This is a genomic window from Shewanella glacialimarina, assembly GCF_020511155.1.
Classification (GTDB): Bacteria; Pseudomonadota; Gammaproteobacteria; order Enterobacterales; family Shewanellaceae; genus Shewanella; species Shewanella glacialimarina.
On the sequence record NZ_CP041216.1, the window covers coordinates 3,863,985 to 3,921,655 of the forward strand.

Sequence of the window (57,671 nt, forward strand, 5' to 3'; positions counted from 1 at the left end):
TAGAGGCATTAACCAGTACAGAGCTACTTTTACTGATATGTGCATCCCACTTAGCGCCAGATAACTTATCATCAATCAATGCATCGGCTGTGTCAGCATCTGGGATGCGCAATAAGGCTTCGGCAAGACACATTAAAATAATGCCTTCTTGGGTTTCTAAGCTATATTGTTGTAAGAATGCATCAACACCAACCATCAAGCCTTTCTTTTCAAATTGGCGAACTTTAGTCACCAATTCATGTGCTCGACGAGTCACCTGCTGAATTTCTTCATCGGATGAAGGCACCAGCGTAATTAACTCTGCTAGATACTGTTCTTCATCAACAATGTAATTGTCAGTAACTGCTTTAAACAATTCTTCGAGAGTGGCGTTGTCATAGCGACCGCCCAGTACTTCACTCGCTTTGAACATCATAATCGCTTCCATCATGGTCAGTTGAAGGAGGGTAAAAACCAATGGGTGTGACGTACATTACAGCATTTTATTTTGTATACAATGTACGATTCGGGCGAGTATACAATCAAAATGTGATCAAGAACACTCTCTATTAGCCCATAAACTCGCTTCGGTGCACATAAAATGTAGCAGAAGGTTTACCTGTTTAATATTAGCTAACTTAATGATAATGTCAGGAACAAAATTTACTCATAATTATCAGCACCTTACAATGCTAAAAAACAAAAAAGGCGAACACATGATATGTTAGCCTTTCTGTTTGAAAATTTGATATATTGTCGGTTAGTTACATCCATCGACTCTTTTTACGCAGCTGAGGACGGGGTAAATACACTAAAATGATCCCAATTAGCGCACCAATACCAGCAATAATGCCACCTTGTTGCCACATCTGATATTGTTGATCTTGTTTAGTCGTATCCACTTTAGCTTGGGCGGTATCACGTTCAGCTAAGGCTTTTTCTAAGGCAGATTGTAGCTCTGTCACTTTTTGCTTGGCTAACTCGAAGTCTTGACTAACATTATCGGTTCCCAATGAGATTTGATTAAGTTGCTCATTAACCTTAATAAGCTCTTGCTCAACTTGAGGGAAACGCTCTCTTAAACTAGGTTGTTCGGTAACAAACGCACTACGAACCCAGCCCTCACGGCCTTTATTATCGATAATTTGAGAATACTCACCCTCTGTCTTACCTAAAAACTGAATAGGCTGACCCGCTTCTACACTACCAATAATACGAAAATCAGTGCCGGGTCCACCGTGAATATAGGTAAACACATCATCTGAAATATAATGTGAAGACGTTTGAGCATTAACGCTCAACGACAACAATAACAAAGCAAAAAAATTAATGACTTTCAACACAGCCTTTTCCCTAACGCTATCAAATAGCAATCATGTTATTTATTTAATCCCATTAATGCTATTTACTTAATCCCATTAATGCAAGAAGGAAGTCATATGACTTCCTTCTTAAGTCGAGATTAACTTCTATTATTAACTAAAGATACTTTTAATTATGTAGAAGAACACGATAGATAGGCCTGCACCGGCTGGTAAAGTCACTACCCAAGATATTACGATGTTACGAACCACACCGATATTGATTGCAGCAATACCACGCGCCATTCCCACACCTAACACAGCACCCACTAAGGTTTGTGTTGTAGAAATAGGTAAACCTGTTCCTGAAGCAAGTACAACCGTTGAAGCTGCAGCTAACTCAGCAGCAAAACCACGACTCGGTGTTAAATGAGTAATGTTTTTACCGATAGTTTGCATTACGCGTTGGCCAAATATCGCTAAACCTAACACAATACCGACAGCACCTAGCGGAAGGATCCACCATGCTAAAACAGCTTGAGAACCAATAACACCGCCACTTTCAACAACTGACACCACAGCCGCTAATGGGCCAATAGCATTAGCTACATCGTTTGAACCATGGGCAAATGCCATGCAACATGCTGTAACAACCATCAAAATTGCGAACACTTTTTCAACGTTACCAAATTGTGTTTGGCGGTCCGCTTTCTCGCTCATTTTTAAACGAGAAATGGCAACTTTACCTAAAAGACCCACAACAACTGCTATAGCAGCAGCGAGTAAGTAAGCTTCTAAAGTAGAGAAATGTAAACCAACATGTTTTAAGCCTTTAGTGATAGTCACAAGTGACATCACAAAGCCAGCCAATGCCATATAAAACGGCACATAACGTTTGGCATTACCCAATGGATCTTCTGTATCAAAAATCAGTTTTTGCACACTTTGGAAGATGGTATAAGCAATGAAACCTGAAATAGCAGGAGTAACTACCCAAGAGCCTACGATTCCAACTACCTTACCCCAAGCAACTGCATCAACATTAACACCTACCGCAGCAAAACCAATGATAGCGCCGATAATTGAGTGAGTGGTCGATACAGGCCAGCCTAAAGCTGATGCAACAACTAACCAAATACCCGCCGCAAGTAGTGAACCAATCATACCGTAAACTAAATATTCAGGCTGTTCGGTAAAGTAAGCAGCATCAATAATACCGTTTCGAATTGTACTTGTGACTTCTCCACCTGCCAAAAAAGCACCAGCAAATTCAAAAATCATTGCGATAATAATCGCTTGTTTAATCGTAATGGCATTAGAACCTACAGAAGTTCCCATTGCATTGGCAACATCATTTGCACCAATACCCCACGCCATCAGAAAACCAAATGTGGCCGCAAGCGCGATTAGCGTCGGGCCGTTGGTGATTAATACATCAACCATGTCTTTTCCTTGATAACCTTGTGATTAGTTACGAGCTAACATAACCTCTAGACGGGAGCCTACACGTTCAGCAATGTCAGCTAAACCACCCACCCACTCGATAATTTTGTATAAGAACATTACATCAACTGGATTCAATTCTGACTCAACAGCATACAGTTGACGACGAACCTGGATTTGAAGATCATCTGAATCTTCTTCAATTTTATCCAATTCGTTGATCATATTGGCAACCAACTTCACTTCACGACCACGAAAACCTGTTTCGAGTAAGTCATCAAGTTCATTAATTGCTTGTTTTGCTAACGCAACAGCATCAAGGCAACGCTTAAGGTAAGCATTGAACGACTCTTGTACTGGTTTAGGGAGGACTAATTGACGTCCGATGACACGGCCGGAAATGTCTTTTGCTGTGTTGGCGATTTTGTCTTGCTGAGTTAACAACTCAAGTAAGTCAGTGCGCTCAACCGGCATAAATAAGCCACCAGGCAGAGTTAAGCGGATTTCTCGCTTCAACGAATCAGCCTCTTTTTCAAGCAAGCTAATTTGTTTGCGAATTTTAACCGCTTCATCCCAATCTCCTGCCATTGTGGCGTCAAAGAAAGGAACAAGAAGGGCAGCACATTCATGAACTTTATCGATATGCTGTTCTAAAGGCTTTAAAGGTGATTTTGCAAATACACCTAAAATAGAGTTTACTGGCATTGCCGTTTACCTATTTAATTAATTCCAACTTGGAAAAGCGGGCGCATACTAACTCAAGCGTCCACATAAAGAAACAGTGTAGTTTCAATTTCGCACTACTGTGATTTACACTTGCAGCACAGAGTATAATTTATCTGAGCGGTGCAATCCTAAGGGATTTTTATTACAGAAATGTGACATTGTGAACTAAATATGACGCATTAATGAATATTTGATTACAAGGTGAGTAATAAGTCAATGAATGCTGAAATTGAGTTGAAACTGTTGGTGTCTCCCCAAGACCATGATTCATTAATAAAAAACCTTAATAAACTGCCTGATGCATCTTACTGTAAAAGTGACTTTTTATTTAATCATTATTTCGATACTAGCACATTACAATTAGCACAATGGGATATGGGCTTGCGTGTCCGCGGCTCAAAAAACCATCAAGAGCAAACTCTTAAAACGGCAGGGAGTGTTATTAACGGCCTTCATAGTCGCCCTGAATATAATGTGTCGACCGCTGAAAAAACACCCAATCTTTTTTTATTTCCCGAACATATTTGGCCAGAAGGCGCCGCAATCGCTGCTCTAAACTCTGCGCTAATGACTATTTTTGACACAAATTTTACACGGCAAACTTGGATAGTAAACCTCAATCAAAGCAAGATTGAGGTCGCGCTAGATAGCGGAGAAGTGATTACCCCTAAAAATAATGGGGTAATAAGTGAACTGGAATTTGAGTTAATAAAGGGTAACAGTGCAGATTTAATCTTATTAGGCTTAATTATAGTTGAGTATATTCCACTCAGATTAGGTCAGCAAAGTAAGGCATTAACAGGCTATTTATTATCAGGAAGAGCTCCTTACCAGCTCAATACTAACTGGCCTACTGAATTAGATAACCTGAAAAGTTCAGCTTATATAACCCCAGAAGCACTTAAACCATTACTCAAAATGGGACTCGAGCATTGGCTGCAACTAGAAAGCGCTTTGGAGTACATGGCTAACCTGATCGATAGCGAAAGTCATCCGCTAGATGAACTACACAATCAGCAATTAACCGACACCTTGGCGAGAACCGCTCTCTACCTGAGTACCTTTGAGCAACTATTACGCTGCATAATGCTGATCAGCCACGCTATGCTGCAACATAAAGTGTGCAGTGAGCAATTAAAGCAAGATACTCAACCGTTAACGGCACTTATTAACCGCCTAATTATCGATTTAACAGCAATACCAAACTGCACGCCACAATTACCAAATCTAGCTCACTCATCTTTAGCCTGTATAGAAAATCTTTGGCAACTTAAAAGCTACGGTAAACTGCAACTCACCTTGATGCTGTACCTCACATGCTAAAGCTTAACTTTCGAAAGCTAGACTAGGTCAAATACTTAAATCCAAACAGCTTAAATCCAAACAGCTTAAATCCAAACAGCTTAAACAGTGCTGCTTTAATCTAACCGAGCAAGGTTTCTAAGCATTGCTCTTCAATGCCATAGAAAGCTTTAATGTCGGCTATTTGCTGCAATATAGCGCTGTTGTCGCGGGCTTGGGTACGCTTTTGAGCTAAAATCATTTTATTTTTGCTGGTGTGTTCAAGTGAAATAAACTCAAATACTTGCGTATCATAACCGTGGGCTTCAAGCAGTAATGCGCGCAGGCCATCGGTGACCATTTCAGCTTCTTGGCCTAAGTGAATACCATGCTGTAATAACGGTGCTAGCAAAGTCGGACTTTTCATTTGTGGGCGGATTTGTTTGTGACAACACGGCGAGCACATGATAATTTCCGCGCCAGTTTGAATCCCCATATGCAAAGCATAGTCAGTGGCAACATCACAGGCATGTAAGGCTATCATGATGTTAATCCCCTGGGCTTTAAAGTGTTGCACATCGCCCTGCTCAAACTTAATCCCGGTTAAGGCTAACTTGTTTGCGGTTTGATTACATAAATCGACCAGCCCTTGGCGAAGTTCTACACCGGTAACTTGAGTGCTCACCTGCAGTTTATCGATAAAATAGTCGTGCACAGCAAAGGTTAAATACGCCTTACCTGAACCAAAGTCGGCAATATGTACTTCACTATTGTTGGCTAGACCGGTGTTATCAATTGCCCGTGACAACACTTCAATAAATTTATTGATTTGCTTCCACTTACGCGACATCGCAGGAATAATTTCGCCGCTGGCATCAGTAATACCTAACTCGCGCAAATAAGGACGGTCTTGTTCAACAAAACGTTTTTTAGCACGATTATGCGGCGCGGCTTCACTATTAATTGCGGTATTGACCTCACTGGCTTTAGGCGCATTTTTATTGCGGTATTTATTGATCAATACCTTGCCTTTCTTGCTGATACTCAGTTGAACCTCCCACTCTTGGGTGATCAAATGTGCATTTTGGAACTCGCTTTCGAGCCATTGTTGGCTCAAGGTTTCAACCTCAGCAAGCTCAACATTTTTAGTAATGTGATTGGTACGGTATTCATATAAACAAGACAGCAACCGTTGGCCTTTTAGCTCCACAGGACGCATAGCAATACGCTTAAGTTCTTTATTGTCGCCACAGTATTTTGAAAACACTAAACGTTGCAGCGTATTATCAGCTAAAGCACTGGTACATTGTTGCACAAAGCCATTAAGTTCGAGGGTATTGACGTTCGACATTGAAATCTCGTTTACAGTAAATAATTTAAAGCTGCGCTGCGCGCAAATGGTGATAAATAATCACTCACAGCCTATTCAGTGCTCTATTCTACACCATCTAACGAATACAACTCTCCTCTTGATGACATTTGTCTGTGCAAGTTAAATCATTTCCCCAGAACCAAGTCCAAAACACGATTAACCACGCAATTCATCAACATCAAGCTGCCAGCTAAAAAACCAGCACTTTCATTGCCGGCAACGTGCTTTCAATCAATAAGACAAAATACATGTTGAGGCGCCGATTTAATCAGCATATTTTATTGTTAAAATTGTGCAAACAATCTTATATAACCTGAGACTTGTTCTATGCTTACAAGGTACTAGGTCGTATAACTAGGTGGCTCTGGGTCATATAGTGACATGACTTTTAATAAGCGCATGTAATAACCATTTCATGAAGATAATAACTCACAAGAGATCTTACTATGACCAAACGAGCCTTAGTGTTATCTGGTGGCGGTGCTAGAGGTGCTTATCAGGTCGGCGTACTTAAGGCGATAGCTGATTTACACAACAAAAATGCGCACAACCCTTTCTCAATTATTAGCGGGACGTCATCGGGTGCAATTAATGCCGTAGGTCTGGCGGCTTCTGCTAACAATTTCCGTCTTGCGGTTAAAAAGGTTGAATATTTTTGGCAACACATCACAGTCGATCGTGTTTATAAAGCGGGAGCATTGGATCTGCTCAAAAGTGGCGGCACCCTATTATCGTCCATGCTAAATCAAGGCATTGGCATGAATCGTCCGTTGGCTTTTTTAAATAATGATCCCTTAAGAGCCCTACTCGCGCACACCATACAATTTAAAAATATACAAAAACGCATTGATGCCGGCTATTTGGATGCTGTGGCCATTAACGCCACAGGATACACATCAGGAGAGTCAGTCAGTTTTTTCCAAGGTAAATCAGACATCAAAGGCTGGCGCAAAGGCCGCAGAGTGGGAGTGCCTACACGATTAGCAGTACAACATCTTATGGCTTCATCTGCCATTCCTACAATATTTCCCGCAGAGAAGGTTAGCCGAGAATATTTTGGCGATGGTGCCTTAAGACAGCTAGCACCACTGAGCCCTGCACTTAAATTTGGCGCAGATAAAATCTTGGTCATAGGGGTCAGTGGTAACGCGGGAGTCATTCCCAAACGTGAAACCACTACCCATTCGCCTTCCCTTGCACAAATGGTAGGGCACTTATTTAATAGCGCGTTTGTCGATAGCTTAGAGCATGATGTAGATATCATGCTAAGGATGAACGATCTGATTCGGATCACTAAAAATCAAGTAGCCTATACTGAACAAGGTGAAGTCAGAGCAGTTAATTTATTAGCGCTAAATCCTAGGGTGGAATTCGATAAAGTCGCCGCTAAGCACGTGCATACCATGCCATTTGCCATGCGATCCTTGATGAAAACCACAGGCGCGACGGGTAAGGGAGGCGGCGCTAGTTTTGCCAGTTACTTGCTGTTTGAACCCGGATTTTGTAGCGAACTGATTAGCAAAGGCTATCAGGATGCTATGGAAGAAGAAGCCGCTATTAGAGAGTTTTTTCTTGATTAACAGCCCAACTAATTAAAATCACCCGACCATTAATGTAAAAAAACCATGATTGAGATTATTCCTCGGCATACCGATTAGCACCGATCTTTTGTTGATGCTTGTTGAGTAATTTAGCCAATTCGCCACTGCTTTCCATTTTACGCACTGAGGCATTAAAAAGGCTAAGGATCATGTCTTGATGTAATGACTTTCTTGATACCAGCATATGAAAACTTTCTTTTACATTGTTGGGTGTTGGCCTAGACACCAAGTCTGGCGGCATAAGGTCATGTTGTTTCAGGGCTAAGGTGCCATAAAATGACTCCTTACGGTCAAGAAAGAATTTACAGCGATTTTTCTTGAGCATGTCTGACAAATGGCTCATGTAGGGAGTCTCTATTAGGCCTAAGTGTGGCGGCCAGCCAAACTGTACATAATTAAAGCCCTTTATTCCACATACCTGACCGTACTTCGACAGGTCTTCCAATTTTTCAATGATAGGTTCTGAGATAAAGCTACTTTTAAGGTAAAAGTAGCTTGGCGTGAGATAATAATAGGCTTCGGAGGCACGAAAATCGATTTCTCGTTTGGCATTGAGCGATGCACTCATGGCTGCATCAATCGAACCATTACGCAAAGAATGCAAGCATCGCACCCAAGGACGTACCTGAATTTCATATTCAAAAGCTGTTGAGGAAAAAACTAAAGCCAATAATTCAATGTCATAACCATCACTTACAGCAGTAGGTTTACCATTTTCTCGAATAAAATAATTAAAAGGTGGAAATTCAGTATCTTCTATACAAAATTTTAATACCGTAGATGATTGTGATTTTGTTTGCTTAGCCAATACTGTTGGGGTCGAAAATAAGCTTAATAAACAAACGACTGACAATACCAACAATAATCGTGCTAGCAATCCTTTGACCAAATGAAAAAATAATAAAAGCTGCATATCACCTCGGTGCGGGTAAAACGCTAAATATCCTTATTCTGCTTAAAGTATAGCGCCTGAAATCAATTACCATTATTAGCAATAGTCACTAAAGCATAGTTGAGTATTTAATATTTATCCTACAAAGTTGGTGGTATATCCAGTACTGCTTTCTTCCTCGTTCTGCTCGCTAAATGCCAATCACACTCACCATAAAATGGAAAATTTGGCACTACCAATTGGTAATATTAATCATCTATAGTATCGGCCATCTTCAAAGCAACACCGCCTGAAGAATCTAAGCACATAAATTTAAATCAATTTAATACCAAAACAATCGGTTTAGGGGTAGCAATGTTTAACACTAAAACTCCGTTAAGAGGCTTGTTGGAATGCAACCAAAGTGACCAAGGACGGCATATCGATGCTGCCGCAGAACATGTTAAATCGCTAAACTGACTCAGTTCACATTAGATGTGACTTTTTGGTGAGCAATAAATTGCTCCGAATGGCTTGGCGTATCTGGGTGTGAAGTTCAAAAACGCGGCTAAGATCATTTAGATTTAAGGATAGGTTTTCTAACATAACCAGATCAAAATTGAATTCAGGGTAATGAAGTGACATAGACATATATCCAGGTAAGTAGCCTGTATGGCTGTATTCTGTGATGCCATCTTCTGTATTGATTCTAAGCCCATAGCCATAACTCATATTCGGCCATAAAAATTTAATACGGGTATGAGAGCGTGTCATAAGATCATAGCTTTTAGGGCTGATAAGCTTTCCTGAGTGTAATTGATGCTGAAATTCGGCAAACGCAGCTGCAGATGCAATCAATCCTCCAGCGGGAAGTAATGATGCGTCAATAACCAGATTTGCAGGCGCAATAACATCCGATTCATTCAAGCCTATAGCCAGCGAAGCCAGGTTTTGTCGAATGGTTTCAATACTGCCTACTTGCGCATAAAGTCCGTTGAGCTTGTTAACCTGTGAAAATTGAGCAATCTGCATAGCAAATGATTGTTGATTTACCTTTTCGAGCAGTTGACCTAAAAGCGCATAACCAAAGTTGGAATATTCAAATTGGCTCCCTGGCTCAAATCGATTGGGCTTGCCGAGTTCATCCACTCCCGATGTGTGGCTAAGCAGATGGTGTATGGTAATTCTTTCATCATATTGGTTGGGAAGAAATGAAGATGCACTTTTATCGGAATTCGTCTCAATGCCATGTTGAAGCTTTCTTTTATCCAGTGTTACATGGTCAAAAAGATAACGATTAAGTGAGTGATTTAAGCCGAGCTTGCCAGCATCAACAGCTTGTAATACCAAAGTTGCGGTGATTTGTTTAGAGAGTGATGCCATGACGAAGCTTGACGCTTGATGAATGCCCTCGCCTTTTTGCAGTTCGAGAAGTGGTATGCCATTTTCGATTAACATGACGCTGCCACTAAATGGCTGCAATGAATCATTTATAGCGGCTTGGATTAAGATATTGATATCTTGTGGTTTTGGTACTGTTTTAATGCTTGCATCTTTAGAAAGATTATCGCCTTGTAACAAGGAGGTATTGCTATAGCTGTAACCACTTAGTAATAACAAAACACTGAACAGAATTGTAGCGACTGCGCGAAGATTCATGGGTTATCCTTAACTTTAATAGCAATAATGAATTTATTTTCTAAGGGTGCAAGCTTTGCACAACCTAGTTGCACGAATAACAAACCGCACACGCTAAAAAGGACTGAATAATTTCAGTCCTTTTTATGTACCAATATAAATGCGATCAGCACTAACTTAACGGGTTTGCTATAAGCCTAATGCCTTTGCAATGCGCTGGCCATAATTATCATCTGCTTGGCTAAAATGTGCGACCATTTTTTGCTGCACATCTAGGCTTGCTTGAATAAGCGATCCGCTAATGGTGTTAATTAAGCGCTGCTTTTCATCCGCTGAGAACATGCGATACAAGTTACCCGCCTGGCTAAAGTCATCTTGATTGTAACGACTATAACGTGCTGCTTCTCCGTCTAAACGCAGTGGTGGCTCAGCAAAATTAGTCACTTCCTGCAATGGTGTTGTCGAGGTGTTCGGACCATAGTTAGCGCTCGCATCACCACCGGTTTGACTACCATTAAATGGACATTGAGTTCCCGCCATTGCCCCACCACGTTGATGATGGTTGGCTTTAGCTGCATGCGGACAGTTAACCGGTAACTGATTATAGTTTGCCCCTATGCGATAACGTTGGGCATCGGCATAGGCAAACAAGCGCGCTTGCAACATCTTATCTGGCGATGCGCCGACTCCAGGCACTAAGTTACTTGGCGATAGCGCCACTTGTTCCACTTCGGCAAAGTAGTTTTCTGGCATGCGGTTCAGCTCAAGTTCACCTATTTCAATCAATGGATAATCAGAGTGCGGCCATACTTTGGTTAAATCGAACGGATTAATAGCATAAGTATTGGCTTCAGCCTCTGGCATAATTTGCACATTAACCGTCCATTTGGGGAAGTTTTTGTCAGCGAGTGCGGCAACCATGTCACGTTGTGAAGAGTCAGGATCAATTCCCTTTAGCTTATCTGCTTGCTCATTGGTTAAATTAACTACTCCTTGTTGAGACTTGAAGTGAAACTTAACCCAAAAGCGCTCACCTTTGGCATTCCAAAGTGAAAATGTGTGTGATCCATAGCCGTGCATTTGACGATAATTTGCAGGAATGCCTCGATCAGACATTAATATGGTGACTTGATGCATAGCTTCTGGGTTGTGCGCCCAAAAATCCCACATGGCTTGTGGATCTTTTAGGTTAGTTTGTGGGTGACGTTTTTGAGTATGGATAAAATCTGGAAACTTAATACCATCACGTAAAAAGAATGTCGGGGTATTATTACCCACAATGTCATGATTACCGCGAGCGGTATAAAAACGTAATCCAAAACCGCGAGGATCACGTTCTGCATCTGCTGATCCCATTTCGCCACCTACGGTAGAGAAGCGCACAAAAGTTTCTGTTTGCTTACCCACACCGTTAAAATGATCTGCTATGGTGTAGTCACTTAAATCTTTAGTCAGCGTAAAAACGCCATAAACACCTGTACCTTTAGCATGTACGATACGCTCAGGAATACGCTCGCGATTAAAGTGCGCCAGCTTTTCAATCAAATGCCAATCTTGCAGTAAAAGAGGCCCCCTTTCACCTGCTGAAAGAGAGTTTTGATCATCCGCTATTGGTGCACCATTTTGACTGGTTAAATAATTTACATTGCTCATTTATATTCCCCTAATTACTTTCAAGTAACCACTGTTCGATTAAGTCGTAAACGGTTGCCATTGTGTTTCCCTCGGCTGTCGTTATCGTATAAAGCGATAATATAGAATAATAGTAAACAATAAAAACGATTAAAATAGATAGTAACAATCGATTATGATAATCAGGAGAGTATATAAGAAAGTAAGAACCGATTAAAAATGCAATAAAAAGCCGAAGCATGCTTCGGCGTTGTCGCAAAATAACAAGGTTATTCTGAAGATGGTTCCGCTGCAGGCTCGCGATACAATTTTACTAAATAATAAGCATCAATTAACACAATGAAAAAATTCACTAACGCGACTGGAATAGCATCAATCGCTAAACCATAGGCAACAAATAACGCTGCGCCGACTAAGTTCCACCAGCGAAGTTTTTTTATATTCGCCATCATTAAGGATATCGCCACCACTACCGAAGCAAGATACCCCACCCATTCCCAAACTGTTGCTGTATCCATATTTATTCCCCTATCACGCTGTTTTATTGAGTATAGTCTGGGTCTGTGGATCTTCCATGCTAAAATTCATCTCAACATACCTATAGATTTTAGCTCAATATGATGAGGTCTAACGTTCAACAACCGCAGCTGTCATCCGTGAGATACAACATAAATCATTAGCACTGTTATGGATTAAAATTTCCCACACTGAACTACGTTTGCCTATATGAACTGGCTTTGCTGTGGCAGTTAATGTGCCATTGCGAGAGGCTTTTAAATGGTTTGCGTTAATTTCCTGGCCAACACAATAGAACTTGGTGAAATCAACAACAAAGTTTGCTGCATAACTGGCAACGGTTTCAGCAAGCGCGATGTTTGCACCACCATGCACTATACCAAGTGGGTTGTGTACACTAGGGTCGGCGGGCATAGTGGCCTTAAGATAGTCATCACCAATTTCGGTAATTTTAATCCCTAGGGTTTGCATCAGTGTGCCTTTGCCATTCATCCCTGCATCTAAGCGCTCGCAATCTGCAAGTGTTACTTCTCTAAACCAAATACTCATTGAATACATCCAGTTAACAATTGTTTTTCCAGTGTACTGTGAGATGGTATCAGAAGAAATAATTAACTGGTAAATTGCGCTTTATAATTCATATACTGTATTACTCGCAATAAAAAAGGGAGCAGAAATGCTCCCTAATTATCTTTTACATTAAGTAAGTTAACTCAATTTTTTATCACTTAAAACTGTGCTACAAAAGAATCTGAACACAAGGTGCTCGATGCTTGACAGATTTTGTATGTTACCGAGCTTGCCGTTGTACTGAAACGGTCACGGTAACGCCCATCGTTATCTGTGGTAGTAATCATCTCATCATCACGATACACATCGACAGTTCCACCAACAGCCCCGTCCCAACTCAGGTCAACAAGTGCACTACCACGGCGTGAGACTAATACCCGAGAAACATAGGCTTCAATACTGTGTGCAAACACTTCGACATCCATCATGGTGGCGTTAGTATTTCCTTCAGCATCAGTTACCGTCAAGCTCACTGTGTAAACACCTGCTGCGGCATAGCTGTACACAGGATTTGCATCAGCTGAGATTGAACCGTCACCAAAGTCCCAGGAATAGGTAGTTATGTCATTATTGGCATCTGAACTCGTGTCAGTAAAGCTGACATTTAATCCATCAATCACATATTCAAATCCTGCAACAGGGGCAGCTGGAGCTGAGTCACCTAAACCCGAAATGGTGAGCCCCCAACTATTCAGTGTCCCCGTATCTGCGCCAACATTATCAGACACAGATAATGTCCAATCGCCCATGGCCATTTCACCGTTAAATGCACTTAAATCCCATGATTTAACAATATTATCAGCACTGCCGCCATCACGATTATGCAGAACAGCTTCAGTCCCGTTGGGCGATGTTAAAGTAACAATTAAATCGCCTATCCAAGTATGAGAGATATCAACATTTGCCGCTAATCCAAAAACTGCAATATCATCAGCAACATTAATTGTGCTACTAATACCTACGGCATTGTTATCAGGAATATCCACTGGAGAATTATTGCTATAAGGGAAATCACTCAGCCCTTGTGGATAAACGGCTAGTGCTACTGATTTGGTTTTAACAGTTGCACCATCATCTCCTGTTACCGTAATAACGTAATCACCCCAGGCTGCATTTGCTTCAGTTACTACATCAACAGTAAAGTCATCACCAGCACCAACTGATGCGCTTGATAAGCTCACGCCATTTAAGCTAGGTGATACATCAACCGTCAATGCGACATTGCCATTCCAACCAGCTACGCTGCCTAGACTAAAATCATAACTTACTGCACTGCCCGCCTCCACTTCTTGTAATGCGGGTGAGGCAGTAAAGCGATAACCTGGTGCTGGGTTTGCTTGGTCAAGGGCTGATGCCACATTTAAACGCGTACCAGCTACTGTTAGTCCTGTTAATGACGCATTAGAATCACCCGATGCCATCAGTAACTCTTTCATTTCTTCCGCGCTAAGATCTGGATTAAGTGACCACACCAAAGCCGCCGCACCTGTAACATGGGGCGTTGCCATTGATGTACCAGAATAAGTATCATAACTGCCACCAGGTACTGTGGACAAGATAGCCGAACCAGGAGCGCCCATATCAACGCTGGTTAAACCCCATTGAGAAAAGCCTGACATATTGTCATTGCGATCAGTACTGGCGATGGCCATTATGGCATCTGAATCGTAACTTGCTGGATAACTAGGTGTAACATCATTATCGTATGCGTCATTACCCGCTGCTGCTAAGAACAAAATTCCTGCATCACCTGCTGAATCTATAGAATCTTTAAGCGCTTGGCTAAAGCCACCACCGCCCCATGAATTGTTTGTCGCTTTAACATCGACACCATGGTTTAGCTTGAGATTTGTCATGTAATCAATACAGGCAATTGCGGCTGCAGTTGTACCTGAACCACTTGCATCTAAGAACTGACAACCAATAATACTAACATCCCAGTTAACGCCAACGACACCTACACCATTGTTACCTTTAGCGCCAATAGTGCCCGAAACATGTGTACCGTGGCCATTGCCATCCATTGGATCACCAGTATTGGCATTTGCGTTATAGCCGTGAATATCATCAATAACACCATTACCATCATCATCGATACCATTACCCGCGATTTCACCAGGATTTACCCACATATTCGCTTGCAAATCAGGATGATTATAATCCACCCCAGTATCAATTACGCCAACAACCACATTACGGTCACCCGTTGACGTATTCCAGGCTAACACGGCATCAATATCTGCACCGGCTAATCCACCGGATTGGCCGGTGTTATGTAAGCCCCAAAGGTCAACAAAACTTGGGTCATCGGGAACACCTATTGCGCGGACAATGTAGTTTGGCTCGGCATATTTAACCGCCGGATGTTTGCTGATCATTTTGATCGCTTGCTCAACATTAGCACCATTTCTTAGACTTAAACGAGCCAACTTTCCATTCAAAAGGTGACTGAATTTATCATCCACCCCGTCTGCATTGATGTCTTTAATGGTTGCGCCAACAAGCTTTTGCGCTGACGAACGTTCAAATTTAGTTACATTGTCTTTATACACCACCAAGATGGTATCTTGCTGGTAAGTCACTGCTTGCTTAGCCATCACTGGCACTGCGGAAGTCATTGCCATTGCAGACGCTATGGCTAATGCAACAGGTGTTATTTTAATCGACATATACTGGTTTCCTATCATCCTTTTTGATTCCAGAACCGGTACTGCTGAATATATCAAAAGAGTGTCTTTTGACTTATCAAGGACATATTCATCCGGCAATTTTATTACCTACAGATTGTTGCCACAATGTAATAGCTTTGGGAAGAATGACTTAGATAATTACCACTTTACTACTAAGTCACTTAACCTAACCCGTTAGAATGGGTTTTACGAAAAACGCAACCTAACCCGCTGTAAATAAATAAAAATAAAAATTTAATTTTATAATAAACTGCATTTTACATCCGCAAATTAATACTCTTTAGTCCAATTGTGAGGCAATTGTTAACCCCGTAAGTTGGTCGAGTTAATTTGGCTCTATCTAATGAGTCATTGCCGAAATGTTTCACGTAATGCAAAGGAGTGTGATCATGCAGATTTCAATGGCAAAAACATTGTGCATCGCCCTCCTGCTGCCAAGCTTTGTATTAACCGCTTATGCTCAAGAGATTAAATCAGATCAACTTGATCTAAATTTACCTATCACATTGCAAGCGCTGTTAGAAAATAATGATCGTGGCGACATGATTAATATCATCCAACAGGGCATGCTAAACCAAGCAAGTGTTATACAGGCAGGAGAACTTAACCAGGCTTCTATTTTGCAGCTAGGAGAAGGGAATCAGGCTTATATTGCCCAATATGGTGTGAATAATGAAGTCGAGCTGTTGCAAGCAGGTGAAAACAATAATGCTTCGGTTACCCAAACAGGAAACGATAATCGAGTGCAGTTAAACCAACTAGGAAGTGCAAATTTCTCAATTGAACAGATTGCAGATGGTGCTGCAATCACAATTACGCAATATTAAACAGGGAGCGTCATATGAAATCGCAAACAACTAAAACCTTACTAGCTTTAGCCATTGCAGCAGGTCTGTCTTCACAAGCTTTTGCCAGTGATGAAAGCATTATTAACATTATGCAGAACGGTGCTGGCCAGGATGTAAAATCTGAGCAAACAGGTTCTCTAAATGTATCTGATGTTAGTCAAACTGGTAACGATCAAAGCGCGATCATTGCTCAAGATGGTGTGTGGTTAGAGTCTTACGTGACGTCAGTTGGAGATGAAAATGAAGTTGAAGTTAATCAAACTGCTGACTGGCATATTTCTAATGTTGCCTTAGAAGGCGATGAGAACTTCACTAAAGTCACTCAAGATGGTTTTTTCAACCAAAGTGATGTGCAAATTACAGGTAATGTCAACAATGTCGATGTTGAACAAGTAGGTGGATTGAATGAAAGTATTGTTGAATTACTTGGCGATAACAATAGCAGCAAAATTAGCCAGCAAGGTGATAACAACTATGGCGTCTTTCGCGTTCAAGGCAATGATAACGATGGTGATACAACCCAAATTGGCAACGGCAACCAAGCAGGTTTAATTGCATTAGATTTAACTCCTAATGTAGGCAATAACAACGATGTGACCACTTATCAAGAAGGCGACAGCAACTTAGCTGCCGTTCGTGGCATTTTAGGTAATAACAACACTGTTGATATTGAACAGGTTGGCAATCTAAATACCGGTTTTGTTTACTCACTTTCAGGTTCAGATAACGATATTAATATTGAACAAGAAGGTGACAATAATAATGCCGTACTAGAGTTCACTACTGGTAACGATAATGATATGGAGATTGATCAAAAAGGCCAAAACAACACTGTTGGAGAAACATTTGTAGCGGCTGTAAATGGTTCTGACAACATTATCGATATTGAGCAACATGGTGACAATAACCTAACTGAATTTGAAGTTATTGGCGATCAAAATGATGCTGATCTAGAGCAGGAAGGTGATAATAACTATGCTGCATTCGGTGCTTACGGCGATGATAACCATTTCAATCTTTCATCGGATGGAAATCAAAACACCATAGAAGCATTAGCAGATGGTAATGATAATTTAATTGATATCGATCAAGAGGGTGATATTAACTTTGGCCATGTTGATATTCTCGGCAATGATAACAAAGTGGATGTTGAACAAGATGGCACTGATAATGAAGCCATAGTCTCTGTTCTAGGCGATCTTAATACTCAAGTGGATGTCACTCAAGTGGGTGATCTCAACCTGGTTGATTTACTGGTTATGGGCAATGAAAACTTAGTTGATATCATGCAATCAGGTAATGGTAACTGGGTGGGTGGTGAATCGAGTGGAGCTTTCACTGTAGAGGGTGATAACAACAGCTTCATGGTGACACAAACGGGTAATGATAACCTAGTGACAGGCTCGCAAACTGGTTTTGATAACACGATTAATGTCTCACAAACAGGTGATTTCAACAGCGCGTTAGTCATTCAAAACTAAACTATAGATATAACGTGTAATAAATCACACTAAAATGCAAAAAGGGAGCAATTATATTGCTCCCTTTTATTTACCATTACTCATTGAGTTCACTCCAATATCTCAATTAATCCTACTGACACCTAACCGACTAAATTAACTAAGCAAACTCAGTCACCCAGCAAACTCAATCAGCTACATAAACGCAAAAAGACAGGCTTAATGTCCCTAGCTTACTAACTCAAAATGGGTTTGATAAGTTTGCGCCCAGCGTAATAGTTCAACTCTGTTTCGGGATTGTGTTTTACGAAAAACAGAAGAGATATGGGCTTTTACAGTATGCTCACTAATGCATAAGCGATGGGCAATTTCTTTATTTCTAGCACCACTAGACACTAGCTGAATAATGGTCCTTTCTCGATTAGTCAGCATTTGTAACATGGCAACCGTATCTGCAGGAATTTCGTTATTATTATCAAGCTTTTGAACTAAACGTCTAAAAATTTTACTGATCAATGGTCTGTCGTACCAAAGCTCATCAGATACCATCTTACGTAAACCTGTTAACATCAAGTCCATTCGTTGATCTGAATATAGCAGTCCACGCACGCCCAGCAATAATGCAGTCTCTTGATCTAATGAGCCGCGTTCTACTTGATATAAGGCTACGGGGACATGATTAACAATACGCGATACCAATAGAGGAATACCTTTGCTATCAAGGGCCGCGCCTTTTTGAGCCACAAGATAAAAACTATTAGACTTTTTTTCGAACTCTAATTCAGCAGCATTCTTAACAATGCGTGTCTTTAAGCCTATCGATTCAGCAAGAATAGCTAAATGGCAAGGTGCCGATAATTGGTGTAAAAAAACCAATTCATATGTATTGGAACTCATCACTCTTCTCCCTGAAAAGTTTAATTTGTTCAAGTGCTCCTAAGTATTAGGTTTAACCACATCATCAATAAGCGAAAGTGCTTAATACTTGAACATCATCCTGTGTTTGATTTTATACCTAAATCTTACCTTGAAGCCAGATACAATTGCTCATAAACGCCTAGAATTAAGGTAAATGAATAAACAGAGTAATAAGGGTAGTAGAAATTAACTAGAACAAAGAGAAAGTTTGTCAGTCAAAAGTATTAATAATAGTTTTGACTGATAAATCATAATGTTTTTAACTAGGGCTTAATGGCGACATTCAGATTTTGAATTTGTCGATTATGCAAACGAGTGCACAATAATAGTCCAAAACAACCCCCTATTAATGCAAGAAACATGTCAGACTGGGTATCCCATACATAACCTTGGGTGCCTAAAAAGGCTTCTGCATTTTCACCCGTTGCGGCGGCAACCCACCATTCTATCAGTTCATAGAATGCAGAGAATGCTAATACAAAACAGACTGACAAAAACTGGCACCAGGCTCCCAACTGTAACACCCCATTACGCAACATGATTTCTCTGGCGATAATAACAGGCACAAAACCTTGGGCAAAATGGCCTACTTTGTCGTAATTATTGCGCTCGCTACCCATCACTTCTGCTAACCAATCAAACAAGGGTACTTCGGCATAGGTATATCTGGCTCCAACCATTAACACGATGCAATGGATTAAGATCAACCAGTAAGCCAAAGGGGTTAATTTAAAACGGTTTCGAGTAAAAAATAAAATAGGCAAAGCTATTAAAGCGGGAATAGCTTCTAACCACCAAGTGAACATATCTTTGGGATCACTCACGGACCAAAGTAGCACCGCGACATAAATTAGCATCCATATAACTTTATTCAGCAATGTAAATTCCTCTTGTTCTATATTGTTCTAAAATTAGAATATTAACTTTAGCCATCTAGCCCTCCACAACTGGCCAAAAAAGTGCTACTTTGGCTAGGCGCTGGAAGTCGCAAATTATTCCTAAAGTAGAATTGACCTTATTGGCCGTTTCTAAGGTTGGTAACTTGACGTCGCTTGGGAACAGATATCAAGCATAAACTAATTGATATTATAAGCATAAGTACTAATTTAACTAGGTACTAAATCAGCAATTATACATTAGAGGGTACCCATATCATGGCGAAACATTCGCTTGACAAGGATAAGATCAAAATCCTGCTGTTGGAGGGCGTCCACCAAAGTGCGGTAGATGTACTAGAAAGAGCAGGCTATACCAACATTGAATATCACAAAGCCTCGCTAGGCGAAAGTGAGTTATTGGAGTCCATAAAGGATGCTCATTTCGTTGGTTTACGCTCGCGCACTCAATTAACTGCTGAAGTACTTAGCCATGCAGAGAAGCTGGTTGCGATCGGCTGTTTTTGTATTGGAACCAACCAAGTTGATCTTGCCGCGGCAGAAAAACTCGGTGTGCCTGTTTTCAACGCGCCATTCTCTAATACCCGCAGTGTGGCTGAATTAGTCATTGGTGAAATCATCATGCTAATGCGCGGCATTCCACAACGTAACGCTCAATGTCACCGCGGCGGCTGGCTAAAAAGTGCCAACGGCAGCGTTGAAGTGAGAGGAAAAACCCTGGGTGTCATTGGTTACGGCCATATTGGTACTCAGTTAGGCATTTTGGCTGAAACCTTAGGCATGCGAGTCATTTTCTTTGATATTGAAGATAAATTACCGCTCGGCAATGCCTCACAAATTCACAGCCTAGAAACATTACTGGCCACAGCTGACGTTGTAAGCTTACATGTTCCTGAAACGCCACAAACCAAAGATATGTTTGGTGAAAAAGAATTTAGCCAAATGCGCAAAGGCAGTTTCTTCATCAATGCCTCTCGCGGCACAGTTGTTGATATAGACGCCCTTGCTCAGGCAGTTAAGTCTGAGCATATTGCAGGCGCAGCTATTGACGTTTTTCCCGTTGAGCCTAAATCAAATGATGATGAATTTGTTAGCCCACTTCGTGGCTTAGACAATGTGATACTGACACCGCATATTGGTGGTAGTACCGCTGAAGCTCAAGAAAACATCGGTATTGAAGTGGCAGGCAAGCTAGCTAAATACTCTGATAACGGTTCAACCGTATCGGCAGTTAACTTCCCTGAAGTGACTCTAGCACAGCATGCTGGCACATCTCGTCTACTGCATATTCACCATAACCGTCCTGGTGTGTTGATCAAAATTAACCAAGCATTTTCGGCTAAAGGTATCAACATTGCAGCTCAGTATCTGCAAACTACCGCTGAAATTGGTTACGTGGTAATGGAAGTCGATTCAGACCAAGCTGAAGAAGCCTTAGGTGAACTGAAACTGATTGAAGGCACAATTCGTACCCGCGTATTGTTTTAATATCGGTAGCATCAGATCACAGTAACAATAAAACGACTATTTATCATATTTAGATAGTCGTTTTTTATTGCCTTGCCCCTTTAGAGTCACCACCGATTGGGCTACACTGCTGGCATTATGTTGCTGTATTACAGGAAACCCTATGAGCCTTTCAATAAGTCAACCAGATTGGGCCCCCACCCAAGACACACCTGCAATAATGCTAGCTAACCTGAATCATTTAGGCCTTATAGAAGTAACGGGTGAGCAAGGTCGCAGCTTTATTCAGGGCCAAGTGACCACTGATATTACCTCACTTGCCGCAGACCAATGGCGCTGGGGCGCACACTGTGATGCCAAAGGTAAAATGTTAGCCAGTTTCCGCGCTTTTGTATTACAAGACAGCTTATTTATGCTGATGCCCACCAGCGCATTAGCGATTGATTTACCCCAGTTAAAAAAATATTCAGTATTTAGCAAAGCAGAGTTAGTTGATGCATCAGCTAACTGGCAATTAATCGGTATTGCAGGCAGCGATGCCAACACTTTTGTAAAACAACATTTTGCCGAAGTTAGCCCTGAAACAGCCAACGAAGTCACTATCGTTGACGGTGGTTTACTGCTTAAAGATGGCCAGCGTTTCATCGCCATGTTAAGCCCAGAAAAAGCCCAAACCATTTGTGCAAACCAAACGATATATAGCGCCGCGGCATGGCAAGCATTAGAAATCAAAGCAGGTTACCCTAATATTCCAGGCATACATGCCAACCAATACGTGCCACAAATGTGTAATGTGCAGTCAATTAATGGCATCAGCTTTACTAAAGGCTGTTATATGGGGCAAGAAACCATCGCCCGTATGAAGTATCGTGGTGGTAACAAACGCGCACTTTATATCTTATCTGGCACCAGTAGCCAAACGTTAACAGAAGAAACGGTATTAGAAATCGCCCTTGAAGGCGGCTATCGTCGTGGCGGCGCTATCATTGAGTTTGTTCAGCAAGGCGATCAAGTATTACTCACGGCTGTGTTAGCCAATGACACTGAAGCAGATGCGACTTTGCGTATTGCTGGTGATGAAGAATCTGCTTTAACGATTATGCCGTTACCTTATTCGCTAGAAGCTTAAGGTTGTTTGCTCTGAGATATTTGCAAATTGAGCAATAACAACTGAAATGGCTATCAAATCGATAGCCATTTTTATTTTGTGTAAAGTGCTTTTTATGTGGTTTTTCCACCTACAGCTCATGATAGAAAGACACAAGGTTTAAAAAAGTTAAACAAATAGACAAGCACGATAATATCCTTACTGCATTGATATTGGCTGAATAAGTTAAATTGAGGCTCAACGCTGAAACAAGCTACCCAATACAAATACTGCCAAGGTCTTAAAACGAAAAACAGCGAATGGGCCTAAACCACATTCGCTTTTATACAACATCAAATCCAAAATCCCTTACTTCAATTGGCTATCCAAAAAGGCAGCTAACGATTTATACAAATGATTACGCACTTTCTCACCACGCATTGAATGCTTAGAACCCGGGTAATCCATCATTTGAAATAACTTACCTTCGTCCTGCAAGGCTTTATAAACCCGAGTGCTGTTTTCAAATAACACGTTGTCATCCGCCATACCGTGGTACATCAACAGCCCTGACTGGTAGTTTTTCACGTAAGGTAAAACACTGCCGGCATCATAACCCTGCTTGTTAGCCTTAGGGCTGCCCATGTAACGCTCAGTGTAATGACTGTCGTATAAACGCCAGTCAGTGACTGGTGCGCCTGCAATGGCAGCCTTGAAGTAGTCAGGGGCTTTAAACTGGCTCATCAACGCCATGTAACCACCATAACTGTGACCATAAATAGCCACATTATCGCCGTCAACAAACGGCAGGCTACGTAAATAATCGACACCGACTTTTTGATCGCGTACCTCAGCATCACCCATGTTTTGATAAATCACATATTCGAATTTTGTGCCGCGATGCGCTGAACCGCGATTGTCTAATTGGAACACCGCATAACCTTGTTGCAATAAATACTGAGTAAAGTAATCCGCCTCACTCCATGCATTAACCACTAATTGGGCATGAGGCCCGCCATAAACTCGCACCACAACAGGGTATTTTTTGCTGTCATCAAATGGTATAGGTTTAAATAAACGGTATTGTAATGTTTGACCATCGTCGGCACTTAAATGACCAAATTCCGGCATCGCCCATTGACCTGCTAATGCATAAAGTGGGTGTGAAGCATTCACTTCATTTTGTTCAACCCAAGATAATTGCTTGCCGGACTCATCATGTAAACTGATTTGCGGTGGCTGCTGTAAACTGCTGAAGTAATCTAGATATACCGGCTTATTTTCAGCAAAGACACTTTGATGCATACCAGAGCGTTCACTAATACGTTCTATGCTTTGGCTGCCTTTAGCTAAGTTAACTCGATATAAGTGACGCTCAACCACGCTGTCTTTGCGACCAGAAAAATACAACCAACCTTGTTTTTCATCAACATAGTCAAGGCTATCAACCACCCACTCACCTTGCGTTAATTGGCGTATCAGTTGACCGTTTAAATCAAATAAATAAAGGTGATTAAAACCATCACGCTCTGACGCCCAAACTAAAGCTGATTGCTGTTTTAGAAAGTGCAAATCATTATGTAAATTAACCCAGGCATTACTGCGCTCTTTGACAATGGTTTTAGTCTCAGTTGGCTTGCTAATATCCACAATGCGTAAATCTAACGCTTGTTGATTACGGCTTTGCCATTGAAATGATAAATGCTGGCTGTCAGGCAACCATTTTACTCGCGGTAAATAAATGTCTGTTTCTTTACCTAAATCAATCCATTGGGTTTTGATGTCAGTGACGGATACCACACCCAGTTCAATGGTCACATTTGGCTTACCTGCATAAGGGTAACGCTGCTCGGTAAGCTTAATACCGTCGGCATAAATCTCATTGCGGGTCACAAGCTCAACACCTGACTCATCAATACGGGTAAAGGCAATATGTGATTCATCAGGTGACCACCAGTAACCTGTCATTCTGTCCATTTCTTCTTGGGCAACAAATTCTGCCATGGCATTTTTAATTGGCCCTTTACCGTCTTTGGTCAACACGGTAATTTTTTTACTCGTTAAATGAAGCACAAATAGGTTTTGATCGCGCACAAAAGACACATAATTGGCTTTAGGCGACAGACGGGCATCGGTAACAAAACCTTCCCCGGTATCAAGTACATTGACGGCGTTGCTTTTAACATCAAAAAGATACAATTGACCAGATGCAGGAATTAAAATTGACTGACTATCATCAGCCCAAAAGTACTCCATGATCCCTTGACCATAAATACGTTGACGCTCACGACGGGCTTTTTCTTCATCGGATAATTCATCCGCGGCTAATTTGTCCGCATCAATCAAACGACTGCGTACACCACTGCTGATCTCCATTTGCCATAGATCATAAAAGCTCTGGTTATCATCTCGACCAGCAAGGTATGTCACACGTTTACCGTCTGGCGATAAACTTAATCCTCTAGGACTTGAGCCCGCCAATGCTGGCGAAGCGTGGATGCGCTCTATAGTTAATGCGTTATCGCCACCCTTTAAACCAGTGAGCGGTAAAGTGGTATTAAATATAATATTGATGCTTGTTATGTATTGAGCATGATTAACTGATGTCATTTGAGTCGCCATAGATGATGTACTGGCAAATAGAAAAGGCACTGCAGAAAAAGCAGCCAAGGCTTGTTGCTTCCATGTAAGGGTCATTATTATTTTTCCTGAAAAATTTTTACACAGGCATTCTGCCTGAATTCATCTTAAAACGAAAATGCCTCATCAAGCGCTGAAATTTACGCCGTTCTAAGGTATGATCGCCGCCAATAAGATTCAAAAAATAATTAATTATAATCATCTTCAAGAATAACCGACCTTAACCTTAAACTTGTCATAGGAATAAGCATGCAAACTTTGGCACAAACCCTTACAACACAAGCAGTAAAACCCTCTCTTACTGAACTTATATTATCGTTAGCTGACACATCTAAAGCCATTAGTGGCGCTGTGCGTCATGGTGCGTTAGCCGGGATATTAGGCGCAACAGAGCAAGAAAATATTCAAGGTGAAACACAAAAGAAATTAGATGTGATCACTAATGACATGCTTAAAGATGCGTTAAAAGCTGAAGGCAATGTACGCGGATTAGCTTCAGAAGAAGAAGATTATGTGGTTGAAGTGAGTAAACAAGGCGAGTACCTAGTGTGTTTTGACCCGCTAGACGGTTCATCAAACATTGATATTAACTCACTTGTGGGCACAATTTTCTCAATATTACCTGCCCCTACGGGTGAGCTAAACGAGCAAAGTTTTTTACAAGCTGGCCGCAAGCAAGTGGCTGCCGGTTATGTGCTGTATGGTCCATCTACCATGATGGCATTAACCACAGGCCAAGGGACGCAGTTTTATACCCTAAACCCTGGCAGCGGTGAATTTTTACTGACCAATGACAATGTACAAATTACCCCTGATACCGCTGAGTTTGCGATTAATATGTCAAACCAACGTTTTTGGGAAGCGCCAATGCAAACCTATATTGCCGATTTACTATTAGGTAAAATCGGTCCACGCGAACGGTCATTCAACATGCGTTGGATTGCCGCTATGGTAGGTGATGTGCATCGCGTTCTTTGTCGTGGCGGTATTTTTACTTACCCAACAGACAACAAAAATCCAGCTAAACCATTCAAGCTACGCTTAATGTATGAAGCTAACCCAATGGCATTTTTGGTTGAACAGGCCGGTGGTAAAGCCTCTACCGGTTACGAAACTATTCTAGACATCATGCCAACTGAAATTCATCAACGTGTTGCAGTGATTTTAGGTAGCGCTAACGAAGTTGATACCTGCTTAAGCTATCATGGTATTGATTATAGAGAAGAACCTGTAATTGATTAAGTTATAACCATTAACAACAAACCGCCTTTGGGCGGTTTTTTTGTTTGTAAAATAATCGTGTCATCAAACTTTTGTTTGAACCTAGCGCCTTTACTTTACAATGGTTTGGTTAACCTCTAAGTTAGCCCGCTTGACAGTTACCTAAGGACGACAACGATGTCGCGCAGTGTCCAATCTCATAAAAATACATATCTTGGGATAGTTATTGTATTTGTGCTTTTCAGCATAGGGGCTTATACCTATATCAATTCAAACTCAAACGAAGCCCCCTCATCAGGCTCTGTTTTGGTTTTACCAATAACATTGACAGCAGAAGCCACTGAACCTTGGTGGAATATGTATGCTGCAATGGATAATCTCAACCACCAATTAACGCTAGGGGCTAAGTTCCCTATACTGCAAACTGAAGATGTGATCAGTATGATGCAACTCGCTGATGCTGGTAGTACGATTAATAGCACTCTAGATAACTCTGAGCATCATTTTGATATAAAAAGACTAATGGCTATTTCAGGTGCCACTTATATTATTGAAGCTAATATCACCAAAGCCAATAACGGCTATCAGTTAACCTATAATTTGCATCAAGAAAATCATCAGCAACATCAGCAACAACAGATAATTGAGGCAGCAACAGTAGATTCATTAATGACTTTAACCGCAGCTGATATTAACCAACAGATAAACCCTAACAATATTGCACCACCTTCAACATATCATTCAAACTTTGATAATTTACAACTCATTAAAGGTCTTGGCTTTATGCAATCTGGCGACTGGACTTTTGCACAACAGCAATTAACCCAGACTATTGCTGCAGAACCTGAAAACCTACTCGCCAGACGATTATTAGCAGGACTGCAATATCAAAACACCCAATATACCTTAGCTAAAGCAACGTTAACTTCAGCAATTGAACACGCTACAGCGATTAACAATGAACGTGAACTAGCAAAATTAAGGTTATTACTAGCCCAGACAGCTCTAGAAATGACTGAAATTGAGCCCGCATTAGCGTTACTGTCAGTTGCCAAAACTCACGCAGCCAAGGTGAATGAATGGCTATACTTAGGCTATATTGCACAACTTGCTGGTGTCATTAACCAGCGACTTGGACGTAATGAAGAGGCAAGACTGCAATTTAAACAAGCGATTAAGTACCATCGAATGATGGGGTACCCTATCGGCCAATCACAATCACTTAATTTGCTTGTTGAACTTGAAATTGTTGAACACAATTATCCCCAGGCGTATCGCGATATTGCCCGATCATTTGAACTAATCTCGGGCTTAGGGTTAACTGAAATGGAAGCGGCAACATTAACCTTAATGGCAAAAGTCGAAGATAAACGCTAAGGCAGTTAACATCACCTTGGATATCTATACGCTCTACAAAACAAAAAAACGGCCTTAAATTAAGGCCGTTTTTTTTATGATACATACAGATAGCTATTATACTTTTTCTTCAACACGGTGCGGTGCTTCCGTTTGATCGACAATAGTTAATACCGCAGTATCACCCACTACATTGCATGACGTTAGTACCATATCAATAATACGGTCTAATGCAGCCACAATAGCAAAAGCTTCCACAGGTAAACCCATTTGATGGATTAATACGCCAATCATCACCATACCACCGCCGGGTACGCCACCAGCACCGACAGACAATAAGAACACACTAAACAGTAATGCCGGAATTTGCTCATTACTGATTGGCATGCCATAGGCATTGGCAACAAAGAAAATAGCAATAGTGATATAAATAGACACCCCGCCCATGTTCATGGTTGCCCCTAGTGGCACGCCAAAACCTGCAACAGCTTTACTGACACCAAGCTTGTCCGTTAGGGTACGCATAGTCACTGGAATGGTAGCATTTGATGATGCTGTAGAGAGTGAGAATAGGATTTGCTCTTGGGTTTTAGCGCGAAATGTTTTAGCCGAAATAGGCGTAAAAAAGCTAACTGCATAGGGATAAACCACAAAAATCCATAGTAATAACAAGCTTAAAATGAGTACTAAGTATTCTACAACACTGACAAAGACTTCAGGCTCTAAGGTCGCTCCAAGTTTGAACATTAAGGCAAACACACCGATAGGCGCAATGCTCATCACCACAGAAATCAAACGCATCATAATCTTGTTAGCGGTTTGAAAACCTTTTATAGCACCATCAACCGCACTGCCCATTGACTTCATCACGCCGCCTAACAGCAATGCCATAAAGATCACCTGTAACATATTGCCTGAGGTGAAAGCGGAAAAGGGATTATTGGGTACAATGCTAACAATTAAGCTGACCAGATTAGGTAACTCAGTGGCGGTGATGGTTGCAGTATCGTTACTGCTCATGTCAACGCCTTTACCGGGCTCAATGAGCATAGCAACGATAAATGCTGCCAGAATGGCTACCACGGTATTTATGATATAAAAGCCAAAGGTTTTACCGCCCAAGCGGCCAAAGCTTTTTAAATCTTGCAGTTCACACACGCCACAAATAATACTGACAAATACCAATGGCACCACAAGCATCATGATCATATTAACGAACATGGTGCCTATGCCGCCGGTAATATTGACTAACGTACCGGAGAAAAATGCAACATCAGCCAGTGCAAATTGCACAATACTGCCTAAAATTACCCCTAGAAAAAGACCCGTAAAAATACGGGCTGATAATGACTTCATCATTTACTTATACATCCTTATTATTGCCTAGATTAATTCAGGCTTGTTGTTTTAGTGCCAAGATACTGAGCCATCAACATTCATATTTCAATTAGTTGATGAATAAAAAAGTTAATTAACAGGTGAAAAATAAATACACCAGACATAAACTCATGATTTAAGTGATAAAATAACAACTGAAACAATAAAATTGGATAAAAAAACAATTAACCTTTCGCAAACAGCATAATCAATTACAGAAGCATATTGATTAGTGAAAACAAGAGGTCAACCTATTCTTGAATAGGGATTAATGTTAACTCAAGCTGATGCGCTAACATATGCTGCTGTTTAATACTGATACGATGTTGTTGCAGCCAGTCTACTAATTTGCCCCAGTTGTGTAATGCCACCTTATTAAGGTACTTCTGTTGTCGCCATTGTTTATCAAAGTCATCAGGATCATTTAATGGCGACAATGGAGATTGTTGAAATATTTGAGCTGGCTGAGATAACGAAAATACGGCTTCATTGACCAATGTGGGTGCAATAAGATACCTACAACCTTGAAGCAACTGCGCAATTTGCAACCCTGCAGGATCTAAGTCGGTAAAGGCGCTGATCTGCATTATTGGCTGTAATACTTCATTTTGTGCAATCACGTGCAATAAGCGTTTACAGCCTGCAGGTGAATGCGCGCCACTGCCTCGATAAATAATCACACCTTGCGATGTAATACTGGCTAGCGGCGGATCAAATTGAAAGTGCTTGAACTCATCAAAGCTGTCTAAGTTTTCAACCACAATAAGATGCTGCAAGTTAAATTGAAGACAAACGTCTACCACCTGCTCAACCGTCATTCTCAGACTATATTGTGCTGCAAAAGGTGGATAACAATGATGCGGAAGTTTGACCAAAACATAATTGGCATCGGGGCGAATATTGGCATACTTCTCTTTTTTACCTTGGGCGGCTAAGGTATTTCGTGGCTGATTAAAGTTCGCATCCTGCACATCAAAGCCAGTATCGAGTTGTGCCATTTCACGCAGTAAATCGCGATCTTTACCACTAAAATATAAATATTTATCCGCACCATCAGGCTCACCAATAGCAAATTGATCAAATATTTTTTGCCAATTACTGGTGAGTTTAGTGCGTGGAGATCGATTGATCACCACGGTTTGGATTGCATTAAACTGTGTTTTGGTTAACTTAGCCACACGCTACGCCAGCCACAATTCAACGTCGGTTACAATGAAGTTACCAGTATAAATCGGATCAGGTTTGCCTATAGGTTCTAACTCAAAGTACTGTTTATGCTCCATAGGTAAGGCTTCGTAGCCACCAATCACCTGATACAACCAACTCTCGCTGTCCCAGTTGAGCTGCTGCTGATCTAAATATTCCAGTGCAGATTGACGCAAGCCTGAGTCAATAATGGCGCAAAAATATTCATCAACGGCCACTTTAAGTGGGTTGTCAGGAATATCGAAATCTTCCACTTCTGTCATTTCAAAAGTAAAATTGGCGTCTCGCTGAGTCACACTACGTTCATCACGGCTAATGGCTTTAACTTGTGCCACCATGTTCATCAGATCAAGCTCATGATGCGGATTACTAACATCCACATGTGCAGGTTTTAATATGGCTTCAGCATAGTTAAACAAAGCGGGAACGGTATTGTGTCCAGCATGATTATCGGGGTGGTAATCAGGGTGTAAACTGGTGTGTAGCAGCCAACCTTTTAATAAACGGGTACGGCCTCTAATCTGTCTAAAACGTCCCAGTAATTCAAATAACCGCCCCTGTACTACGCTGAGCTCTTGGGTACAGTAACTTAAGGTATCTTGTAAACTGGTGATCAATAAACGGCGCAGCTCACGAATATCGCCAGCTATTTCGCCCAGTTCACTGAACTGGAACATTTCTAAGCCGTTCAATAGCTCGCTGACCTGGCTTTGGGCTAATTCGTTTTCTCTAATTTTGGCGTTAATGGTGCCCACATAACCAAACTCATTGTTAATGCGTCCCCATAGCACTCGAATTGAATAACGTAAGCTGTCGGTAAAGCTGTAAACATGCTCACTTAAATCGGCAAGGTATGCCTCTGCGGCGCTATGATCAACATTGTGGCGGGCTTCTTTGTAGTGATCGGCTAAGGTTTTTATGGTCGCTAATGCAGAGCCAACATTGGAGTCAATTTGACGATTGCGCTCATCGCTCAAGCCTTCTTCTAATAATGCCCGTACCGACCGCTTCAAACGTAATTCTTGATCGGGCTCTGGTCGCCATAACAAGCCACTTTTTTTCAGTTTTTCAATCACAGCCGGGTCATGACTTGATTCATTAACTGAGCCCGCTAGATAGGCATCCATAATCACATCGGCATGCCGAGCGAGCTGTTTAAGCAGCTTTACCCCTGCTTGATGTAAGTTGTTACTCATATTAACTCCCGCTGGGTCGCGGTTTCAGCCTGTGCTTCTAAGCTTAACCCTTCGGTTTCATCAATAAAGCGGATCACTTCATACAAGTAATCTAATTTACCGGTGGCAATATAAATCTGTTTTTCTACGTTCGGTTTAGTTAGATAACCCAGTTCAACTAAGCGCTTAAATACCAGCTTAATTTGGCCGTCAACATTAGTACTGCTTGAACCAAATAAACGATAATGGCTTAGTTTGGTCAGTTGCTCACTAAAAGCGGGGGTATCTTCAATACGCGCTTGCAGCTCAGTTAATCGAATGGGTGCACCTTCACTTAATGGAGCATCTTGACCACTGGCTTCTTGCACTAATACTAACCATTCCACTAGGGGAATTAGCGCACCGCAGATTTCTTTAAACTGGCTAGAGACCACTTTGCGTTCACTTTCGCCCAGTTGCAAATAACCACAAAAAAACACTTCTCCTTCACCTGCGCTGGCAATGGTGCGATTAATTTGATTCAAATAGCTTTCTACACGTTCACGGGTACTGTTATTTTTCAGTGCTCGCCAACCGTCTTCATTGGTAACGCGGCAAATAAACTCGCCGCGTAATAATTGCTCTATGATGGCACCTGCGCCTACCAATACAGTGTCATGGTTATCATAAACTTCGCTAGTCATTATGCTAACTCCTCTGTTTTAGCGTTGTGCTGGTTTAAACGTGCTGCTAATGGATTCGCTTTAGGCTTAACCACTTGTAATTTTTTAGTCTGTTTGTTGATGATATAACGGTTAGCAAACAGATTTAACACTTCTGACTCAGGGTTAGGAAATGCGCCTAATACACTGATATTATTGTTTTCACAGGCATCAAATATCTTCTTGACGTTAGTATGATGCAAGGTGCCCAGCTCATCTATCGGCCAGTGAATAGTGACATCGGCTTTGCCACGCAATAATCGGGTAAAGGCCAGTAAAAACTTACATAAAATAAGGTAAGCCATACCATGACTGGAAGATTCATTTAACTGGCGATCGGTGCGAATAATTAGATCGCTGTTACCCTCTTTCAAGCGCAGTTCAATCTCCAATAATTTGGTAATACCGCCGGTTAATGCCGCTCGACCAATTATGTCTAATGCGCGGCGCATACTGTTAGTGTAATGCTCGTCAGGAAGGCTACTGAAGTTGTCGGCTTTCCAGGCTTTAAAGGCTTTTACAAACACTTCAAGCTCTGGCCAAAACTCTAACTCACTAATACGTGAACGAATGCGTACCGCAGATTCTGATACCCCATCAAGGAATAACTCTTCACCCACTTCACGGGTAATACGGGCACTTTGGGAGGCGATACGACGGTCAATGTCAGCTAACACATCATAATATGCGCTTAAATCGACCCCGAAAATACGCCCCTGTTCACGAATGGCCATTAACGATTGTGGCACCATTACGTTTAATAGCTGCTCAAGCTGCGGCACCAACTTACGATAATCTAATAAGCGAATACCTTTGTCATTCACATAACTCGATTCTTCACGGGCACGTTCCCAAAATTCAGCCAAACTAGAGCCTGATTTACTGGCAATCACGCTATCAAAGTGCTCGATATATTGCTTCACTGAGCCCTGCAAATAATCACGTTTAAGTAATAAGTCTTCACCCTGGCGTAAACGTTCACCAATGCCGCCGCTGGCTTCTTCTTTATTAGCCGGCAGTTTCAGCTCTGCCAATTTACGCATAACCGCACGCAGTTTAGTCAGGTTTTCAGACGCTTCAACCTGGGCGGCATCAGATGCTTTACGCTGGGTTTCTAAGTCTGCACGGCGGCTCTTAATATCATTGGTTTTGTTGGTTAGCTGCTGCTCAAGCGCTAAAGCCGCTCGTTTAACATCGGCAAGCTGAGTTTGCAGTTTAGGTTTTCTAGATAGCCAGGTATGTTGATACCAGTCGTCATATCGCAGTACATCGCTACGACGTTGTTCTGCATGACTAATTTTGGCTTCTAATTCACGAATCTCACGTTTAAGTGCCAAAATGGCACTTTCATCAACACCGCGGGATTTAAGCTCGTTTTTGTACCAGGTTTCACAGGCCTTTTGCTCGGTTTTGGCATTGGTTCGACGCTGTTCAATATTGGCCTTAATTTGCCCAAGTTGGTTATCGATAGCACCGACCACTTCTTGCCAATAAGCATTTTTTTCCATACGCGCTTCAAGCGCTTGGGATTTTTGCTCTGACAACCATTCAACATGCTGGTTTTTCAGTTGTTTCAATTCATTATCTAACTGAATTAATCGCTTGCCCGATTCCGCTTTTCTTTCAGTGAGCGCTTGATCAATACGTTGTTGCTCACTGCGTTTTTCATCAAATAAACGGCGTAAATCTTCACGGCTATTTTTATAGGCCGTACGGGCAAAGGTCAGTTCACGGTTAAGTTTGTCTAACACATCGTTCATAGCAATGAGCTGATCTTCATGTTCAGCCTGCAACTCTTGTGCACTTTTAAGGGCTTCTTCGGCCTTAGCTAGACGAATCCGTAAATCCTGCTCAGATTGTGCATAATCAGGCACATCAATGGCTTTTAGGTCAATATGGACCCCAAACAACGCATCACTGTCCTGGTTGGCTACACTGGGGTGTAAATCGGTGCGATGCAGTAACTCTGGCGCAATGACTTTGCCAAAAGAATGTTCCCAACCGACCGCTTCTTTACGTAAGAATTCTAATAAAGTATGCGATTGCGGGAACAACATATGATGAATGTCTTCTTTGGCTTGCTCACGCTCATTAACACGAATACTGGCAATGCGCAGCGACTCATTAGCTTGATCACGCTTAGCGCGCTGTTTGCGCTCTTCTGTGGTTAAGCGTTCAACCTTTTGATTACAGCTTTCCTGCTCTTCGTCAGCGAGGCTAATGCGTTCATCAAAAATGGCCAAACGCAGCTTTTCATCTTCAGTGTATGACACACTATCTACTTGATGTTTAAGCTCTGCGGCGGTTAACTTCAGTTGATATTCTTGCTCGCTAAACTTAGCTTTGCCAGCATCGGTTTGTTCGCGCCAAAACCCTTCAAGTTGAGTTAAATCGTCATTTGCTAACTCACGTTGTTTGTCACGGGTTTCACGCTGAGTATCTTGCTCTTTATGTAATGTCTCTAATTCACTGTGTAATTGTTCGGCAATTTTTGAACGTCTGCCATTAAAGGCAGCTTCAATGTCTTGATGTTTTTCAGTTTGTAATTTGTGACGCTCATTTAAGTTTTCAACATCTTGGCGCCAGCTGGGTAAACTGTCTAAATCTGCTTTTGCTTGTTCGATATCAGCATCTAAAAAACCACCATGCTGTTCTTCAATCGCATCTAATTCATGCTCACACTTCTGGGTGTCACCTTTGGCGGCAGATATTTCGTTTTGTAATTCATCACGGATATCTTTCCACTCTTCATCAAGCATTTTAAGCTTAAGGTTTAGCTCTTTTGCCAAGGTTTGGTTAGCATCTTGGCGATCCGCTTCTAAGGTTTCATCATGTCGGTAACCACGAGATAAGCTAGCAAGACGCATTTCAGCGCTCAATAACTGGTTAAACTCCTGTTCGAGCTTTTCAAATTCAGGACGGATTTGCTCAAAGCCTTGGACCAACTGACTCTCGCGGATCCAAGATTCAACCCTTTGTGGGTTTAATCGAGAGGTTGGCGGATTAACGCCATCTTCTTCTAAAATGGCGGCGATCATCGATTTGACCGTTTCCATTTTGCCTTCTTTGGAATGCACCGCTTTGGCAAGTTTTTCAATATGGCGTAAAGAGTGTTCACTGTCGCACAGGGAGAATTGACGCGCGTATGTGCGCAGCTCATTACGATTAGCTCCGGTATTAAGCAAGCTGCGATCGTTTTGGATAATCGCCCTAAATTCACGGGTATTTAATAAATTGGTGTGAGCAACATCTTGACGTTTTACTTCACGTCCAAGCTCCGCCATTGAATGGCAAATAATGGTATCGCCATTACGATTTTTAACATAATCCTCAAGCTCAAAACCACGGGCAATAAAGCGATAGTTAACCCCTTTACCGTCACCTGCGGATGCTAATACAGCTTGATAAAGCAGCCCATCATCTTTTTGGTATTCATAAATGATGTAGCTTGAATCGTGCGGTAAATACCAGCGCTCAAAACTGTCACGCGTTGAGGGTACAACTCGACTTGGATATTCACCGTAAAACACCGGTACCAGACGTTGTAAGGTGGTTTTACCTGATGCGTTTGTCCCACAAATATTAGTGTGGCCATTTAATGCCAATTCCACCACACCGGGTAAGTGAGTGTTAATGAGCACGATTCTTATCAAACTAGGCATGAGAGTCCTTTATTAAAACAAAACAAGCGATTCAATTCACTTCGGGATAAAGCCGGGGTAATTAATACATTAATGTCTAATGCACTGGTTTTTAAAACCACGATTTTTACACAATAGCTGGGCTTTACGTTAAATTAATCCGTCGGCGATGGCAATGATATTCCAGCATTGGATCATACTGTAAATCATCTTATGATGGCGGTTAACAAAGTAGCAATCGAGTTAAATTAAGTGAATTGTTGGTCGAGAAAAGATATTTTTTGAAGTTGCGATGAATTTAATCTGACATCAAATGATGGTTATGGAGATAACGTTGAAAAGCACCCATAAAAAAACACCGCCTATTGGCGGTGTTCTTTTAAAGCGTTAGCAATAATTAAGCTTCTGCAACAACAGAAATCTTAACGATAGCTTTAACTTCAGTGTGTACTTGCACTTCAACTTCGAAGTTACCAGTAGTGCGTAAAGCACCTAAAGGTAAACGGACTTCAGATTTAGCAAGTTCAACGCCAGCTGCAGTTACTGCATCAGCGATGTCACGGTTGCCAACTGAACCGAATAGTTTACCTTCATCACCTGCTTTAGAAGCGATAACAACGCCTTCTAATGCAGTTAATTTTTCAGCACGAGCTGTCGCTGTAGCTAGATCAGCAGCTATTTTAGCTTCTAAATCAGCACGACGAGCTTCAAATACTTCAACGTTTGCAGCATTCGCAACAACCGCTTTACCAAATGGTAAAAGGAAGTTACGTGCATAACCAGCTTTAACAGAAACTTGGTCGCCTAAGCTGCCTAAGTTTGCAATTTTGTCTAGTAGAATTACGTTCATTATCAAATCCTCTTTATTCGATTAGGAATTTAATACTGCTATATTACTGATGTAAATCAGTATATGGCAGTAGAGAAAGATAACGAGCACGCTTGATAGCGCGAGCTAGTTGGCGTTGGTATTTAGCACTAGTACCAGTAATACGGCTAGGAACAATCTTGCCACTTTCTGTTACGTAGTTCTTTAAAGTTACGATATCTTTATAATCAATTTCTGTAACGCCTTCAGCTGTGAAGCGACAGAACTTGCGACGACGGAAATAACGTGCCATTTTGACAGTCTCCTAAGTTTTCAATTCGACATTTTCAGCATGCAAAACTAAACGGTTTTGACCATTTCGTCCTTGTTGGAGTGAAAGAAACCCTTCAACTTCAACCTGCACACCTGCTTTTAATTTATCTGCTACGCTTTTAAAGCGTGGACCACTCAACACCACTTGTATAAGGCAGTATACGTTTCGTAATAACTCTGCATCATACTTCTGTGACTTATGTTCTAGCGTAATAATCGTATGATTAATACCGCTGGGACTGCTCATTTGTTTTGAACGCGTAATGGTTCCAAACAAAGTTAAATGGTTATTCACAGAGTAAATTATTCAGCGTTTTCTTCAGCGCTTTCTTCGTCCATACGGTCATCAGAAGATGAACGACGTGTTTCACGTTCGTCTCTTGCTTTTGCCATAGGTGAAGCTTCAGTAACAGCAGCTTTAGTGCGCATTACAAAGTTACGCAGAACAGCGTCGTTGAAACGGAAAGCTGTCTCTAACTCTTCAATAGACTCTGCAGTTGCTTCTACGTTCAAAAGAACATAGTGAGCTTTATGTAGGTCTTGGATTGGGTAAGCCAATTGACGACGGCCCCAATCTTCTAAACGGTGAATTGTACCGTTAGCAGCGGTGATAACACCGGTGTAACGCTCAATCATACCTGGGACTTGTTCACTTTGATCTGGGTGAACCATAAATACGATTTCATAATGACGCATTTATTGCTCCTTACGGTTAAGTAGCCTCTTTTCTGGCTCAGTCAGACCAATGTGGAGGCAAGGAACGAATTAAAGTGACTGATTTGAGCGCGCGATGATACCGAAACTCCCTCACAAACTCAAGTAATAAAGTATTCTTTCCTGTGTTATTGAATACAGGTATCATGTCGGCAGTTAAGAATGAGTTGTAATGGATAACAAGAAATAGTGATCACTATGAAAAAAGCGCTGTCTATCTGCTGTTTGCTGATATTGTCTCCTTCCGCGTGGGCTTTGGTACCACCTGACTATCAAGAACCCGAAAACGGTTTTAATGCTGAAATTGAAGCAGGGTTGCAACTTAATAGTGGCAATAATGAAACCAAAAACTTCAACGGGCGTACTTATGCGACTTACGACACCCTTAATACTAAGCAAGAAGGCACCTTAAAAGCCTACTACTCTGCTGACGGAAGTGAAGCAACCTCGGAGAAATATGAGGTTTATCTACAAAGTAACTATAAATTAGAACGAGGATACGTTTTTGGCCGCGGTGAATTTACCTGGAACCAATACGGCTCGTTCACCAAAATTTATACTATTTCCTCAGGTTATGGTTTTGATTTAATCAAAAACTATAGAACTAAACTCAGTTTAGAATTCGGTCCTGGTTATCGTTATGACTTACCCTCTTCATCTGTTGCTGACCCTGAGCCTACGCCCAACAAAGATATTATTTTACGTTCAGCGGCTAAGTACTCTGTAAAGCTACAGGAATACACTAGTCTTAATGCCGATGTGACGGCCGAAACGGGCCAAGATAACAACACCTTGACCTTAGATATGAACTATAGAAATACCTTCATTCAAGATTGGGCATTTAAAATTGGCGTTAACGTTAAGTATACCTCTGATGTGCCACAGGACAGCCAGAAAACGGATACAATTACGACGTTCAACTTACTGTACACATTCCAGTAATTACGCTTATTTAAGCGGAGTAATAAATAACCTATAGAGGCAGTGTGATGACCAGTCCATTACGTAGTTTTACCTCATTATACAGTACGACCTTTATGATGGTACTGGCAGCTGGTCTTCTGACTACATATTTAGGCCTAAAGCTCACTATGATGGAAGTGCCACAAATATGGGTCGGCGGCATGATGTCTGCCTACTATATTGGTTTGGTATGTGGATCTAAAGTGGGTCATAAACTCATTGCACAAGTTGGCCATATTCGTGCCTTTGTGGCATGCGCGGGTGTGGTGACTGCATCTGCGTTAGGTCATGCATTAATTGACGACCTAACCATTTGGCTAATCCTACGTGTCCTTGTTGGCATGGGCATGATGTGTCAATACATGGTGCTTGAAAGCTGGCTTAACGAACAATCTGAACCGAGTCAACGCGGCACCGTTTTTGCCAGTTATATGATTGTATCTTACTTGGCATTAATGGCTGGCCAAGGCGCCATTAGTTTATACCCAGACTTAGGTATTGAACCTTTACTGCTTATCGCAATTTGTTTTGCTTTGTGTACTGTACCCATTTCAATTACACGCCGTATTCACCCAGAGCCATTAACACCTGCACCACTTAACATGAAGCACTACTGGAAACGTGCACCACAAGCACTGACCACTATAGCTTTGGGTAGTATGATAGTAGGATGCTTTTACGGTTTAGCGCCAGCTTATGCTACTGCGCAAGGTATTGAACCTCAATCTGTCGCCTTATATATGTCATGTACTATTTTCGCAGGTCTGCTAGCCCAATGGCCTATGGGTAAACTGTCTGACTTAATGCCAAGAAGCCGCCTTATTCGCATTAACTGTGGTCTGCTTGGTATATTGGTGCTGGTTATTGCTTTGGTGCCTTTTGATGCCCAAATCTCATTAGTCTTAACAGGAATATTTGGCGTGTTGGCTTTTACACTTTATCCATTAGCCACGGCGTTAGCCAATTCTCGTATAGAGCAACATGAGCGAGTCGGATTATCGGCCACAATTTTAGTGACATTTGGTATTGGCGCCAGTATTGGCCCACTTATCGCTTCATCACTGATGCAGCACTTTGGTAACAATATGCTATATGGCTTTATGAGTATTTGTGCTTTCACGTTAGTTATTCGCTTATTATTTATTAATAACAAGCAAAAAGCTGAACAGGGCTCAAGTAATGACTATGTGATGGCAGGTGGAGATTTAGTGTCATCACCATTGGCAGCCTCTTTTGACCCTAGGGTAAATGTGCAATCGGTGCAGGATCAAATGATTAATCCTGATGATAATGCATTTGATATGGTTGGCACAGAAGACGATGTGTTAGATGATGAGCCTGATTACACCCAAGTAGTTGATGACAAAAATGATGATGTAATTAACCACGTAGACCAAAATAATATTACAAGCCAAGTAGAAACTCGCAAAACTTAGTCAGACATTGGGTTTAGTTGCAAACACAAAAAAGCGAGCATCAGCTCGCTTTTTTCATCACAAATTAGTGGCCGTTACACTAAACGTTGACGTACCGCTTCAAACAAACAGATACCAGTAGCCACAGATACATTTAAGCTTGAAACCGTTCCTGACATCGGAATAGAGATTAGCGAGTCACAGCTTTCACGGGTTAAACGACGTAAGCCCTTACCTTCCGCGCCCATAGCAATCGCTAGCGCGCCTTTAAAGTCAGCTTGATACACATTACTGTCAGCCTCACCTGCGGCGCCAACAATCCACACACCTTTGTCTTGGATGTGTCGCATTGTACGTGCCAAGTTAGTCACTTGAAATAACGGCACAACTTCTGCTGCACCACTCGCAACTTTACTCACAACGGATGTTAGGCCAACAGAATTATCTTTAGGTACGATAACCCCGTGCGCACCAGCTGCATCAGCGTTACGAATACAGGCGCCTAAATTATGTGGATCTGTCACACCATCGAGTATCAAGAAGAAAGGCGTTTTCTGCTCAGCACTGAGTTTATCCAGTAAAGCGTCTAACTCACTTTCAGCAAGCACTTTGGCTGCGGTTACACGCGCTACCACACCTTGGTGCTGAGTACTTTCTGCTTTTTCATCAAGCACTTTTCTCGCTGAACGCTGTGACTTAATACCCGCTTCTTGGGCTGCATTTACTAGAGGTTCTAAACGTTCATCATCGCGACCTTGCATTAGCCATAATTCAATAACGCGCTCTGGGCTGTTTTTTAATAGGGCTTCAACGGCGTGAATACCAAAAATAACATCTTGTTTTTTCATTTAATTACTTTCTCTTACTGCTTTTGGCTTCAGCCGCTTTTGCGGTTGATTCGCTATTGTTGGCTTTATTAGCATCGGTCTTCTTAGCTTTCGATTTACTCGCTAAAGGCTTTTTAACAGCCGTTTTTTTAGCGTCGGTCTTTTTGGCGTCAGTCTTTTTTGCGTTAGGTTTTTTAACCCGAAGTTTTTTGCTAGTCGATTTTTTAGCTGGTCCCTTGTTAGCTGAATCTTTGCTAACTGCTGAGCCAGTACCTTCAGAAGCGACTTTCTTGCCACGACCTTTAGACGGTTTATCACCCTCTTTAGCGCCACGAGCAGACTTAGCTCCCTCTAACTTAACGCGATCACGCGCAGTAAGTGGCTTGTTGCTGTTGCGACGTTTGCCCTGACCTTTGCTGTTGTCACCAATCATAATTAAATCGATTTGGCGATCATCTAGGTTAACTGCTGCCACTTTCACACTTACTGGATCACCAACTTGATAAACTTGACGGGTATTCTCACCCACTAAGCGCTGGCGCATAGCATCAAACTGATAGTAATCACTTGCTAAGCTCGATATATGAACCAAACCATCAATGAATAAATCATTTAAGCGCACAAATAAGCCAAAGTTAGTCACCGATGCAATTACAGCGTCAAAGTCATCACCAACATGATCTTGCATGTATTCACATTTAAGCCAGTCGCTCACATCTCGAGTCGCTTCATCTGCTCGGCGCTCAGTGGTTGAGCACTCTTCACCTAATGAATCTAACTCAGCAAGGGTATATTGAAAGCCACCGTCCTGAGTCCACTTGTCTTTAACCGTGCCTTCACTGTTAGCCAGCAGGAACTTAATCACGCGATGTAGGACAAGATCGGGATAACGTCGAATAGGTGATGTAAAGTGAGAATACTCTTCTAGGGCTAAACCAAAGTGACCGTCATTATCTGGGCTATAAATAGCCTGGCGCATAGAGCGCAATAACATAACCTGAATAAGCTCTGCATCGGGTCTATCTGCAATTTTCAGCATAATACCTTGGTAATCTGCTGGTGTAGGTTCTAAGCCACCTTCCATCGATAAACCACGCTCAGCGAGAAACTCTTTAAAGTTTGCTAACTTTTGCTCAGACGGCGCTTCATGCACACGGTATAACACTTCACCCTTGTTCTTTTTAACGAACTTAGCTGATGCCACATTGGCTAAAATCATACATTCTTCAATGATTTTATGCGCTTGGTTACGGCCTCTAGGCACAATCTTATCGATTTTGCGCTGTTCATTAAAAATAAATTGCGTCTCTAATGTTTCAAATGCAATGGCGCCGCGCTCAGCTCGTCGTTCATCTAAGGTTAAGTACAAAGACTGTAAACACTGTAAATGTGGGAACAATGCTTGATGTTCAGGGGCAATAACGCCACCTTCTAGCATGTCGGCAACTTGGGTATACGTGAAACGCGCATGGGAATGCATCACTGCAGGGTAAAACTTATAACCTGACAATTTACCGCTGGCCGCAATAGTCATTTCGGCCACCATGCACAAACGATCAACATGGGGATTTAACGAACATAATCCGTTAGAAATTTTCTCTGGCAACATGGGAATAACTTGCGAAGGAAAATATACCGAATTACCACGCTCACGAGCTTCCACATCTAATGCTGAATCTGTGCGCACATAATGGCTTACATCTGCAATAGCCACCCATAAGCGCCAGCCTCCACCTGGTTTTTTCTCCGCATAAACCGCATCATCAAAGTCACGCGCATCTTCACCATCAATAGTGACCAGTGGTAAATGACGTAAATCAACTCTGCCTTGTTTGTCTGAGTCAGGCACTTCATCAGGTATACGTTTAAGTTTTTTCTCAATAATATCTGACCAGGTATGGGGTAAATCATAATTGCGCAGTGCAATTTCAATTTCCATCCCCGGTGCCATCGTTTTACCTAGGACTTCAGTGACTTTACCGGCTGCTTTAACAAAGCGACCTGGTCGTCTTGTTAGCTCAACCACCACAACATCACCGGCACGAGCACCGTTGTTATCTTCATTGGCAATTAAAATCTCTTGGTTGATACGGCGATCATCGGCAATGATAAATGCCATCCCGCCATCAACATGGTATCGGCCAACTAATGCTGCGCTTCGCTCTTGAACCAAACGCACAATACGCGCTTCTCGGCGACCACGACGATCTGTACCGGCTTTTTGCGCCAGCACTTTATCGCCATGAAAATACATCAGCATGTCACGGTTATTGATAAATAAATCGTCACCGCCTTCTTCAAGCTTTAAAAAGCCGAAGCCGTCTCGGTGACCAATAATAGTGCCCGATAGTAAATCCATTTTTTCAGGTAAACCGTAGCTTTGACCACGGGTAAACACTAACTGGCCATCACGCTCCATCGCGCGTAAGCGACGACGTAAGGCTTCTAATGGCTCTTCCTCAGTTATTTTTAACGCTTCTGCGATTTTGTCACGGGTAACGGGTGACTTTTGCGCGCGCAAGTACTCTAAAATGTACTCACGGCTAGGAATAGGATTATCGTACTTGTCTTGTTCTCTCTCAAAATGAGGATCGGTGATCATTCAATTTCCAAATCATCGGCATAATATTGTATGCCTTATTGCATATAAAGTTGTTGCTGCTGGGCCCTTTCAACAATACTTGTGGGCATTTTTACAGCAAGTTGTTGTAACAATGAAGTCGCTTTCTTTTGCTGACTCTCATCATCAAAAATACTGTTATAAAGCCAATGATAGCCCATTTCGTAATCTTTTGGGCTGCCATAACCTTCAGCAAACAGTTTAACTAACATCATACGTGCATTTACATCACCATTCGCTGCTGCAGGTAATGTGTATTGCACTGAACGATGTCGATCTTTTACCACCAGTTGTCCTCGGTAGTAATAATCAGCTAATTTTAACATAGCTTCGGCACTACCTTGCTCGGCGGCCGTTTGTAATATTGCTATTCCACGAGCAGGATGTGCTTTAACACACACGCCGTGATTTAACATTTCGCCCCATAAAAATTGATATAAGGGCTGCTGTAGCACTTCTGCTCTAGCTTCAATATCTTGCACTAACTGACACTCATCAAGCTTCACACGTTGAAGATATTGATTACTGCGGATCAGATTAATGAGTTGTTCATCGCTATAAATATCATAGGCGCCAGAGACAGCCTTGGCAATTTGAATAGAATAACTAAATAATAACGTGAATATGAGAAGCAATGAAAGCCGTAACATAAAAATTCTCTATGACAGTTTGATTATCTTATTAATCGGCCGCGACACATTTTTCTTAAGGACTGAACCAATACTGCAAGCTGCTTTCATTAAAAAGGCCGCTTGACGCGGCCTTTTTCCGATATTAATTTTAGTTAAATGGATTAACTAGAATCATGGTCTCGTTACGGTCAGGACCGGTTGAGATGATATCGATTGGCGTTTCTAATAACTCTTCAATGCGTTTGATGTAGTTAATTGCAGCAACAGGAAGTTGCTCAATTGAAGTCGCACCAAAAGTCACTTCTTTCCAACCTGGCATGGTTTCATAGATTGGTGTAACTAGCTCATAGCCTTCAGCAGCTAATGGCGTAATTTTAGAAACAGTACCATCTGGGTTTTGATAACCAACACAGATTTTAACTTCTTCTAGGCCATCTAATACATCTAGCTTGGTTAAGCAGAAACCACTTACGCTGTTGATTTGAACTGCACGGCGCATTGCCACTGCATCTAACCAACCTGGACGACGTTTACGACCCGTCGTCGCACCAAACTCTTGCCCTTTCTCACCAATGTAATCACCAATTTCATTGGCTAATTCCGTTGGGAAAGGACCTGCACCTACACGTGTAGTGTAAGCTTTCATGATACCAAGTACATAATCAATATGACGTGGACCAAAACCTGAGCCTGTTGCAACACCACCAGCGGTAGTATTAGAAGAAGTTACAAATGGATATGTACCATGGTCGATATCCAATAATGTACCTTGAGCACCTTCAAATAGAATTGGCTCACCAGCCTTACGGGCGGTATCTAATAACTCAGTAACGTCAACACATAAACTCTTTAGATAATCAGCAATAGCCAATGCATCATCTAGCGTTTTTTGATAGTCAACAGCTTCTACCTTGTAGTATTCAGTTAACATAAAGTTGTGATATTTCATCACTTCTTTTAGTTTAGTTGCAAAAAGTTCTGCATTGAATAAGTCACCAATGCGAAGACCACGACGTGAAACCTTATCTTCATAAGCTGGCCCAATACCGCGACCCGTTGTGCCAATAGCTTTATTGCCACGCGCTTTTTCGCGAGCAATATCAAGTGCACAATGGAAGGGTAATATTAGCGGACACGCTTCAGATATAAGTAAACGCTCTTCAACAGGTACGCCGCGCTCTTTCAGCATGTTGATTTCTTTCATCAACGCATCAGGAGCAACAACAACACCATTACCGATCAGACATTTTACGTTGTTACGTAAAATCCCAGACGGAATTAAATGAAGTATCGTTTTTTCACCATCAATAACCAAGGTATGACCGGCATTATGGCCGCCTTGGTAACGAACTACGTATTTTGCCTGTTCTGTTAAAAGGTCGACAATCTTACCTTTGCCTTCGTCACCCCATTGAGTGCCGAGTACGACTACATTTTTGCCCATTATTAGCTGCAACGTCTTGTGGTATAAAATAGAATTTTAACAGATTTTAGGGGGTTATAGGCAAGTATTTTATTAAAAAATAATCAATAAAACGATCCCTGCTGTGACTAAAGATCCACCTAAGCGTCTGAGAACATTTTGGTTTTGCCCAGAAAGCTCAAATAAATACTTTTTCCATTTTTGTGGAAACAATAACGGACCGAGCCCCTCAACGATTAATACTAAGGCAATTGCTGTCATTAAAAGCTGTAATGTCATCTGAACTCCCCGTTAATTTGAGTGCATTTATCTTATTATTATAAAACTACAGCCAATAAAAAACCCAGCATAAGCTGGGTTTTTTGTATTCCAAAAACGAATTAACGCTTAGAGAACTGTGGCTTACGACGTGCTTTACGTAGACCAACTTTCTTACGCTCAACTTTACGAGCATCACGGGTAACAAAACCAGCGGCACGTAGAGTAGGACGTAATGTTTCGTCTAATTGTAACAATGCACGAGTAATACCGTGACGAATTGCACCTGCTTGGCCAGTGGTTCCACCGCCTTTAACAGTTACATATATGTCAAATTTATCAGTCATTTCAACTAGCTCTAGTGGTTGACGAACAACCATACGAGCAGTTTCACGGCCAAAATATATATCTAGTGGACGTTGGTTAACAACGATTGTACCACTACCTGCTTTAACGAATACGCGAGCAGTTGATGTTTTACGACGGCCAGTGCCGTAGTACTGAGTTGCAGACATTAGCTTACTCCCGTTTTAAATATCAAGAACTTGTGGTTGTTGTGCGGCATGGTTATGCTCAGTGCCTGCGTAAACCTTAAGTTTACGGAACATAGCACGGCCCAAAGGACCTTTTGGCAACATACCCTTAACAGCTTTCTCGATAATCATCTCAGGTTTATGAGCTTGCAATTTCTCAAAAGAAATTTGCTTAATCCCACCGATGAAACCAGTGTGCGAGTAATAAATTTTACCAGCAGCTTTGTTACCAGTTACAGTAACTTTCTCAGCATTAATAACGATGATGTAATCACCAGTATCAACATGAGGTGTGTACTCAGGCTTGTGCTTACCGCGTAAACGAGTAGCAATTTCAGTAGCCATACGACCTAAAGTTTTACCTTCGGCATCAACGACGAACCAATCACGTGTGACTGTTTCTGATGTAGCATTAAATGTAGTCTTCATTTTTTACAAAAACCCAATGTTTAAAATTCTGTCTCACATGCCAACTGCAAGTCGCAATCAACACAAAATGGACCGATTCTTGCCCCTTCGAGCATGAATATTGGCTTAAAACTTCCGCCCAATTCGACGGAGTAACGAGGGCAGGTGCGGATTATACGCAAACATGAGATAGAAATCACCTGATATTTATAAAAACCATTAAATAGTTTGATCGTTTTACCAGCACTTTTACTATTCTATTTTGCTTAAAATAACAGCTGATTTCGTATTGATACTATTTATTAAGGTAAATGTTCTGAAGCTAAATAATCATGGGATTGCATTTCTATTAATCTTGAACGGCAGCGACGAAACTCAAAATTGAGCATACCTTTAGTATAAATGTCTTCTAAGGGCACCTGTGCAGAAATAATTAATTTTACATTTCGCTCGTAAAACTCATCCACCATAGCTAAAAAACGCCTGGCAATATCATCACCGGTTAACTGATCACCCATTTGCTCGAGCCCGCTGAGTAATACGGTATGATAAATTCGCGCTATCTCCATATAATCTCGCTGCGAACGGGGCCCATCACATATATCTCTGAAGTTGGCGAGCAGCACTCCTTGAGATTGCTGACGGATACTAATTAAGCGACCATCAATATTAATAGCATCGGTTAACACCTCAGACTCTGGTGCAAGCTGTTTGAAATAAGTATGTAAATTCAAGTCCGCAGATTCGTCAAGCGGGTAATGGTAAATCTCAGCTTGCTCTAGAGTTCTTAAACGGTAATCTATACCTGAATCAACATTTAAAATCTCACAATGCTTATTGATCAGAGCGATAGCAGGTAAAAAACGGACCCGTTGTAAGCCATTCTTGTACAAATCATCAGGAATAATATTCGAGGTAGCCACTAATGCAACCCCTTCTTTAAATAGGGCTTGAAACAAGGTGCCCAATAGCATTGCATCTGTGATGTCAGAAACAAAAAACTCATCGAAGCAAATTACTTGGTATTGGTTGGCCATTTTTTTTGCGATCGTCAGTAACGGGTCTTGCACCCCTTTTAGCTCACCCAAGTCATGATGAAGTTGATGCATAAAACGGTGGAAGTGCGCCCTGAGTTTTTTATCACCTGGAAGCGCATCATAAAAGGTATCCATTAAGTAGGTTTTGCCACGCCCGACGCCACCCCATAGGTATAATCCCTTAACCGATGTAGTTGGTTTTTTCCCAAATGCGGTTAGTATCTTCGATAAACCAGATATAGGTTGATTGGTAGCAATTATTTCATCAAACACACGCTGTAATGATCTAACAGCTTGCTCTTGAGCTGAATCGTGGGAGAAGTCCTCACGGGTGAGATCTTGTTGATAATGCTGCCAAGGGGTTAACTGAGACACGATTATGACTCTCTTACATCAAATAATTGCTGCGAATAATAACATTAAACTTTCAATACGAGTAACCGCGTTAAACGATCAAATTAACCTTTGTTAATCGTTAATGAACTATCAAATCGAAACCGACTCCCAATAAATAACATATCCACTTTCCATAATTTTTACGTTTCAAGGCAAATCTAATTGACGCTCATTTTGAAACAACGACATTTATAGAAACAATTGTTTATCAAAAATTTGAATTTTAACGACCTAATAATTTACCTGATTAACGATATTTAACTTTAATTTACCTCACTCAAGCGCCATATTTTTAGCACTAGCTTGAATGTCCAAGGAGCCATATTAATGAAAACCAAATTAAGCTTACTTTCTGCGGCCCTGTTAACCGCATCATTAACTATTATGCCAACCACTTCTTTTGCTGCTATTCCACAATCTGTTGATGGCCAATCAATACCCAGTTTAGCACCCATGCTAGAGCGTACGACTCCAGCTGTGGTATCTGTGGCAGTATCAGGTACTCAAGTATCTAAGCAGCAAGTTCCCGATGTATTTCGTTATTTTTTTGGTCCAAACGCTCCGCGTGAACAAGTCCAAGAACGTCCATTTCGAGGTCTAGGATCTGGAGTTATTATTGATGCCGAAAAAGGCTATATCGTAACTAACAATCACGTCATTAATGGTGCTGATGATATTCAAATCGGTTTAAGCGATGGGCGAGAAGTAGAAGCTAAACTAATAGGTGCAGATAAAGAATCCGATATTGCACTATTACAAATTACCGCTAAAAACCTCACCGCGATTAAACAAACTGACTCAGACGAAGTTCGTGTAGGTGACTTTGCCGTGGCCATAGGTAATCCATTCGGTTTGGGACAAACAGTGACATCCGGTATTGTGAGTGCTTTAGGGCGAAGTGGTTTGGGCATTGAAATGCTCGAAAACTTCATTCAAACCGATGCTGCGATTAATAGTGGTAACTCAGGTGGCGCATTAGTTAATTTAAACGGTGAATTAATGGGGATCAATACCGCCATTGTGGCACCTAATGGCGGTAACGTCGGTATTGGTTTTGCCATTCCTGCAAATATGGTCAATAACTTAGTGCAACAAATCATAGAACACGGTGAGGTAAGACGAGGAATATTAGGGGTAGCGGGTCGTGATTTAGATAAAGAACTGGCTACCGCATTCGGACTAGAAACCCAACATGGTGCTTTTGTTAGCGAAGTGGTGCCAGACAGTGCAGCCGCTAAGGCTGGCATTAAAGCGGGTGATATTATTACCAGCGTTAATGGCCGCAAGATTAAGTCGTTCCAGGAACTGCGCGCTAAAGTGGCCACTATGGGAGCTGATGTAAAAGTTGAATTTGGCCTTATTCGTGATGGCGATAATAAAACCGTTAAAGCGACTTTAGGTAAAGCTGATGCTATTGAAGCCGCCGCAGGCGCATTACATCCTATGCTTCAGGGTACTACGCTTAGTAATGGCTCTAGAGGAGTTGAAATAACCGATGTCGCCCAAGGTTCTCCAGCTGCTATGTCTGGTCTGCAAAAAGGCGATTTCATCGTCGGCATTAATCGCACCCAGGTTAAAGATTTAAAATCCTTTAAAGCCTTGCTAGAAAAACAACAGGGCTCAGTCGCGCTTAAAATACTACGCGATAACAACTTGAGCTATTTAGTTTTACGATAATGATTAATCCATACTAAGAATAATTGATTTAACATAATGAGTGATTATTGACTGTAATCACTTAAGCTAATGTTAGCATTCATTAATTAAGCATCGAGCATTCAACCTCGATGCTTAATTTTTTCAGTTATGTTAGTATTTGTGCTATTTACTTAACATAGATCAGACTATGAACTTTAAAGACATTAGTATTTATCTAGGCAAATCCATTTTATTTGGTCTGATCATGGCTGCCGTTTTCCTTATCGCAACCTCATTTGAAGGCAGTCCGTTCAAAAGCGGTTTAACACAACGTGCCAATATGGGCAGTGAGTTATCTTTTGCTAAAGCGGTTCGCCGCGCAGCACCCGCCGTAGTTAACATTTATAGCTTAAGTATTGATCAACGCGCACCACTTAACTCAAGTTCGCTGCAGGGCTTAGGCTCTGGCGTTATTATGAGTAATCAAGGTTATATTCTTACCAACTATCACGTCATAAAACGTGCCGATGAAATAGTTATTGCACTGCAAGATGGACGGCGCTTTACCTCTGAAGTGGTCGGCAGTGATCCTGAAACAGATTTAGCCGTGTTAAAGATTGAAGGTGACAACCTCCCTGTAGTGCCGATTAACTTAACTAACCCAGCATTAGTTGGCGATGTAGTGTTAGCCATTGGCAATCCCTATAACCTAGGACAAACAATTACTCAGGGTATTATTAGTGCAACTGGTCGCAGTGGATTAAGCTCAGGTTATTTAGACTTTTTACAAACAGACGCTGCGATTAATGCTGGTAACTCTGGTGGTGCGTTAATTGATACCACTGGTGAATTAATTGGAATAAACACCGCAGCATTTAAAGTCGGCGGTGATAATGGTGGCAATGGTATTAGTTTTGCCATCCCGATAAAGTTAGCCCACAGTATTATGGATAAATTGATTGCAGACGGTCGTGTTATTCGCGGCGCAATTGGTATTTCCGGAGAAGCATTAACCCCTGTCGTGGCGCAAATTTTAAATTTACCTGATTTAAAAGGGGTTTTTGTTACTGGTATTGATCCTAATGGGCCAGCTGCCAATGCAGAGTTACAGCCACGGGATGTCATTATTACTTATGGTGATGACGATATTCCAGGTGTTGAGGTGTTAATGGATAAAATTGCAGAAACACCACCTGGTAATAAAGTACTGTTGACGATTATTCGAGAGGGATTAAAGCTTGAAATACCGGTGTTTGTTGTAGAAAAGAACTCTTTTGATCAATAACGTCTGATACTCGAGATAACGACGAATCAGCTAAATGTGTTGAGTTTAGCTGATATCAACACAGAAAAATCAAACAAAAAAGCCATCAAATTAAATTGATGGCTTTTTGTTAAGTCGTTAACCGTGCTATTTAATACAGAATAAATCTAAAGAAGAGTGAGTTAAGATACCCGAATAACTTCACCGCCTAAGCCTTTAAACTTAGCTTCAATATGCTCATAACCACGATCTAAGTGGTATATGCGATCAACCGTAGTGATCCCTTCTGCCATTAAACCTGCTATGACTAAGCTTGCTGATGCACGTAAATCTGTTGCCATCACTTGCGCACCGTTTAATGACTCTATACCTTCGATAATACAAGTATTACCTTCAAGTGCGAGCTTAGCGCCCATACGGCTTAACTCTGGTACGTGCATAAAACGATTTTCAAAAATCGTTTCAGTGACACGTCCAGTACCTTCTGCTAGCGCATTCAGTACACAAAACTGGGCTTGCATATCTGTCGGAAACCCAGGATAAGGCGCGGTTTTAATATTAACCGCTTTTGGACGTTTGCCTTGCATATCAAGCTCAATCCAATCATCACCTGTCGTAATCGTAGCACCAGCATCTTCAAGTTTTGATATTACCGCTTCAAGAGAGCTAGGATCTGCCGCTTCACAGCGAATATGCCCACGAGTCACAGCGGCTGCTACTAAAAATGAGCCAGTTTCAATACGATCTGGCATTACACGATATTCACAACCTTGTAGATGCTCAACGCCTTCAATAGTTAACGTAGTTGAACCAATACCAGTAATTTTTGCTCCCATTGCAATTAAGCAATGCGCTAAGTCTGACACTTCAGGCTCACGAGCAGCATTTTCAATCACTGTGGTACCGTCAGCTAACGCGGCAGCCATCAGTAAATTTTCAGTTGCGCCAACACTGACCATATCCATAAAGATATGCGCACCTTTAAGGCGACCATCTACACGTGCCTTTATGTAACCTTCTTTAACTTCAATTTTAGCCCCCATTAGCTCAAGGCCATGAAGGTGTAAATCAACAGGCCTTGCACCAATAGCACAGCCACCAGGTAAAGACACATCTGCAGTGCCGTAACGGGCAAGCAGTGGACCTAAAATTAAAATCGATGCGCGCATGGTTTTGACTAAATCATATGGCGCACAAAACTCATTTAGGTTAGTGGTAGAAATCCGTACTTTACCTTGGCCTAACTCTTCTACGTCAGCCCCTAAACAGCGTAATAACTTACAGCTGGTGCTAACGTCTCGCAAGCTTGGGACATTCGTTAAAATAAAGTCAGTTTCAGCCAATACACCTGCCATTAAAATCGGCAATGCCGCATTTTTAGCACCTGAAATAACAACACTGCCAGATAAAGGCTGGCTAGCTTTAATGGTTAATTTATCCACTTGGCTCTCTAATTACATATTGAAAAGTTTTTCACGCTTCCACTGAGTCGGCGTAAATGTCTTAATAGTTAACGCGTGTAGCTCGCCATTGGCAATATTATCTGCTAACGGTCCATATATTGCTTGTTGTTGTTTTACTCGGCTCATGCCATCAAAACATTCACCCACAGCAACAACTTTGAAGTGACTACCATCAGATGTAGCATGAACTTCTGTCAGTTCTAATGCTTCGGATAGAATTTGCTCAATAACTTTGCAATCCATGAATTTATACCTTTATTGCGATGTTAATCTAACAAAATTAACATCGTGAATGGTGAACTAAATGCCGATCAAATTAACGAGAATTATCAGCAAAAAAAGTGTGTAAATCGTATAGCTCAATCATTTTTTGCAATTGAGCCGCAGGATGCTGCAATATACGCGAAATAGTCCCTGAAGACATATCTTGCTCTGACATTACTAATCCTTTTAGTGCAAGCAGCATAGCAACGCCTGCGCTATCGACATAAGTCAAAGCGGACAAGTCTACCACTTGGGTAGATGCAGTAAACAGTTGATGTCGATTCGGCCACAAAAGTATGACCTCATCTTGCGTTAAACGCCCTTGTACTAAGCAAGTATTACCTTGCTGATCAAACTGAATCACGCCGCTTTATCCTCTTTATCAAGTTTGCGATCAATTTTTTGCTTTGTTTTATCATTCAACATAGTAATGACCGATTCAATGCCTTGCTGGCGAATTAAATTTGATATTTCAGATTGTTTTGATGCAAGTAAGCTGACGCCTTCTGCGACTAAGTCAAATGCTTTCCATGAGTTATCTTTTAAACGACGCGCTTTGAATTGAATTTTAATCGGCGGACGACCTTGCTCAATAATTTGCACGCTCACATCAACCATTTTCTCTTTACTAAAATCTGACGGCGGTTCAAATGCGACCGTTTGATCGGTATAAGCCGTTAACGCTTGTGCATAAGTGCCAATTAAATAACCTTTAAACGCTTCAACAAACCGTGTTCTTTGATCATCACTGGTTTCACGTAAATATTGGCCCATCACTTTATAGGCGGCATATTTATAATCGACATAAGGCATAAGTTCATCAGCTACAATCACTTTTAAATGGCTTAAGTCTTGATCAATTATCGCTTTATCTCTTTTAAAGCGATCAAAGGTCTGGTTTGAAACTTGTTCAATTAACTTATATGGATCTTGAGTATTTATTTCTGCCGCCCAGGCTTGAAGACTGGTCAACAATATAACAGCGCTAACGATACGCACTAAAAATGCTTGCATAAAACCGCTCCTATTTATCTTTTGACGACATGCTATATAACAATTGACCAATAAGGTCTTCTAAAATCAACGCGCCGCGGGTGTCATCGACTTTATCACCATCACCAAGCATGTCGATATCATCATCCATAAAACCTGGGGTTAAGCCAATAAACTGCTCACCTAACAAGCCTGATGTTAAAATGGATAGGCTACTGGTTTCAGGGAAATGGTCATAACGCTTATCCATTATTAAGGTCACGATAGGCACCAGTTTGCGATCATCTAAGGTGATATCGGCCACTCGGCCAACAACGACACCACCGACTTTTACTGGCGCACGAACTTTTAATCCGCCAATATTATTAAACTCAGCAATGAGGGAATAATTATTATTTTGAGTATCGACTTTGACATTGGCTACATTAAAAACCAATACGCAAAATGCTAACACTCCTGACAATAAAAATAGACCAACAAGTAACTCAATCTTCCGTGTCAACATACGCTTAAACCACTTAAATAGTTAATAAATTAATCTTAATTTCCGAACATTAATGCTGTTAGCAAAAAGTCCAAAGCTAAAACAGCTAAACTGGCCTGCACTACCGTAGAGGTTGTCGCACGACTAATGCCCTCTGGATTAGGCTTCACTTCATAACCTCGATATAATGCAATCCATGTCACCACAATACCAAACACTGTACTTTTAATAAGGCAGTTAACAATATCCTGTCGCCACTCAACTGAAGCCTGTAATATCGACCAAAAAGCACCGGTATCAATGCCTTTCCATTCAACACCAACTAAATGCCCACCAAAAATACCGACTAAACTGAACATCATAGCTAACAGTGGCATACTGATCACGCCGGCCCAAAATCGTGGTGCTATAATTTGTCTTAACGGATCGATGGCCATCATTTCTAAACTTGATAATTGCTCAGTCGATTTCATCAAGCCAATTTCAGCAGTAAGCGCAGACCCTGCTCGCCCGGCAAATAACAGTGCGGTAACAACAGGCCCAAGTTCACGCAGTAAGCTTAACGCTACCATAGGGCCTAAGCTGTCTTCGGTACCAAAACCGACTAAAATATTATAAGCTTGGAGCGCTAATACCATGCCAATAAACAAGCCTGATACAATAATAATAATCATTGACCGCACACCCAATACGTAGATTTGTTTAATCAGTAAGGGTAGGCCTTTTTTAGGGTTGGGGACATGGACTATGGCGCGCCATAACATGACGCCAGCCTTACCATAGCCAACAACTAACCCAATGGCATAACGACCAATTGCAGCAATCAAATTAATCGGATTCACTCAACAACTCCTGTTGATAATCAACCGCTGGATAATGAAACGGTACCGGGCCATCTGGCGCACCATCAATAAACTGTATCAGCTGCGGGTTATCTGATTTTCTCAATTGCTCAGGCGTGCCCTCTGCAATCACTTTTTTATCAGCTATCACGTAAACATAATCGGCAATGCCTAAGACTTCTTTGACATCGTGGGACACAACAACTGAGGTTAGCTTTAATGAATCTGATAACTCTCGAATTAACTTAACTAACATGCCCATTGAAATAGGATCTTGCCCCGCAAAAGGCTCATCATACAGCACCATTTCAGGCTCTAAAGCAATAGCTCTGGCGAGCGCTGCACGACGCTGCATTCCGCCCGACAACTCACTAGGCATCATATAAGCTGCACCACGCAGTCCGACGGCTTGTAATTTCATTAACACAATCGAACGAATAATCGTTTCTGGTAACCCAGAATGCTCTCGTAAAGCAAAAGCCACGTTATCAAACACATTCATGTCAGTAAACAAAGCACCACTTTGGAATAACATGCTCATACGTTTGCGCACTTGATATAGCTCAGTACGAGATAATTGATGCATATTGAGGCCATCAAATAATACTTCACCTGAATCGGGCGTTAACTGAGCACCAATTAATTTAAGTAAGGTAGTTTTACCAATACCACTAGGCCCCATAATAGCGGTGACTTTCCCTTTGGGGATCGTTAAAGAAATATCATCATAAATGACTTTCTCACCTCGACTAAAGCCAAGATGTTTAATTTCTACAAGCGGATTTTGCAACACGGTTGATGTCTCGGACATAATATTTGAAGAGATAGCTGCCATCCTGGAGCGTAAATGAAGGTTAAATTTTACGTGAATGTTGTTCACCTAACAACCTCATCACGATAAAAATACTCTAACCTTAAATGAAATTAATCTTAAACAAAGATTAATCGACTGATTGATTGGCTTATTTATACTTATTGCAGCTTTCAATTTGGGTCATTTACAGGGAAAATGCTCATGTTCAAATAAATTAAAGGGATGACATGTTAGTTAATATTTTGATGCTTTGCGTTGGATTAGCAGTACTGGTAATAAGTGCTGATAAATTTGTGTATGGCGCGTCTGCATTTGCCCGTAATCTTGGCTTACCTCCCATGTTAATCGGGCTTACCATTGTGGCTATGGGTAGTTCTGCACCAGAAATGTTTGTTGCTGCAACGGCATCTCTGGAGGGTATGAACGATACCGCTATAGGTAATGTGCTTGGCTCAAATGTAGCTAACATTACTCTCATATTAGGGATTACAGCCTTACTTGGGGCAATAAGCGTTAGCTCTAAAACCTTAAAACGTGAAATTCCATTGATGCTTGCCGCAACCGTGTTAGCGGGATATTTAATTCATGATGGTATGCTCACCCGGGTTGAAGGAATGATCTTGATAGCTGCCTTTTTGCTTGTTATGGGCGGATTTATTTATCAAGCTTTAAGCAATAAAGAAGCTGACGCCCTTGATGAAGAACTCGACAACGAGATCCCTAAAGATGTCCCTACATTTCATGCTATCATGTGGATTATCATCGGCATTGTTTTTTTACCGTTATCAGCGGGTTGGATGGTAGATGGTGCTGTAGGTATTGCAAAAATTTACGGCTTGTCTGATTTAGTCATTGGACTGACCATCATTGCTGTTGGCACTAGCTTGCCAGAATTGGCGGCATGTATCGCTGGAGTGTTAAAAAAGGAACACGATTTAGCCATTGGTAATATCGTAGGCTCCAACTTATTTAATATTCTTGCGGTTTTAGCTATTCCAGCGCTAATCTCACCAGGTGAGGTTGATGCGACAGCAGTAAACAGAGATTTTTACATGGTACTGGGCACCAGTGCCGCATTAGCAGTATTAGTGCTATCCAGCGGTGCAAAGCGACAGCTTACGCCTTGGCATGGCGTTTTATTACTATTAACCTTTGTTGCGTACCAGTACGTTATATTCAACGCTTCTTGATGGAGCACAAAGGACTTTACCAAGAGAGACACATATGGCAAACCAAACTCAATTTCGTCAATGGGGCCGTAAAGTCATTGATATTGAAAAAGCGGCACTTGAGCATCTCTACCAATTTGTAGATTCAGATGCCTTCGGGCAGGCATGTGAATTAATTATGCAATGCAAAGGTAAAGTCATCGTAATGGGCATGGGGAAATCTGGCCACATAGGTAATAAGATTTCAGCCACATTTGCCAGCACAGGCACACCTGCATTTTTTGTTCACCCAGGAGAGGCCAGCCATGGCGACCTTGGCGCATTAGCTAAAAACGACATTATTTTAGCCATTTCGAACTCAGGTGAATCAAGTGAAATTTTAACATTAATGCCTGTTATTCAACGTATGGGCGTTCCTGTGATTGCAGTTACCGGTAAACCAGACTCTAATATGGCGAAGCTGGCAAAAGTACACTTATGTATTGAAGTGCCAGAAGAAGCTTGCCCACTAGGACTAGCCCCGACATCAAGCACAACAGCAACATTGGTAATGGGTGATGCATTAGCCGTAGCCCTATTACAAGCAAAAGGGTTTACCCGTGATGATTTTGCCCTATCACATCCAGGTGGCTCTTTAGGACGTAAATTATTACTTAAGGTCAATGATGTGATGCACCAAGGCAAAGATCTCCCCTTGGTAAAGCAAGATATCTGCATCACGGAAGCCCTATATGAAATATCAAATAAAGGCTTAGGCATG

The 57,671-nt window shown here is 41.5% G+C and carries 52 protein-coding genes (2 of these 52 cut by a window edge); 14 read left to right on the forward strand and 38 right to left on the reverse strand.

All coding sequences use genetic code 11. The features are described 5' to 3' along the window. From putA to FJ709_RS16875, 4 genes are all read right to left on the reverse strand, one after another. Nucleotides 1-427, reverse strand: the beginning of a protein-coding gene (gene putA, locus FJ709_RS16860) for a bifunctional proline dehydrogenase/L-glutamate gamma-semialdehyde dehydrogenase PutA (protein WP_226416039.1). 2,768 nt of this gene lie to the left of the window's left edge; 427 of the gene's 3,195 nt are visible here — the first part of the coding sequence; it begins with the start codon at nt 425-427; the stop codon falls past the left edge of the window. 316 nt (nt 428-743) lie between these two features. After that, the gene (locus tag FJ709_RS16865; RefSeq protein WP_226411329.1) at nt 744-1,322 is read right to left on the reverse strand and encodes a TIGR04211 family SH3 domain-containing protein; all 579 of its coding nucleotides are present in this window, start codon (nt 1,320-1,322) and stop codon (nt 744-746) included. Between the two features lie 132 nt (nt 1,323-1,454). Continuing rightward, nucleotides 1,455-2,723, reverse strand: a complete 1,269-nt coding sequence (locus FJ709_RS16870) for an inorganic phosphate transporter (protein ID WP_226411331.1) — start codon at nt 2,721-2,723, stop codon at nt 1,455-1,457. Nucleotides 2,724-2,747: 24 nt separating this feature from the next. Then, nucleotides 2,748-3,428: a TIGR00153 family protein gene (locus tag FJ709_RS16875; RefSeq protein WP_226411333.1), complete on the reverse strand. Its 681-nt coding sequence runs from the start codon at nt 3,426-3,428 to the stop codon at nt 2,748-2,750. 237 nt (nt 3,429-3,665) lie between these two features. On the opposite strand from FJ709_RS16875, the gene FJ709_RS16880 reads away from it, so the two are divergent. After that, a complete protein-coding gene (locus tag FJ709_RS16880; protein WP_226411335.1) occupies nt 3,666-4,772 on the forward strand; it encodes a CYTH domain-containing protein in 1,107 nt (368 codons plus the stop codon). 100 nt (nt 4,773-4,872) lie between these two features. On the opposite strand, the gene FJ709_RS16885 is transcribed toward FJ709_RS16880, so the two are convergent. Then, nucleotides 4,873-6,081, reverse strand: coding sequence for a class I SAM-dependent methyltransferase (locus FJ709_RS16885; RefSeq protein WP_226411337.1), 1,209 nt, complete (start codon nt 6,079-6,081; stop codon nt 4,873-4,875). Between the two features lie 467 nt (nt 6,082-6,548). On the opposite strand from FJ709_RS16885, the gene FJ709_RS16890 reads away from it, so the two are divergent. After that, entirely contained in the window at nt 6,549-7,682 is a 1,134-nt protein-coding gene (locus FJ709_RS16890) for a patatin-like phospholipase family protein (protein WP_226411339.1), read from the forward strand. A gap of 55 nt (nt 7,683-7,737) precedes the next feature. On the opposite strand, the gene FJ709_RS16895 is transcribed toward FJ709_RS16890, so the two are convergent. From FJ709_RS16895 to FJ709_RS16920, 6 genes are all read right to left on the reverse strand, one after another. After that, on the reverse strand, nt 7,738-8,616 hold the full coding sequence (locus FJ709_RS16895; protein ID WP_226411341.1) for a substrate-binding periplasmic protein: 879 nt from the start codon (nt 8,614-8,616) through the stop codon (nt 7,738-7,740). Between the two features lie 444 nt (nt 8,617-9,060). Beyond that, the gene (locus tag FJ709_RS16900; protein WP_226411343.1) at nt 9,061-10,233 is read right to left on the reverse strand and encodes a serine hydrolase domain-containing protein; all 1,173 of its coding nucleotides are present in this window, start codon (nt 10,231-10,233) and stop codon (nt 9,061-9,063) included. Between the two features lie 168 nt (nt 10,234-10,401). Continuing rightward, nucleotides 10,402-11,865 (reverse strand): catalase KatB, encoded by a 1,464-nt coding sequence (katB, locus tag FJ709_RS16905; protein ID WP_226411345.1) that lies wholly within the window; start codon nt 11,863-11,865, stop codon nt 10,402-10,404. A gap of 248 nt (nt 11,866-12,113) precedes the next feature. Continuing rightward, entirely contained in the window at nt 12,114-12,362 is a 249-nt protein-coding gene (locus tag FJ709_RS16910; RefSeq protein ID WP_226411347.1) for a YgjV family protein, read from the reverse strand. A 109-nt stretch (nt 12,363-12,471) separates the two neighbouring features. Continuing rightward, nucleotides 12,472-12,909: a PaaI family thioesterase gene (locus tag FJ709_RS16915; protein ID WP_226411349.1), complete on the reverse strand. Its 438-nt coding sequence runs from the start codon at nt 12,907-12,909 to the stop codon at nt 12,472-12,474. Between the two features lie 179 nt (nt 12,910-13,088). Then, a complete protein-coding gene (locus tag FJ709_RS16920) occupies nt 13,089-15,599 on the reverse strand; it encodes a S8 family serine peptidase (RefSeq protein ID WP_226411351.1) in 2,511 nt (836 codons plus the stop codon). 422 nt (nt 15,600-16,021) lie between these two features. On the opposite strand from FJ709_RS16920, the gene FJ709_RS16925 reads away from it, so the two are divergent. Next, the gene (locus FJ709_RS16925) at nt 16,022-16,447 is read left to right on the forward strand and encodes a curlin (protein WP_226411353.1); all 426 of its coding nucleotides are present in this window, start codon (nt 16,022-16,024) and stop codon (nt 16,445-16,447) included. A 14-nt stretch (nt 16,448-16,461) separates the two neighbouring features. After that, nucleotides 16,462-17,949, forward strand: coding sequence for an autotransporter outer membrane beta-barrel domain-containing protein (locus FJ709_RS16930; RefSeq protein WP_226411355.1), 1,488 nt, complete (start codon nt 16,462-16,464; stop codon nt 17,947-17,949). Nucleotides 17,950-18,156: 207 nt separating this feature from the next. On the opposite strand, the gene FJ709_RS16935 is transcribed toward FJ709_RS16930, so the two are convergent. Both FJ709_RS16935 and FJ709_RS16940 read right to left on the reverse strand, forming a co-directional pair. After that, on the reverse strand, nt 18,157-18,825 hold the full coding sequence (locus tag FJ709_RS16935; protein WP_226411357.1) for a helix-turn-helix transcriptional regulator: 669 nt from the start codon (nt 18,823-18,825) through the stop codon (nt 18,157-18,159). Between the two features lie 284 nt (nt 18,826-19,109). Further along, nucleotides 19,110-19,703, reverse strand: coding sequence for a DUF2238 domain-containing protein (locus FJ709_RS16940; protein ID WP_404830065.1), 594 nt, complete (start codon nt 19,701-19,703; stop codon nt 19,110-19,112). Between the two features lie 297 nt (nt 19,704-20,000). Between FJ709_RS16940 and serA the strand changes: the two genes are divergently transcribed. Together serA and ygfZ are read left to right on the forward strand one after the other, a co-directional pair. After that, nucleotides 20,001-21,230, forward strand: coding sequence for a phosphoglycerate dehydrogenase (gene serA / locus FJ709_RS16945; protein ID WP_226411360.1), 1,230 nt, complete (start codon nt 20,001-20,003; stop codon nt 21,228-21,230). Between the two features lie 142 nt (nt 21,231-21,372). Next, nucleotides 21,373-22,338: a tRNA-modifying protein YgfZ gene (gene ygfZ / locus FJ709_RS16950; protein WP_226411361.1), complete on the forward strand. Its 966-nt coding sequence runs from the start codon at nt 21,373-21,375 to the stop codon at nt 22,336-22,338. 327 nt (nt 22,339-22,665) lie between these two features. Here ygfZ and FJ709_RS16955 read toward each other — a convergent pair whose 3' ends face one another. Beyond that, nucleotides 22,666-24,993 carry a S9 family peptidase gene (locus FJ709_RS16955; RefSeq protein WP_404829974.1) on the reverse strand — a complete coding sequence of 776 codons (2,328 nt, stop codon included), beginning with the start codon at nt 24,991-24,993 and terminating at the stop codon, nt 22,666-22,668. Nucleotides 24,994-25,185: 192 nt separating this feature from the next. Between FJ709_RS16955 and FJ709_RS16960 the strand changes: the two genes are divergently transcribed. Further along, nucleotides 25,186-26,178, forward strand: a complete 993-nt coding sequence (locus FJ709_RS16960) for a class 1 fructose-bisphosphatase (RefSeq protein WP_226411362.1) — start codon at nt 25,186-25,188, stop codon at nt 26,176-26,178. Nucleotides 26,179-26,334: 156 nt separating this feature from the next. Beyond that, complete coding sequence (locus tag FJ709_RS16965; RefSeq protein WP_226411363.1) at nt 26,335-27,534, forward strand: tetratricopeptide repeat protein; 1,200 nt, start codon at nt 26,335-26,337, stop codon at nt 27,532-27,534. Nucleotides 27,535-27,630: 96 nt separating this feature from the next. Here FJ709_RS16965 and FJ709_RS16970 read toward each other — a convergent pair whose 3' ends face one another. The 9 genes from FJ709_RS16970 to rpsF all read right to left on the reverse strand — a co-directional run bounded on the left by FJ709_RS16970 (nt 27,631) and on the right by rpsF (nt 37,450). Beyond that, nucleotides 27,631-28,872: a dicarboxylate/amino acid:cation symporter gene (locus FJ709_RS16970; RefSeq protein ID WP_226411364.1), complete on the reverse strand. Its 1,242-nt coding sequence runs from the start codon at nt 28,870-28,872 to the stop codon at nt 27,631-27,633. Nucleotides 28,873-29,141: 269 nt separating this feature from the next. Further along, nucleotides 29,142-30,068, reverse strand: coding sequence for a DUF7281 domain-containing protein (locus tag FJ709_RS16975; RefSeq protein ID WP_226411365.1), 927 nt, complete (start codon nt 30,066-30,068; stop codon nt 29,142-29,144). Between the two features lie 3 nt (nt 30,069-30,071). Beyond that, nucleotides 30,072-31,292, reverse strand: a complete 1,221-nt coding sequence (locus FJ709_RS16980) for a phosphoenolpyruvate carboxylase (protein WP_226411366.1) — start codon at nt 31,290-31,292, stop codon at nt 30,072-30,074. Beyond that, the gene (locus tag FJ709_RS16985) at nt 31,289-31,954 is read right to left on the reverse strand and encodes a hypothetical protein (protein WP_226411367.1); all 666 of its coding nucleotides are present in this window, start codon (nt 31,952-31,954) and stop codon (nt 31,289-31,291) included. The genes FJ709_RS16980 and FJ709_RS16985 overlap by 4 nt, the downstream gene beginning before the upstream one ends. After that, the gene (locus tag FJ709_RS16990) at nt 31,954-35,634 is read right to left on the reverse strand and encodes an ATP-binding protein (protein WP_226411368.1); all 3,681 of its coding nucleotides are present in this window, start codon (nt 35,632-35,634) and stop codon (nt 31,954-31,956) included. The genes FJ709_RS16985 and FJ709_RS16990 overlap by 1 nt, the downstream gene beginning before the upstream one ends. Nucleotides 35,635-36,010: 376 nt before the next feature. Then, on the reverse strand, nt 36,011-36,463 hold the full coding sequence (rplI, locus tag FJ709_RS16995) for a 50S ribosomal protein L9 (protein WP_226411369.1): 453 nt from the start codon (nt 36,461-36,463) through the stop codon (nt 36,011-36,013). Between the two features lie 43 nt (nt 36,464-36,506). Beyond that, nucleotides 36,507-36,734, reverse strand: coding sequence for a 30S ribosomal protein S18 (gene rpsR / locus FJ709_RS17000; protein ID WP_226411370.1), 228 nt, complete (start codon nt 36,732-36,734; stop codon nt 36,507-36,509). Nucleotides 36,735-36,746: 12 nt separating this feature from the next. Further along, nucleotides 36,747-37,049, reverse strand: a complete 303-nt coding sequence (gene priB / locus FJ709_RS17005) for a primosomal replication protein N (protein ID WP_226411371.1) — start codon at nt 37,047-37,049, stop codon at nt 36,747-36,749. A gap of 8 nt (nt 37,050-37,057) precedes the next feature. Then, nucleotides 37,058-37,450 carry a 30S ribosomal protein S6 gene (gene rpsF / locus FJ709_RS17010; protein ID WP_226411372.1) on the reverse strand — a complete coding sequence of 131 codons (393 nt, stop codon included), beginning with the start codon at nt 37,448-37,450 and terminating at the stop codon, nt 37,058-37,060. 216 nt (nt 37,451-37,666) lie between these two features. Here rpsF and FJ709_RS17015 point away from each other — a divergent pair, with 216 nt between their 5' ends. Together FJ709_RS17015 and FJ709_RS17020 are read left to right on the forward strand one after the other, a co-directional pair. Beyond that, the gene (locus FJ709_RS17015; RefSeq protein ID WP_226411373.1) at nt 37,667-38,410 is read left to right on the forward strand and encodes a DUF481 domain-containing protein; all 744 of its coding nucleotides are present in this window, start codon (nt 37,667-37,669) and stop codon (nt 38,408-38,410) included. A 47-nt stretch (nt 38,411-38,457) separates the two neighbouring features. Continuing rightward, nucleotides 38,458-39,867: an MFS transporter gene (locus FJ709_RS17020; protein ID WP_226411374.1), complete on the forward strand. Its 1,410-nt coding sequence runs from the start codon at nt 38,458-38,460 to the stop codon at nt 39,865-39,867. A 74-nt stretch (nt 39,868-39,941) separates the two neighbouring features. Here FJ709_RS17020 and rlmB read toward each other — a convergent pair whose 3' ends face one another. From rlmB to zapE, 8 genes are all read right to left on the reverse strand, one after another. After that, the gene (gene rlmB, locus FJ709_RS17025) at nt 39,942-40,694 is read right to left on the reverse strand and encodes a 23S rRNA (guanosine(2251)-2'-O)-methyltransferase RlmB (protein WP_226411375.1); all 753 of its coding nucleotides are present in this window, start codon (nt 40,692-40,694) and stop codon (nt 39,942-39,944) included. Between the two features lie 4 nt (nt 40,695-40,698). Beyond that, the gene (gene rnr, locus FJ709_RS17030; protein ID WP_226411376.1) at nt 40,699-43,275 is read right to left on the reverse strand and encodes a ribonuclease R; all 2,577 of its coding nucleotides are present in this window, start codon (nt 43,273-43,275) and stop codon (nt 40,699-40,701) included. 35 nt (nt 43,276-43,310) lie between these two features. Further along, nucleotides 43,311-43,943, reverse strand: a complete 633-nt coding sequence (locus tag FJ709_RS17035) for a tetratricopeptide repeat protein (protein WP_226411377.1) — start codon at nt 43,941-43,943, stop codon at nt 43,311-43,313. Nucleotides 43,944-44,073: 130 nt separating this feature from the next. Beyond that, nucleotides 44,074-45,369 (reverse strand): adenylosuccinate synthase, encoded by a 1,296-nt coding sequence (locus FJ709_RS17040; protein WP_226411378.1) that lies wholly within the window; start codon nt 45,367-45,369, stop codon nt 44,074-44,076. Between the two features lie 72 nt (nt 45,370-45,441). Further along, a complete protein-coding gene (locus FJ709_RS17045; RefSeq protein WP_226411380.1) occupies nt 45,442-45,627 on the reverse strand; it encodes a DUF2065 domain-containing protein in 186 nt (61 codons plus the stop codon). A 101-nt stretch (nt 45,628-45,728) separates the two neighbouring features. Further along, nucleotides 45,729-46,121 carry a 30S ribosomal protein S9 gene (gene rpsI, locus FJ709_RS17050; protein ID WP_226411382.1) on the reverse strand — a complete coding sequence of 131 codons (393 nt, stop codon included), beginning with the start codon at nt 46,119-46,121 and terminating at the stop codon, nt 45,729-45,731. Between the two features lie 15 nt (nt 46,122-46,136). Beyond that, a complete protein-coding gene (gene rplM / locus FJ709_RS17055) occupies nt 46,137-46,568 on the reverse strand; it encodes a 50S ribosomal protein L13 (RefSeq protein WP_226411384.1) in 432 nt (143 codons plus the stop codon). Nucleotides 46,569-46,849: 281 nt separating this feature from the next. Next, nucleotides 46,850-47,959, reverse strand: a complete 1,110-nt coding sequence (gene zapE, locus FJ709_RS17060) for a cell division protein ZapE (RefSeq protein WP_226411386.1) — start codon at nt 47,957-47,959, stop codon at nt 46,850-46,852. 348 nt (nt 47,960-48,307) lie between these two features. On the opposite strand from zapE, the gene degQ reads away from it, so the two are divergent. Then, nucleotides 48,308-49,657 (forward strand): Do family serine endopeptidase DegQ, encoded by a 1,350-nt coding sequence (degQ, locus tag FJ709_RS17065; protein ID WP_226411388.1) that lies wholly within the window; start codon nt 48,308-48,310, stop codon nt 49,655-49,657. Between the two features lie 169 nt (nt 49,658-49,826). Then, nucleotides 49,827-50,903, forward strand: coding sequence for an outer membrane-stress sensor serine endopeptidase DegS (gene degS / locus FJ709_RS17070; RefSeq protein WP_226411390.1), 1,077 nt, complete (start codon nt 49,827-49,829; stop codon nt 50,901-50,903). A 161-nt stretch (nt 50,904-51,064) separates the two neighbouring features. Here the strand turns inward: degS and murA are convergent, their stop codons facing one another. The 7 genes from murA to mlaF all read right to left on the reverse strand — a co-directional run bounded on the left by murA (nt 51,065) and on the right by mlaF (nt 55,739). Then, nucleotides 51,065-52,324, reverse strand: a complete 1,260-nt coding sequence (gene murA, locus FJ709_RS17075) for a UDP-N-acetylglucosamine 1-carboxyvinyltransferase (protein ID WP_226411392.1) — start codon at nt 52,322-52,324, stop codon at nt 51,065-51,067. Nucleotides 52,325-52,336: 12 nt separating this feature from the next. Further along, nucleotides 52,337-52,588 (reverse strand): BolA family protein, encoded by a 252-nt coding sequence (locus FJ709_RS17080; protein WP_226411394.1) that lies wholly within the window; start codon nt 52,586-52,588, stop codon nt 52,337-52,339. 73 nt (nt 52,589-52,661) lie between these two features. Continuing rightward, complete coding sequence (locus tag FJ709_RS17085; protein WP_226411396.1) at nt 52,662-52,973, reverse strand: STAS domain-containing protein; 312 nt, start codon at nt 52,971-52,973, stop codon at nt 52,662-52,664. After that, nucleotides 52,970-53,623 (reverse strand): MlaC/ttg2D family ABC transporter substrate-binding protein, encoded by a 654-nt coding sequence (locus FJ709_RS17090; protein ID WP_226411398.1) that lies wholly within the window; start codon nt 53,621-53,623, stop codon nt 52,970-52,972. Before FJ709_RS17090 ends, FJ709_RS17085 begins: the two co-directional genes overlap by 4 nt. A gap of 10 nt (nt 53,624-53,633) precedes the next feature. After that, nucleotides 53,634-54,107: an outer membrane lipid asymmetry maintenance protein MlaD gene (gene mlaD, locus FJ709_RS17095; protein ID WP_226411400.1), complete on the reverse strand. Its 474-nt coding sequence runs from the start codon at nt 54,105-54,107 to the stop codon at nt 53,634-53,636. A gap of 35 nt (nt 54,108-54,142) precedes the next feature. Continuing rightward, nucleotides 54,143-54,928: a lipid asymmetry maintenance ABC transporter permease subunit MlaE gene (mlaE, locus tag FJ709_RS17100; RefSeq protein ID WP_226411402.1), complete on the reverse strand. Its 786-nt coding sequence runs from the start codon at nt 54,926-54,928 to the stop codon at nt 54,143-54,145. Further along, entirely contained in the window at nt 54,915-55,739 is an 825-nt protein-coding gene (gene mlaF / locus FJ709_RS17105) for a phospholipid ABC transporter ATP-binding protein MlaF (RefSeq protein WP_226416042.1), read from the reverse strand. The genes mlaE and mlaF overlap by 14 nt, the downstream gene beginning before the upstream one ends. 230 nt (nt 55,740-55,969) lie before the next feature. On the opposite strand from mlaF, the gene FJ709_RS17110 reads away from it, so the two are divergent. Then, nucleotides 55,970-56,932 carry a calcium/sodium antiporter gene (locus tag FJ709_RS17110; protein WP_226411404.1) on the forward strand — a complete coding sequence of 321 codons (963 nt, stop codon included), beginning with the start codon at nt 55,970-55,972 and terminating at the stop codon, nt 56,930-56,932. 34 nt (nt 56,933-56,966) lie between these two features. Then, on the forward strand, nt 56,967-57,671 hold the 5' portion of the coding sequence (locus tag FJ709_RS17115; protein WP_226411406.1) for a KpsF/GutQ family sugar-phosphate isomerase. The gene runs 273 nt beyond the window's last position; only the first 705 of its 978 coding nucleotides appear in the window; the start codon lies at nt 56,967-56,969; its stop codon lies beyond the right edge, outside the window.

Coding starts and splice junctions, on each gene's coding strand:
- mlaD (WP_226411400.1), bottom strand. CDS start 54,107: ATGTTGACACGGAAGATTGAGTTACTTGTTGGTCTATTTTTATTGTCA.
- FJ709_RS17090 (WP_226411398.1), bottom strand. CDS start 53,623: ATGCAAGCATTTTTAGTGCGTATCGTTAGCGCTGTTATATTGTTGACC.
- FJ709_RS17110 (WP_226411404.1), top strand. CDS start 55,970: ATGTTAGTTAATATTTTGATGCTTTGCGTTGGATTAGCAGTACTGGTA.
- rplM (WP_226411384.1), bottom strand. CDS start 46,568: ATGAAGACTACATTTAATGCTACATCAGAAACAGTCACACGTGATTGG.
- FJ709_RS17040 (WP_226411378.1), bottom strand. CDS start 45,369: ATGGGCAAAAATGTAGTCGTACTCGGCACTCAATGGGGTGACGAAGGC.
- FJ709_RS16940 (WP_404830065.1), bottom strand. CDS start 19,703: ATGCTAATTTATGTCGCGGTGCTACTTTGGTCCGTGAGTGATCCCAAA.
- FJ709_RS16920 (WP_226411351.1), bottom strand. CDS start 15,599: ATGTCGATTAAAATAACACCTGTTGCATTAGCCATAGCGTCTGCAATG.
- FJ709_RS16925 (WP_226411353.1), top strand. CDS start 16,022: ATGGCAAAAACATTGTGCATCGCCCTCCTGCTGCCAAGCTTTGTATTA.
- FJ709_RS16900 (WP_226411343.1), bottom strand. CDS start 10,233: ATGAATCTTCGCGCAGTCGCTACAATTCTGTTCAGTGTTTTGTTATTA.
- FJ709_RS17035 (WP_226411377.1), bottom strand. CDS start 43,943: ATGTTACGGCTTTCATTGCTTCTCATATTCACGTTATTATTTAGTTAT.
- serA (WP_226411360.1), top strand. CDS start 20,001: ATGGCGAAACATTCGCTTGACAAGGATAAGATCAAAATCCTGCTGTTG.
- FJ709_RS17080 (WP_226411394.1), bottom strand. CDS start 52,588: ATGGATTGCAAAGTTATTGAGCAAATTCTATCCGAAGCATTAGAACTG.
- FJ709_RS16910 (WP_226411347.1), bottom strand. CDS start 12,362: ATGGATACAGCAACAGTTTGGGAATGGGTGGGGTATCTTGCTTCGGTA.
- FJ709_RS17020 (WP_226411374.1), top strand. CDS start 38,458: ATGACCAGTCCATTACGTAGTTTTACCTCATTATACAGTACGACCTTT.
- FJ709_RS16890 (WP_226411339.1), top strand. CDS start 6,549: ATGACCAAACGAGCCTTAGTGTTATCTGGTGGCGGTGCTAGAGGTGCT.
- FJ709_RS16870 (WP_226411331.1), bottom strand. CDS start 2,723: ATGGTTGATGTATTAATCACCAACGGCCCGACGCTAATCGCGCTTGCG.
- FJ709_RS17045 (WP_226411380.1), bottom strand. CDS start 45,627: ATGACATTACAGCTTTTAATGACAGCAATTGCCTTAGTATTAATCGTT.
- rplI (WP_226411369.1), bottom strand. CDS start 36,463: ATGAACGTAATTCTACTAGACAAAATTGCAAACTTAGGCAGCTTAGGC.
- FJ709_RS16955 (WP_404829974.1), bottom strand. CDS start 24,993: ATGACCCTTACATGGAAGCAACAAGCCTTGGCTGCTTTTTCTGCAGTG.
- FJ709_RS16970 (WP_226411364.1), bottom strand. CDS start 28,872: ATGATGAAGTCATTATCAGCCCGTATTTTTACGGGTCTTTTTCTAGGG.
- FJ709_RS16965 (WP_226411363.1), top strand. CDS start 26,335: ATGTCGCGCAGTGTCCAATCTCATAAAAATACATATCTTGGGATAGTT.
- degQ (WP_226411388.1), top strand. CDS start 48,308: ATGAAAACCAAATTAAGCTTACTTTCTGCGGCCCTGTTAACCGCATCA.
- rlmB (WP_226411375.1), bottom strand. CDS start 40,694: ATGAAAAAACAAGATGTTATTTTTGGTATTCACGCCGTTGAAGCCCTA.
- FJ709_RS16915 (WP_226411349.1), bottom strand. CDS start 12,909: ATGAGTATTTGGTTTAGAGAAGTAACACTTGCAGATTGCGAGCGCTTA.
- degS (WP_226411390.1), top strand. CDS start 49,827: ATGAACTTTAAAGACATTAGTATTTATCTAGGCAAATCCATTTTATTT.
- ygfZ (WP_226411361.1), top strand. CDS start 21,373: ATGAGCCTTTCAATAAGTCAACCAGATTGGGCCCCCACCCAAGACACA.
- FJ709_RS16930 (WP_226411355.1), top strand. CDS start 16,462: ATGAAATCGCAAACAACTAAAACCTTACTAGCTTTAGCCATTGCAGCA.
- rpsR (WP_226411370.1), bottom strand. CDS start 36,734: ATGGCACGTTATTTCCGTCGTCGCAAGTTCTGTCGCTTCACAGCTGAA.
- FJ709_RS16935 (WP_226411357.1), bottom strand. CDS start 18,825: ATGAGTTCCAATACATATGAATTGGTTTTTTTACACCAATTATCGGCA.
- FJ709_RS16960 (WP_226411362.1), top strand. CDS start 25,186: ATGCAAACTTTGGCACAAACCCTTACAACACAAGCAGTAAAACCCTCT.
- katB (WP_226411345.1), bottom strand. CDS start 11,865: ATGAGCAATGTAAATTATTTAACCAGTCAAAATGGTGCACCAATAGCG.
- FJ709_RS16980 (WP_226411366.1), bottom strand. CDS start 31,292: ATGAGTAACAACTTACATCAAGCAGGGGTAAAGCTGCTTAAACAGCTC.
- FJ709_RS16880 (WP_226411335.1), top strand. CDS start 3,666: ATGAATGCTGAAATTGAGTTGAAACTGTTGGTGTCTCCCCAAGACCAT.
- FJ709_RS16885 (WP_226411337.1), bottom strand. CDS start 6,081: ATGTCGAACGTCAATACCCTCGAACTTAATGGCTTTGTGCAACAATGT.
- FJ709_RS16985 (WP_226411367.1), bottom strand. CDS start 31,954: ATGACTAGCGAAGTTTATGATAACCATGACACTGTATTGGTAGGCGCA.
- rpsI (WP_226411382.1), bottom strand. CDS start 46,121: ATGTCTGCAACTCAGTACTACGGCACTGGCCGTCGTAAAACATCAACT.
- FJ709_RS17015 (WP_226411373.1), top strand. CDS start 37,667: ATGAAAAAAGCGCTGTCTATCTGCTGTTTGCTGATATTGTCTCCTTCC.
- mlaF (WP_226416042.1), bottom strand. CDS start 55,739: ATGTCCGAGACATCAACCGTGTTGCAAAATCCGCTTGTAGAAATTAAA.
- rpsF (WP_226411372.1), bottom strand. CDS start 37,450: ATGCGTCATTATGAAATCGTATTTATGGTTCACCCAGATCAAAGTGAA.
- FJ709_RS16895 (WP_226411341.1), bottom strand. CDS start 8,616: ATGCAGCTTTTATTATTTTTTCATTTGGTCAAAGGATTGCTAGCACGA.
- rnr (WP_226411376.1), bottom strand. CDS start 43,275: ATGATCACCGATCCTCATTTTGAGAGAGAACAAGACAAGTACGATAAT.
- FJ709_RS16990 (WP_226411368.1), bottom strand. CDS start 35,634: ATGCCTAGTTTGATAAGAATCGTGCTCATTAACACTCACTTACCCGGT.
- FJ709_RS16875 (WP_226411333.1), bottom strand. CDS start 3,428: ATGCCAGTAAACTCTATTTTAGGTGTATTTGCAAAATCACCTTTAAAG.